Genomic DNA, 57,505 nt, shown 5'->3' with positions numbered 1-57,505 from the left:
CTTGCCGGCGCCGTTGGGGCCGAGGAAGCCGAAGATCTCACCCGCCGCCACGTCCAGACCGATGCCGCGAACGGCGTCGACAGAGGCCTGGCCACGTTTCTTGGAAGGGTAGGACTTGCGAAGTCCCTTGGTCTCGATCAACCAGAACTCCCGAGCGGGGATGGGTTGCCGGGGCGCCTGGGATGCGGCGCGCGGGACACCTGGGAAGTGGTGCTGCGGGCCACCCTAGGGTCTGCGGCACCCCGGAAACAATGGCCTAGACCAATGGATTGGCCTGAGGGGCACCGTCCGCGACCAGCGCCTCCACCCGGTCGGCCGCCACCGGGGCCCCGCCGCCGGCCCGCAGCGCCGCCCCGACCCGGGTCGCCGCCGCCCGGTACTCCGGGTCGTCCAGCACGGTTCGTAGCCGGACGGCCAGCTGATCGGGCGTCACCCGGGCGAACGGCACCCGCAGTCCGGCCCCGGAGGCCACCACCTGCGCCGCCACGAACGGCTGGTCGTGCCTGATCGGCGCCGTCACCAGCGGCAGTCCGTGGGCCAGCGCCTCGCCCACGGTGTTCATCCCGCCGTGGCAGAGCACCGCGTCCAGGGCGCCGCGGGCCATCAGCTCCAGGACCGGCGCCCGGTCGACCGCGACGGCGTGGGCCGGCAGCCCGGGCAGCAGGTCGAGCGGCGCCGCGAACACCGGCTGCACGTCCTCCCCGCAGAGCTCCACCGCCCGCACCGCCCGCGCCAGGAAGTCGGCGCCCAGCTCGCCGGCCAGCGTGCCCATGGTGACCAGGACCCGCCGGCGGCCCTCCACCAGCCGCTCCCAGGGGAACGCCGGATCGGCGGGCCGGTCCGCCAGCACCGGTCCGACCGGCGCGTACTCGGCGGGGAGCGGCTGCGGGCCGGTCAGTGCCGGGCCGGTGAACGCGAGCACGAGGTCCGGCGAGAACCGCGGGTCGACGTACTCCTCCTCGGGCAGCCCGGCCCGCCGCCACAGGCCCTGGAGCAGACCGGTCATCCACTCCTCGACCTGCGGCAACCCCCGGAAGGGTCGACCCAGTTCCATCGCCCCGGGCGCCAGGGTGGCCCAGGGCAGGCGGTGCCGGTGCGCCACCAGCGCCCCGGCCGGGGTGTGCTGGTCCACCAGCAGGGCGTCCGGCCGGAACTCGCGCACCGCCGCGTCCAGCGTCTTCGCGGTGAACCGCGCGTACGGGACGATGAAGCCCTCCCAGAGCGAGCGGACCGCGGCCAGCCCGTGCCCGCCCTGCGCCCGGAACGCCCGGGTGCCGGTGCCGAACACCCGGGCGTCCGGCCCGAGCAGCGGGCGCAGCACCGACTCGGTGCCGGTCCAGGCCACCTCGTGCCCGCGGGCGACCAGTTCACGGGCCAGGCCGACGGTCGGGTTGACGTGTCCGGTGAGGGGCGGCACGACCACCAGGAAGCGGCTCATCGGGCGTCCTCCGCGGGCAGCAGGCGCTCGACGTCGGCGACGGTCAGCGCCTCCAGGCCGGCCAGGTCGAGCCCGGACCGCAGCGCGCCGAGGTCGGCGGCCGGGCCGAACCGGGCGCGCAGCAGGCCGTCCAGCGCGCCGATCTCGGTCTCGTCCAGGAGCAGGTCGCCGTCCAGCCGGGCCTGCGGGGTGACCCGCGAGGCCCACGCGGGCGGCGCGTCGGCGGCCTCGACCAGCACCGCCACCAGCTCGGGGCGGACCGGCGGCGCGGCGGCCGGGTTCGCGGGGACGGGGATGTCAGGGTCGGTCATCTGTGGCTCCACCTGCTCGACGGCACGGGGGCGGGGGACGGCCGCACGGTACGGGGCGAATCCGTGGGCGGCGCGTTCGGGGAGTGTGCGGGATGTGTGCCGCAACCGCCCGAGATCACTTGTGCGGACCCGCCGGGCGTGGGAATACTAGCCCGCGTGACCGCACTGGAGGCAGTGGCCGTTCACCTCCCCCACCACACCGTGCCCATTGAGGCAGTGGGCGAGCGGATCGGCCTGACCCCACGTCAACTCAAACTCTTCCGCCGTTTCCACGGCCTGGACCAGCTGCGACTGGACCCGGACGGGAAGCTGCCCGACCTCCTCGGAGCCGCCGTCGACGCTCTCCCGGAGCTGCGCGGACGCGAACGGCACGTCCGTTTCGTGATCCATGCGCGCAGCATGCCGGTGGCCGTCCCGTACCCGCTGAACCCGCTGCACGACCTGCTCCACCGGTACGGCCTCGGCCACGCCCAGGCCTTCACCGTGACCCACCACGCCTGTGCGGTCGGCCTGCTGGCCGTCGACCTGGCCGGCCGCCTGCTCGCCGGGGATCCCGACCGGGAGGCGCTGGCCCTGGTGCTGACCGGGGAGAAGACCTTCACCAAGGACGCCCAGGTGGTGCCGGAGACCGGCATCTTCGCCGAGGGCGCGGCCGCCTGCCTGGTCAGCGCCCACGGCGAGCGCGACCGGGTGCTCTCCTACGCGGTGCGCCAGCGCCCCGAGTTCGACGGCCGGCTGGCCGAGGACCAGGATCTGCTCGCCCGCTACCAGCGGGAGTACCCCGCGGTGATGGTCGAGGCGATCGAGGCCGCCCTGGACCAGGCAGGTCTGGACCTCTCCGACCTGGTCGCGCTGCTTCCGCACAACGTCAACCAGGCATCCTGGCGGATGATCTGCCGCCGGATCGGCTTCCCGATCGGGAACGCGGTGCTGGACAACGTGCCCGCTGTCGGGCACAGTTTCGCTGCGGACGGCCTCATCAATCTGCACACCGCCGTCGGGCGGGGGATGCTCCGTCGCGGTGACCGCTACCTGCTGGCCGCCGCCGGCATCGGAGCGACGTTCTCCGCCATGGTCGTCGAGCACTGACGAGCCACCGGTCGAGCCCGATCGCCGGCTCCCGCGCCGGATTCCCTTCCGGATTCCGCGCCCACTCCCTGCCACTCCACGCACGACGGGACGGTCCCACCATGTCCGATCAAGTGGTCCAGACCACCGAAGCCGAGCTGCGCGACCGGGTCCTGCACAGCCTCGGCGAGCTGCTTCCGCGCGTCCTCAAGCGCGACCTCCCCGAGATCCCCGAGAACGCCTGCCTCTTCGACGACCTGGGCCTCACCTCGGCCGGCACCATCGAGCTCATCCTGGAGGTCGAGGAGGCGCTCGACATCCAGGTCGACGTCGAGCAGATCAGCGAGGACGACCTCCGCTCGTTGACCAAGCTCGCCCAGTACGTCGCCACGCACGTCATTCCCGAGGACTGACCGGATGGCCGCCGCATCCGCCCCGGGCCTCGGCCTGACCCGGGTGCTGGCGCGGTACACCGACGGCCGTTCCGAGCTCTCGCTCGACCCGGACCTGCGGGTGTTCGTCTCCGACCTGGTCCGCCCCTACGGCCTGCCGCTCCGCGAGGACCTGCTGACCGAGGGGGTCGGGCACGCGTACGAGGAGCTGGCCGCGGGCCTGCTCGCCGAGGCGCTCGGACCGGACGAACCGGCCGACCTGCTGATCCAGGCCTTCGACTCGCCGGACATCCGCCCCGGTGCGCCCACCTCGCTGGCGCTCAGCCGCTCCTGCGCCGGCACGCCGACCGCGCTGGCCCTGTGCGACCAGGGAACCGCCACCGCCTTCGGCGCGCTGCGCGCCGCCGTCGCGTACTGGCGGACCGGCATCGGCGGTCGCGCGGTCGTGGTGCTCGCCGAGCAGACCGCCCTGCACTACCTGCCGCCGGAACCGGTGGTCCTGCCTGAACGGCACTGCGCCGTGGTCCTGGTCTGCGAGACCGGGCCGGGCGAGAACCTGACGGTCCATCAGGAAAGCCTGATGGAGCCCGAGTCGGCGGCCAAGGAGGTGCGCCGACAGGCCGAGGCGCTGGGCGCCGACACGGCGGTCCTGCTCTCCGCCGGCCTGGACGTGCCCGACGTGGACGCGATCCGCACCCCCGCCGGGCAGCCGTTCACCGGCCTCTGGTCCGAACTCGCCGCCCGCCTGCCGGGCTGGCGGGACGAACGGCGGCCCGTGCTGCTCGCCGACCTCGACCGGCGGCTCGGTGTGCTCTCCACGCTGACCCTGCGGGCCGGGCCGTGACCGACGGCAGCGGCCCGGCCGGTGGTCGGGCCGGCCCCGACCCCGAATCCGACCCCGAGGGCGGCCGGACCGCGGACCTGATCGACGTGTGGCTGATCCCCACCGACCAGCCGGAGTCCGTGACCGAGGCCCTGTGGGGCGTGCTCGATCCGGACGAGCGTGCCCGCGCGGCGAGCCCCGACCCCGGGTTCGGCGGCCGGTTCACCGTCGTGCACGGCGCCGTCCGGCAGCTCCTCGGTGCGCGGCTCGGCTGCCGGCCCGCAGACCTCGTCCGACACCAAGGCCCGCACGGCAAACCGGAGTTGACCGCCGGGCCCGGGGCGTCGTCCGGGTCGGTCAGCCTCAACTACTCGGCCTCCGGGGCGCTCGCGGTGCTCGCGCTCGCCCGGGGGCGGGCGATCGGCGTCGACGTCGAGGAGGTCCGCGACACCCGGACCGCCACCCGTCTCGCCGGACGCTACTTCCCCGCCGGGGAGGCCGCCGCCGTCGCGGCGGACGCCCGGCCCGCCGAGCGGTTCACCGAGCTGTGGTGCCGCCGCGAGGCCTGCGTCAAGGCCTACGGCGGGCGGCTCGTCCAGGGCTTCGGCCTGCCCATGGCCGGCCCGGCGCCGCTGCTCCTCGCCGACCCGGGTGCACTCGGGCCGGGCCCGTGCCGGATCGACGACGTGCCCGTCCCCGGCCCGTTCCGTGCGGCGGTGGCCGCCGTCGGTGCCCGCCCGATCCGCGTCGCGGTCCGGGCCTGGTCGGCCGACATGCCGGCCCCGGCGCTGAACTGACGATCCGTCGGAACACTCCGGACCTCCGGTCCGGACCACTCGGTCGGGCCGCCGACGGCGCCCCGACCCGCACCGCCGCCGGGGCGCCCCCGGCAGACCCGGCGAGCCGAAGGGCACGTACGACGTGACAGAGACCAGCGGGCGGATCACGATCCGGTACAGCGGTGCGAGTTCGGGCTCCGGCCCGCTCACCCTCGGCCAGGACAACATGATCCGCTGCATCCGCCGCGACCGCCCCGAGCAGATCAACAAGGAGTCGGTCTGGCCGGTCCCCGACCGGACCACCCTGCCCGCCGCCCTCGACGCCCTGCGCGCCCTCCTGGAGCGGCACGAGTCGTTGCGCACCGGCTTCCCGCCCGGCCCCGGCGCGGACGGCTTCCCGGAGCTCCAGAACGTCCACGGCGACGGCGAGTTCACCGTCACCACCGTCCCCGCCGGCGCCCTCGGCGAAGCCGAACTCGACCAGCTGGCCGACGAGTTTGGTCGAGCCGACGTGGCCGTCCCGTTCGACCTGGCGGCGGCCCCCCGACTGCGGTTCACCCTCCTCACGGACGGCGACCAGCTGCGCAGGCTCGTCGTCGTGGCCTGCCACGCCGGGGTGGACGCCGCCGCGGTCACCCTGCTCATCGAGGACTGGACCGCCCTCGCCGCCGGCAAGGACCTCCCGCCGGTCACCTCCCGCACCCCGCTCCAGGTCGCCGAGCAGGAGCAGAGCTCCCAGGGCCGCCGCAAGACCCAGGCCGCGCTGCGGCACTGGGAGAACATCCTCGCCACCGGCCCGCAGGTCGTCTTCGCGACCGACGGCATCACCGGACCGCCGGACGGTCTCGCCACCCTCGTGGTGCGCTCCCGCAGCGCGGCCGCCGACCTCGACATCGTCGCCCGCCGCACCGGCGCGGGCCCCTCCGTCGTCCTGCTCGCCGTCATCGCGGCCCTGACCGCCCACCGTGCGGCCCGCACCGAGCTGGTCTTCGCCGCGCTCTCGGCCAACCGCCAGCGCTCGGCGATGGCCGACCACATCGGCACCCTCGCCCAGGACGCCCTGCTCGCCCTCGACACCGACGCCGCCGACCTCGACGAGCTGATCGGCCGCGTCAAGGTCGCCTCGTTCAACGGCTACTGGAACAGCACGCTCAACGCGGACAAGGTCTGGCAGCTCATCGAGGACGTCGCCGAGCGGCGCGGCGCCAGGTTCACCCGCCAGGTCGTCGTCAACGACCTCAGCCTCACCATCCCCGAGGCGATGTCCGAGGCCCGCCCGGCTCCCACCACCGACCCCGAGGTGACCTGGCTGCCCGACCAGCCGCTCCCGGTCCGCCTCATGGTCAACATCCTCCGGGCCACCGGCAGCCTGGAGTTCGCGCTCCTGGCCTGCCCCCAGGTCCTCGACCGGGAGGAGACCGAGCGGTTCGCGCGCGCCGTGCCCGCGGTCCTCGCCGCCGCCGTCGTAGGCCCGCTCCCGCTCGCCGAACTGGCCGCGCTGAGCGACCTGCGGCCCGCGACCCGGACCGGCGACTGGCACCGGGTCGGGGCCGACTGGATCCACCTCGACGCCGTCCGCACCCTGCTCGCCGACGCGTTGGGGCCCGACCCGCTGGTCGAGGTCTCCTGCGTCGAGGGCCGGCTGACCGCCCGGATCGCCACCACCGACCCCGCCCTCACCCCCGAGACCGCCCACCGCGCGGTGATCGCCGTCCTCCCCGGACGCGCGACGGCCGTGGCCCCGCAGCACTACGCCGTCCACCACCACGCCGGCGCCGTCCCCGCCGGCTGGGCCGCGCTCCCCGCCACCGCCGAGGGCCCCGGCCGCGCCTGAGCGTGCCGGTCTCCGCCCGGCGGCTCCCCGCTGCACCGGGGAGCCGCCGGGCGGAGACTGGGGGTGGATCCTGCCCCCGAGGCTGGGAGAGCCATGCTGCTCGGACTCACCACCGCCCTGGTCGCCACCGTCTGCTTCGGCTTCGGGTCGGTCTTCCAGGCGCGCGGCGCGCGGGAGGCGCCGAAGGCGGACCGGGTGCAGGTCGGACTGCTGGCCGCGCTGCTCCGCTCCTGGCAGTTCCTGCTCGGTACCGGTCTGGACGTCGCCGGCTTCGCGCTGAGCATCGTCGCGCTGCGCACGCTGCCGCTGTTCCTGGTCCAGGCGGTCACCAACGCCAGCCTCGCCGTCACCGGCCTGGCCGCCGCCCGCCTGCTCGGCGCCCGGCTGCGCCGGAGCGACCTGCTGGGCATCGCCGCCGTGGTGGCCGGCCTCACCCTGCTCGCGCTGGGCTCCGGGAGCGAGGGCCGCGACCACGCCCCGGCCGTGTTCCACTGGGCGCTGCTCGCCACGACGGCGCTGATGCTGCTGCTCACCCTCGTCCTCGCCCGCCGGAGCGGCAACGCCGCGGCGGCCGGTCTCGGCCTGCTCGCCGGGGTCGGCTTCGGCGTGACGAGTCTTGCGGTCCGGGTCCTCGACGTCTCCGGGCCGCTCACCGTGTTCACCGATCCGGCGGGGTACGCGCTGGCCGTCGGCGGTCTCGGCGGGTACCTCGCCTACGCGCTGGCGTTGCAGCGGGGCACGGTGACCGCCGCCACCGCCGCCGGCACGATCTCCGAGACCTTCGGCCCGGCGCTGGTCGGGGTGGCGGCCCTCGGTGACGCGGCCCGGCCCGGTTACGCCTGGTGCGCGCTGACCGGCTTCGCGGTCGCGGTCGGGGGCACCGTCGTGCTGTCCCGCTTCGGCGAGGTCGAGGCCGAGCTGGGACCGGCCCCGACCGGCGACGGCGCCCGGGCGGACCCCGCGCCGGGCCGTGCCCCCGCGCCGGGCCCGGTCGCCCGGACGGCTCCGTCGTGCGAAGGTGGCATGCCGGACAAAAAGGACGGCCAGGTGCGCTCAGAGCGGCAGGTGCCATGACGACGGACGAAGCCCCGCCACCCTCGCGGCGGAAACGGCCCCGCCCCGCCGACGACCCGCCGGTCGTCCTGATCACCGGAGCCTCCTCCGGTATCGGCGCGGCCACTGCCGGCCGCCTCGCCGCGGCCGGCTGGCGCCTGCTGCTCTCCGGCACCGACCGCTCCCGGCTGGACGCGGTCGCCGACCGCACCGGCGGGCTGCCGCTCCCCGAGGACCTCGCCAAGCCCGACGGCGCGCAGCGCCTCGCCGAGGCGGCCGTCGCCTCGGCCGGGCGGGTGGACGCCGTGATCGCGGGCGCGGGCCTGGGCTGGCGCGGTCCCTTCGCCCGGACCCCGGTCGACACCCTGGACCGGATGCTGGAGGTCAACCTGGCCGCCCCGCTGCGGCTGACCCGGCTCCTCCTGCCCGGCATGCTGGAGCGCGACCGGGGGCGGATCGTCCTGATCGGCTCGATGGCCGGCCAGGTCGGGGTCCGCGACGAGGCGGCGTACGCGGCGACCAAGGCCGGGCTGACCATGTTCGCCGAGAGCCTCTGGTACGAGCTCCGGGGCACCGGCGTCGGTGTCCGGCTGGTCCTCCCGGGCGCGGTGGACACCCCCTTCTTCGCCAAGCGCGGCACGCCGTACCAGCGCGAACGCCCCCGCCCGGTCAGCCCGGAGCGGGTGGCCGGCATCGTCGTCGACGCCGTCACCACCGCCCGCGACCGGGTCTTCGTGCCGCGCTGGCTGGGCTACCCGGCCCGGATCCACGGCGTCGCCCCGGGCGTGTTCCGGCGGATGGCGGCCCGGTTCGGTTAGGCGCCGGTGGGCCGGGGTCGGGCCCGGGGCCGGGGGAGCGGCACGAGCGGCCGGCCGGGTGGGCCCGGGGCCCGGGCGCTCGGCGGCGCCGCGCTGGTCGCCGCCGGTGCCGAACTCCTCCACCTCGCCCCGGCCGCCGTGCGGCTGCCGCCGGTCCGGCGCCTCGCGGCCCGGCGCACCGCCGGGTACGGCGACCCCCGGCACGTCGCGCTGACCTTCGACGACGGGCCCGACCCGCGCGGTACTCCGGAGATCCTCGACGCCCTCGACGCGCTGGGCCTGCGCGCCACCTTCTTCCTGCTGGGCACGATGCTGGAACGCGCGCCCGGACTCGGCCGCGAGCTGGTGACCCGTGGCCACGAGGTCGCCGTCCACGGGTGGTACCACCGGCGCCAGTGGTACCCGGACCCCGCCCGTGACCTGCGCGAACTGCGCCGCGTCACCGAGGCGGTCACCGATCTCTGCGGCGCCCGCCCGTCCTGGTACCGGCCGCCGTACGGCGTGCTGGCCGCCGGTCAGGCCCTCGCCGCCCACCGCCTGGGCCTGCGGACCGTGCTGTGGACCACCTGGGGCCGGGACTGGGTCGCCGGTGCCACCGGCGGCTCCGTCTACGGCACCGCCCGGGCGGGTCTCACCGGGGGTGCCACCCTCCTCCTGCACGACTCCGACTGCACCTCGGCCCCCGGTTCCTGGCGCGCGACGCTCGACGCGCTCCCCCTGATCGCCGACCACTGCCGCGACCGTGCGCTCCGGCTGGGCCCGCTCCGCGACCACGGCGTTCCGGCCCCCGGCCCCGGGGGGCGCCACCGTTCGACGGCGGCGCCCCCCGGGACTCCGTGGACTCCCCGGAGTCCCTGACGTTCCGGCGGTCGGCGACGACGCCGCCCGCCGGGCGGCGTCAGGACCGGGTGAGGACGACGAGCTGCCTGGTCGCACGGGTCATCGCGACGTAGCGGTCGACCGCTCCCGCGACGCCCTCGCCGAACGCCTCCGGGTCGACGAGGACGACCAGGTCGAACTCCAGCCCCTTCGACAGCTCCGGCGTCAGCGACCGGACGCGGGGCGTCGGCACGAACGTCGGATCGCCGATGACGCAGGCGGTCCCCTCGGCGTGCTCGGCGAGCCAGCCGTCGAGGATCGGGTCGAGCTCCGCCACGGACCCGTGCACGACCGGGATGCCGCTGCTGCGGACGGACGTCGGCACGTTGGCGTCGGGGAGCGCGGCGCGGACGGCCGGCTCGGCCTCCGCCATGACCTCCGACGGCGTCCGGTAGTTGACGCTGAGGGAGGCCACCTCGATCCGGTCGAGTCCGACCCGTTCGAGCCGCTCCTGCCACGACTCGGTGAAGCCGTGCCTCGCCTGGGCGCGGTCCCCGACGATGGTGAAGCTCCGGGACGGGCAGCGCAGCAGCAGCATCTGCCACTCCGCGTCGGTCAGCTCCTGCGCCTCGTCCACGACGACGTGCGCGAACGGGCCGGCGAGGGGCTCCGGGTCCCGGCCGGGCAGCGCGGACTCGTCGACGAGGCTGGCCTGGAGGTCCTGTCCGCGCAGCATGGTCAGCGCGTTCTCGCCGTCCTCGTCGGCCTGGACGAGGTGGTCGATGACGTCGGCCATGCGGGCGCGCTCGGCCGCGACGTAGGCCTTCTGCCGGCGCTTGTGCCGTGCCGCCTCCGGGTCGCCGAGCCGCTGCCGCGCCGCGTCCAGGAGCGGCAGGTCGGAGACCGTCCAGGCCTGGGCGTCCTTGCGCCGGAGCTTGAGGACGTCGTCGCGGTCGAGCCAGGGGGCGCACATCCGCAGGTAGGCGGGCACCGTCCAGAGGTCCCCGACGAGGTCGGCCGCTTCGAGCAGCGGCCACGCGCGGTGGACGGTGGTGACCAGCTCCCGGTCCTGCATCACCGACCGGCGGAACTGGTCGGGCGGGACGTCCTCGCCGTCGTGCTTGTCCGTCAGGATGGAGAGCAGCTCGTCCCAGATCTGCTCGCGGGCCTCGTTGTGCGGCGTGCCCGGCTCCGGCGCGTCGAAGGCCTCGGCCCAGTCGTCGGCGGTCAGCCGGATCTCGGACCAGTGCGTCGTCACCGTCAGGGCCTCGGTCGGCGGTTCCTCGTAGAACCTGACGGCCTTCTCGATGGCCTTCACCAGGCCCGCGGACGACTTCAGCCGGGCCACCTCCGGGTCGCTCTCGACCGCCGCGGTGGCTCCCTCGGTGACGAGGTCGCGCAGGGTGCAGGTCTGCACGCCCTCCTCGCCGAGGCTGGGGAGGACGTCGGCGACGTAGGCCAGGTAGGGCTCGTGCGGGCCGACGAACAGGACGCCGCCCCGCCGGTGGCCGAGGCGGGGGTCGGCGTAGAGGAGGTAGGCCGAGCGGTGCAGGGCGACGACGGTCTTCCCGGTCCCCGGCCCGCCGTCGACGACGAGGGCGCCGCGGGACCCGGCCCGGACGATGGCGTCCTGGTCGGCCTGGATGGTGGCGAGCACGTCCCGCATCCGGCTCGACCGGTTGCCGCCCAGGCTGGCGATGAAGGCGGACTGGTCGTCGAGTGCGGCGTGTCCTTCGAGCCCGTCGGTGGTGAACACCTCGTCCCAGTAGTCGCTGATCCGGCCCTTGGTCCAGCGGTACCTGCGGCGGCTCGCCAGCCCCATCGGGTTGGCGTGGGTCGCCGCGAAGAACGGTTCGGCGGCGGGGGAGCGCCAGTCGATCAGCAGCCGGCGGCCCGTGCTGTCGGTGAGGCCGAGCCGCCCGACGTACAGGGGCTCGGAGTCGTCCGCGCCGACGATGTGGCCGAGGCACAGGTCCAGGCCGAAGCGGCGCAGGGTGCGCAGGCGGTCGGTCAGCCGGTGGACCTCGATGTCCCGGTCCATCGCCTCCCGGCCGATTCCGCCGGGCGCCCGGCGGACGGTGTCGAGGTTGTCGGACAGTTCCGCGATGGCCTGTTCGAGGCTGACCCCGATGTCCTCGAAGTGCTGCTCGTCGCGGCCGATGAGCGCCGGGTCGGCCTTGGCGGCCAGGCGGTCGGGGAGGTCGAAGGCGCTGATGGTCAGGGGGTTCATGTCAGCGGCTCCGATCCGGGGTCGCTCCGGCGGGGACCGGCGACCCGCAGGGCCGCGCCCCGGTCACCCGCTGCCGGGGCGTACGGCCCGCCCCCGGTTCGACGGCGTCGCACGACCTGTAGACCGACAAAAGCACACGCACTAGGTGAATCTCCCAATCCCCGCTGGTTATGGCCTTGCCGAGCGATTCTGCGGCATGACGGGGGCCTTGCCGCAAGCCCCCCGGTCCGCTATAGGTTAAGAGTGGCGAGGGACGACCGTTTCCCTCGCCTTTCGTGCTTCCCGGGCGCGGCCGGGTTCTCAGGCGCGGCCGGCGGCGAGTCCGACCTGCTCCAGTGCCGCCGTGAAGCCCGTGTGCCAGCCCTCGGGCGACGCACCGGGGGACGGGGCGGGGGCGGGCCGTTCGAGCGCGGCGAGGGCGCAGCGGACCACGTCGGCGGGGCGGGCCGAGGTGACGTCGGCGTGGCCGAGTTCCAGTTCGTGCTGGAGGTTGTCCCGGCCGTGGCCCTGGACGACGTCCAGCAGCAGGAGCCGGCGGCCCAGTGCGCGGGCCTCGCTGCAGGTGTCACCGGAGCTGGTCACCACCAGGTCGGCGGCGGCCATCAGGGCCGGGATCCGGTCGGTGTGGCCGAAGACGTGCAGGCGCGGGCGCCGGCCGGCGGCGTGGCGCAGGCGGTCCTCCAGCTCGGCGTTGCGGCCGGCCACGGCGAGCACGTGCGGCCCGGCGTCGGCGAGCGCGGGGGCGGTCCGGGCGAGCGGGCCGAGCCCCCAGGCGCCGGACATCAGCAGGACGCACCGCGCACCCGGCGGCACCCCGAACGCGGCGCGGGCCTCGGCGCGGGACGGCGGGCGGTAGAACGGTCCGCGCAGCGGCGCGGGCAGAACGGTGACCGGTGCCTCCGGCCGGTACCGGCGGACCGCGGCCGCGGCGACCTCCGAGGTGACCAGGAAGCGGTCGGTGCCGTCCTGGACCCAGAGCCGGTGCGGCGTGACGTCCGTGCAGAGCACCAGGTGGCGGAAGCCGGGGGCGTCGCGGTCCGCCCGCAGCCGGTTGACGGCCGAGGTCGCCGTGGCGAAGACCGACACCACCAGCTCCGGCGGCTGCTCGGCGACCAGCGCGCGCAGCGCCGGTACGAGCCGGGACCGCGCCGCGGCGTCGGCGAGCAGGGCGATCCGCGCGCCGGGGCGCAGCGCGGAGAAGTGGAACGCGTCGTAGACGCCGGGCAGGTCGAGCAGCCGGCGGAAGACCGCCTCGCCGGCGGCGCCCGCGCGCTGCCCGAGCAGGGCCATCGCGTCGACCGTGCGGGTGGTCCAGCCGCCGGCCTCCAGGGTGTCCGCGCAGGCCCGGGCCATCACGTCGTGGCCCTGGCCGAGGGAGCCCGACACCAGCAGCGCGTGCGGCACCGCGCGTCCCGCCTCAGGCGCCGCTGCGCGGGCCGGGGCCGGGAGGGGTGCCCGGTGCGGAGGTTTCGGCCCGGTACCAGTCCGCGTACCGCTGCACGCCGTCGGTGAAGTTGGTCCGCGGGGACCAGCCCAGCAGCCGCTTGGCCTGCGCCGCAGAGATGCGGCGCCCGGCGTAGTCGGCGGTCCGCGCCTCGATGTGCTCGACGGTGACCGGCCCGAGCAGCTGGTCGACCGTGTCGGCGATTTCCCGGACCGAGATCGCCGTGGAGCCCTCCAGGGCGAAGGTCTGGTCCTCGGCCTCGGGGGAGAGTGCGCGGACGTGGGCCTCGGCGAGGTCCTCGACGTAGACGAAGTTGCGGCCCTGCCTGCCGTCCCCGGCGATGGTGATCGGCCGCCCGGCGAGCGCGGCCTGCACGAACCGGGCGACGACCAGCTCGTCGCGCATGCGGGGCCCGTACGGGATGCCGTACCGGAGGATGGTGAAGTGCCGCCCGTACAGCTCGCGGTAGCTGTGCACGAGCATCTCGGCGGCCAGCTTGGTCGCGACGTACAGGTGCCCGCAGTGGTCGAGCTCGATCGGCACGTGCTCGTCGAGTTCCTGTTCGGAGCTGTCCATCCGGTCGTCGGTGAGGGCGGCGCCGTAGACCCAGACGGTGCTCGCCAGGACCGTCCGGCTGAGGCCGCTGCGGCGGGCCGCCTCCAGGACGGTCGCGGTCCCGTCGATGTTGGCCCGCACGGCGCCGACCGGGTCGGCGGCGACCCGCTCGACGTCGGCCTGCGCGGCCAGGTGGAAGACCACCTCGCAGCCGTCCAGCGCGTCGGTCAGGGCGGGCAGGTCGAGGACGTCGATGCCGGCGTGGTCGGCGTCGGGGTTGGGGTACCTGTCGGTGGTGTCGACCGCGAGCACCTCGTGCCCGGCGGCCAGGAGCCGGTCCACCACGTGTGAGCCGATGAATCCGCATCCTCCGGTGACGGCTACGCGCACGGTTCTGTCTCCTTGTCCTGGCTCTTGTCCTGGCGCGGTCCCGGCCCTGCGGGTCCGGGCGTCATCCCGCGAGCCGGCGGTGGACGGCCGAGACCGCCTCGATCACCAGGTCGGTCTCGTCCTCGGTCATGTCGGAGTGCACCGGCAGGCAGACCTGCCGGGCGCAGACGTCCTCGGCGACCGGCAGCGCGGCCCGCCGGTACGGGGCCAGCACCGGTTGCAGGTGCAGCGGCAGGTCGTAGACCTCGCCGGAGAGCCGTACGTCGTACTCCTCGGCGACGGCCCGCTTGAAGGCGGCCCGGTCGATGCCGGGCGGCAGCAGCGCGACGTACTTGTAGTAGTTGCCGCGGCACCCGGCCGGTTCGGTGACCGGCCGCAGGCCGTCCGGCCCGGCGAACGCGGCGTCGTACCGCTGGGCGACCCGGCGCCTGGTCTCCACGAACTCCTTGAGCCGGCGCAGGTGCACCGTGCCGACGGCGGCGTTCAGCTCGCTCATCCGCCAGGACGCGCCGAGCCGGACGTGGTGGTTGGTGGTGAACGAGCCCTTGCCCTGGTCGCGGTGGATGCGGGCCTCGTCGCGCAGTTCGGCGGACTCGGTGAGGATCATGCCCCCCTCGCCGCTGGTCGTGACCTTGGTCGGGTAGAACGAGAACGCGCCGGCCAGGCCGAAGGTGCCGGCGGCTCGCCCCTGGAAGCTGCTGCCGTGCGCGTGGGCGGCGTCCTCGACCAGCGGGATGCCCCGCGCGTCGCAGATCGCGCGCAGCGCGTCCACCTCGGGGGTGATCAGCCCGCCGATGTGGACGAGGACGACGGCCGCGGTGTCGGGGGTGAGCGCGGCCTCCAGCGCGGCGGGGCCGAGCGCGAGGGTGGCCGGGTCGACGTCGGCGAAGACCGGTCGGCCGCCGGCGTGCAGTACGGCGCCGGCCGTCGCGTAGAAGGTGACGGCCGGGACGACCACGTCGCGGTCGCGGACGTCCACGGTGCGCAGGACCACCTCCAGCGCGGCGGTGCCGCTGGCGACGGCCACCGCGTGCGGGGCGCCGTGCTCGGCGGCGAAGGACTGCTCGAAGCGTTCGGTCCAGGGACCGAGGGTGAGCGCGCCGGTGGCGAGCATGTCGTCGACCGCGTCCGCGACGGCTGCGCGGTCGTTCTCGTCGAACACGATGCGAGCGGCGGGAACGCCCATGGGCCACCTCCGGCAGCAGGATGAGCACGTCATCGACCTGGTCTGGTCTGGTCTGGTCCGGGCCGTCCGGTCGGCGGCCGGCCAGGCACATCACGCTACTTCGCCGGCCCGGCCCCGGCCCGTTGTCGCCCCCGCCCGGGTGACGGCACGGCCGGGCGCCGGGCGGGGCCGGTGGCGCGGGAGCGGCGCGGGGCCGTGTGCGGGGGTGCGTACGGGGGCGGTGCGGCGTCGCGGGAGCCCCGGCCTCAGGTCGGAGACGCCCGGGCCGCCGTGCCGGCCTCGCACTACGCCGTCCGGGTCGGGCTGATGCGTCCGCAGTAGTCCGGAATGCCTGCGCAGGGGCGACGACGACGAGACGCCCTCCACCGGAGGATTGGCCGTGTTCCGGGCGCCCCGGCCCGCCGGCCGGGCCGGTCGCCCCCGGACGAGCACCTGACGAGAAGCCCCGCACAGGACGACACCCGCCCGGGACCCGGTCCCGGCCGGTACGGCGCCCGTCCGGGACCCGCCCGCACGCCACCCCGAAGGAGTCCGCTCACCCGTGGCCACATTCCTCTACCGCCTGGGCCGATGGTCCTTCCTCCGGCGCCGCCTGGTGACCCTGCTGTGGGTCGCCCTGCTGGCCGCCGTGGGAGTGCTGGCCACCAAGGCCCCGGCCGCCCCGGACGACGGCTTCTCCATGCCCGGCACCGAGGCGCAGAAGGCCTTCGACCTCATGGACGAGCGCTTCCCCGGCGCCGCGGCCGAGGGTGCCTCGGCCCGGATCGTCTTCGTGGCGCCGTCCGGGCAGAAGATCACCGCCGCCCCCAACCAGCAGGCGGTCGAGCGGACGGTCGCCGAACTCGCCGGCACCGAGCAGGTCACCGGCGCGGTCGGCCCGTTCCAGGCCGGTGCGGTCTCCAAGGACGGCACCACCGCCTACGCGACGATCAGCTACAGCGAGAAGCCGGGGAAGGTCGCCGAGACCGCCACCGACCGGCTGGAACAGGCCGCCCAGCACGGGCGCGACGCCGGGCTCACGGTCGACGTCGGCGGCACCGCGCTGATGCCCGGCCCCGAGGCGGGCGGCTCCACCGAGGCCATCGGCATGGCGATGTCCGCGGTCGTCCTGGTGATCACCTTCGGCTCGCTCCTCGCCGCCGGACTGCCGCTGCTCACCGCCCTGGTCGGGGTCGGGCTCGGGATAGCCCTGATCACCGCGCTCGGCAGCACGCTCGGCCTCTCCACCACCACCAGCACGCTCGCGATGATGCTCGGCCTCGCGGTCGGCATCGACTACGCGGTCTTCATCGTCTCCCGCTACCGGGCGGAGCTCCTGGAGGGCCACGAGCCGGAGGAGGCCGCCGGCCGGGCGGTCGGCACGGCCGGGTCCGCCGTGGTCTTCGCCGGACTCACCGTGGTGATCGCGCTCGCCGGGCTCTCCGTGGTCGGCATCCCGATCCTCGCCAAGATGGGCATGGCGGCGGCCGGCACCGTCGTGATCGCCGTCCTGGTCGCACTCGTCCTCGTCCCGGCGCTGCTCGGCTTCCTCGGCCGTCGGGTGCTGTCCAGGAAGGACCGCGCCGGCTCCCGTCCGGGCGCGCGCCCCGGCTCGCGCTTCGGTGCCCGCTCCCGCTCCCGGGGCCGCCGCGCGGCCGGCGCCGAAGGACCGGACACGGTCCACGGACCCGGCGCCGCCGGGCCGCGCGACAACGGCGGCACCCGCTGGGCCCGCTACGTGCTGCGCCGCCCGGTCGCCGTCCTGGTCGGCGCGGTGGTCGGCCTGGGCATCCTGGCGGTGCCCGCGCTGGACCTGCGGCTGGGCCTGCCGGGCGACGAGGCCAAGCCCACCTCCACCACCCAGCGGCGTGCCTACGACCACCTCTCCGCCGGCTTCGGCCCGGGCTTCAACGGCCCGCTGACCCTGCTGGTCGACGTCAAGGGCGCGCCCGACCCCAAGGCCGCGGCCGAGCAGGTCGGCAAGACCGTCGCCGCCCTGCCGGGCCTGGTCAGCGTCTCGCCGCCGGTGTTCAACAAGGCCGGTGACACGGCCCTGGTCAACGCCGTGCCGGCCACCGGCCCGAGCGCCGCCGAGACCACCGCCCTGGTCAACGACATCCGGGACCGGGCCCCCGACCTGAAGGCCGCCACCGGCGCGACCGTCCTGGTCAGCGGACCCACCGCGATGAACATCGACGTCTCGCAGAAGCTCACCGACGCGCTGGTGCCCTACCTCGCGGTCGTGGTCGGCCTCGCCGTCCTGCTCCTCCTGGTCGTCTTCCGCTCGGTGCTCGTCCCGGTCAAGGCCGCGCTCGGGTTCCTGCTCTCGGTGGCCGCCGCGCTCGGCGCCGTCGTGGCGGTCTTCCAGTGGGGCTGGCTCGCCGAGCTGATCGGGGTCGAGCAGACCGGCCCGGTGATGAGCATGATGCCGATCTTCATGGTCGGTGTGGTCTTCGGCCTGGCCATGGACTACGAGGTGTTCCTGGTCACCCGGATCCGGGAGGCCTACGTCCACGGTGAGGAGCCCGGCCAGGCCGTGGTCACCGGCTTCCGCCACAACGCCCGGGTGGTGACCGCCGCCGCGCTCATCATGATCAGCGTCTTCGCCGGATTCATCGGCATGGACGAGTCGATGATCAAGATGATGGGCTTCGGCCTGGCCGCCGCCGTCGCCTTCGACGCCTTCGTGGTCCGGATGGCGATCGTGCCGGCCGCCCTCGCCCTGCTCGGCCGCCGGGCCTGGTGGCTGCCGCGCCCGCTGGAGCGGATCCTGCCCGACATCGACGTCGAGGGAGCCCGGCTCCAGAGCCCGCCGCCGGTCCCGCGCTCCGGGTCCTGGCCCGAGCCCGGGGGCGAGGCCGGGGACGACAGCGGTGCCGGGGACGACAGCGGTGCCGGGCAGGGCCGGCACTCCGTGCGGGTCTAGCGCGTCCGTCCCGTCCGTCGCGTCGGCCCCGTCGTGGGGCCCCCGGCCGGCCGGGGGGCCCTCCGCGGCCGGCCCCCCGGCGGCCCCCGGCCCCGGGGGCGCCCCCGCCGGACCCGGGGGGGGCGGGCACCCCCCCGGGGGGGCGGGGCGCCCCGGGGGGGCCCCGGGGGGTGGGGGGGGCCCCCGCCGGGGCCGCGTCCCGGGCCGTCCGGGGCGCTCCGGACGGCCCGGGACGGCCCGGGTGTCACCGGTCTCACAGGCGGGAGGCCGCCCCGGCCTCCGTTCCGACGGCCCGACCGGTCAAACTGGTACGAACCACGCCGTCGAACCGCGCCACCGAAACCGCCACGCCCGCCCCACCCGACGCAACCGCCCCACCCGCCCCACCGCCTCCGCGCGACGTACCGAACTGGCACCCCCGGCCGGGGGAGCCGCCAGGGCACCCCCGGACCTGGAGATGCGAGCATGACCGACACCTGGCTGCGCCGGGCCCGCCGCTACCCCCGCCTGCTCGACGCGCTGCTCACGCTCGGGCTGCTCGTCGTCACCGCCGGGTCGACCATGACCGACCGCTTCGGCAACCACCTGGAGCCCGATCCGGCCGCCCTCACCCTGGCCGTCCTCTCCAGCGCCGCCGTCCTCGCCCACCGGCGCCGCCCCTGGGCGGTCCTCGCGGCGACCCTCGTCGGCGGCCTGGCGATCTGCTTCACCGTGGTCCAGCTCACCCCTGGCCTGATCGCCCCGCTCGTGGCCGCGCTGTACTTCGTCGCGGTGCACACCGACCGCACCACCGCCCGGATCGCCACCGGCGTGGTGGTCGTGCTGGTCACCATCGTCACCGCGATCAACGAGCCCGACGGGCCGATCGGGGCCAAGATCGGCGTCGTCTCCTGGATCCTGCTGCCCGGCGCCCTCGGCGACTCCGTCCGCAACCGCCGCGCCCACCTCGCCGCCATCGAGGAACGCGCCGAACGCGCCGAACGCACCCGCGAGGAGGAGGCCCGCCGCCGGGTCGCCGACGAGCGGATCCGGATCGCCCGCGACCTGCACGACGTGGTCGCCCACCACATCGCCCTCGCCAACGCGCAGGCCGGCATCGCCGTCCACCTCCTCGACCGGCACCCCGCCCAGGCCCGCGAGATGCTCAGCCACCTCACCGACGCCACCGGCTCCGCGCTGCGCGAGCTCAAGGCCACGGTCGGACTGCTGCGCCGCGCCGACGACCCCGAGGCCCCGCTCGAACCCGCCCCCGGCCTCGGCCGGCTGCCCGATCTGCTCGACTCCTTCGAACGCGCCGGCCTGCCGGTCCGGCTCACCGTCGAGGGCGAGCCGCAGCCGCTCTCCCCGGGCGTCGACCTGACCGCCTACCGGATCCTCCAGGAGTCCCTGACCAACGTGGCCAAACACGCCACCGGCACCGCCGCCGCCGTCACCCTGACGTACACGGGCAGCCGGGTCCTGGTCGCCGTCGCCAACGACCGGCCCGCCGCCCGCCCCCGCCCCACCGGGCCGGCCGGCTACGGCCTGATCGGCTTGCGGGAGCGCGCCTCCGCCGTCGGCGGCCGGCTCACCGCCGACCACCGCCCCGGCGGCGGCTTCCTGGTCTCCGCCGAACTGCCCCTGCGCACCGCCGCCGCCCGAGAGGACAAGGATCCCCGATGACCATTCGCGTGCTGCTCGCCGACGACCAGGCGCTCCTGCGCGGAGCCTTCCGCGTGCTGATCGACGCCGAGGACGACATGGAGGTGGTCGGTGAGGCCGCCGACGGCCGGGAGGCGGTCGAGCTGGCCAGGTCCACCCGCCCCGACGTCGTCCTGATGGACATCCGGATGCCCGGCGTCGACGGGCTCTCCGCCACCGCCGCGATCTGCGGCGACCCGGACCTCGCGGGCACCCGCGTGCTCATCCTCACCACCTTCGAGATCGACGAGTACGTCGCCCAGGCCCTGCGCGCCGGGGCCGGCGGCTTCCTCGGCAAGGACGCCGAACCGACGGAGCTGCTCGGCGCCCTGCGCCGGGTCGCGGCCGGCGACCCGCTGCTCTCCGCCGCCGCCACCCGCGCCGTGATCGAGCAGCTCCTCGCGCACCCCGACCCGGCCCGCGCCCCCGCGGGCGTGCCCGAGCGCCTCGCCGCCCTGACCGCCCGCGAGCGCGAGGTGATGGCGATGGCCGCCACCGGTCTCACCAACGAGGAGATCGCGGCCCGGATGTTCGTCAGCCCCTTCACCGTCCGCACCCACGTCCACCGGGCGATGTCCAAGGTGGAGGCCCGCGACCGGGCCCAACTCGTCGCCCTCGCCTACCAGTCCGGCCTCGTGCAGAGCCCCCGCCAGGCCCCCTGACACCACCCGGGCGGCCCGGGCCGGCGCCGCCGGGCGTCCCGCCGGGCCGGTCGCCGCGTGCGCGGGTGTTCGCCGAACACCGCTGAAGGGCACGGGTGTTCGAGCCGCCGCCGCCGACGTGCAGTGGTCCGTCCGGCGGGTCGGGTCGTCGTTCGCAAAGGGTCGGCCCCGGGCCGGGGCGCCGGCCCTCGGCACCTTCGTTCCGGGGGGCGTACGTATGCGGAAGGGGCGCGTACCGCCGGGAACGCAACTACTCGTCGAGGTCGGTGCGGTGTGCGCGGGGCCTCGCGCCCCAGCGTGCCGGGCCCGGGGCCGCGCTCTGCCGTCCGAGGTAACAGGATGTTTACCGGATCGGCACGATCCGTGCTCGGTATGCGCTTTTGCCTTCCCCATACCCGTGTTTTACTTCGTCTTGACGCGGCATCAGGTCACCGGGGGGACACCGAGGGTCATCGACGCGCGGCTGTTCGGCGCGCCGTGCCACGGCCCGTACCCGTCCGTCCACCGGAGACGTCTGGTTCCGACGTGCCTGCCCGTCCACCGCCCCTCCCGGCCGAGGCCGAGGGGGTCACCGAAGGAGGCATCCACCCTCATGGAACCGCTCATCGACAGGGCCCGGGCGTTCCCGCAGCGTGCGGGAGACACCGGCCGGGAGCTCACCGGCCTCGCGGCCGGCCAGACCCCGCAGGCCCTCTTCATCACCTGCTCCGACTCGCGCGTGGTCCCCACGCTGATCACCAACGCGGACCCCGGCGACCTCTTCGAGCTCCGCACCGCCGGCAACATCGTCCCGGTCTACCGGGCCGACGGCTCCTCGGGCGAGACCGCCACCATCGAGTACGCGGTCGAAGTGCTCGGCGTCCGCGACATCGTCGTCTGCGGGCACTCGCACTGCGGCGCGGTCGGAGCCGTGGTCCGCGGCGAGGACCTCAGCGTGGTGCCCGCCGTCCGCGCCTGGCTGCGCCACGCCGACCACGAGGTGCTCCGCGCGGACGAGGCCGACGTGTTCGACCCGACCGTGGCCGGGCCGGTACAGCGCCACGTCCTCACCCAGCTCGACCGGCTGCGCGGCTACCCCGCCGTCGCCCGGCGGCTGGTCGAGGGCGAGATCAGACTCCACGGCTGGTTCTACGAGATCCACACCGGCCTGGTGCTCGCGCACCGGGCGGACGCCGGCCTCTTCCTCCCGCTTTGAGGCCGGTTCCGCGCGACGGCCCGCAGCAGGACCGTCCGCGTCCGCGCGGCCCGGGGCCCCGTGCTTCGTCTGCGCACCCCTCGCTCCCGCACCGCTCGCGGCCGTACGGCCCGCAGGGCCGTCGTCCGCACCGCCACCGTCCCCACACCACAACTCTCCCGAGGACCCGATGACTCGTCGTCCCGCCCTTCGGCTGAGCACTCTGCGCTCCGACTTCGCCGCTTCCCTCGTCGTCTTCCTGGTCGCCCTCCCGCTCTGCGTGGGCGTCGCCGTCGCCTCCGGGGTGCCGGCCGAACTGGGGCTGGTCACCGGCATCGTCGGTGGCCTGGTCACCGGGCTGATGCCCGGCAGCAGCCTCCAGGTGTCCGGCCCCGCCGCGGGCCTGACCGTGCTGGTGTTCGCCGCCGTCCAGGAACACGGCCTCGCGACCCTCGGTGTGATCACCGCGGTCGCCGGCCTCCTCCAGCTCGCCATGGGAGCGGCCCGCCTCGGCCGGCTGTTCCGGGCGATCTCCGTCTCGGTCGTCCAGGGCATGCTCGCCGGGATCGGCCTCGTCCTGATCGCCGGTCAGCTCTACGCGCTGGCCGACGCGAAGGGCCCCTCCGGCGGGCCCGCGAAGCTGGCCGGACTGCCGGGCCTGGTCGCCGACGTCGCCGGCAGCCCGCGCGGGCTCGCCGCCGCCGCGGTCGGCGCCGGAACGGTGGCGATCCTGCTGCTCTGGCCGCGGCTGCCCGCCAGGGTCCGGGTGGTCCCGGCGCCGCTCGTGGCCGTGGCCGCCGCCACGGCGGTCACCGCGCTGTTCGACCTCCCGGTCGCCCGGATCGAGGTGGCCGGCCTGGGCGGGGTGATCGACCTGCCCGGCGTCTCCGACCTCGCCGCGCTCGGCAGCCTCGGAGTGCTGGGCACGGCCTTCACGTTCGCGCTGATCGCCTCCGCCGAGAGCCTGTTCAGTGCGGCGGCCGTCGACCGTCTGCACGACGGCCCGCGCACCGACTACGATCGCGAGCTGCTCGCCCAGGGGGTCGGCAACACCCTCTGCGGCGTGCTGGGTGCGCTCCCGATGACGGCGGTGATCGTCCGCAGCGCCGCCAACGTCCAGGCCGGCGCCAGGACGAAGGCCTCCCGGGTGCTGCACGGGGTCTGGCTGCTGCTCTTCGCCGCGCTGATCCCCGCCGCGCTGTCGGCGATCCCGCTCGCCGCGCTGGCCGGGGTACTGGTGCACGCGGGCGCCAAGCTGGTGCCGGTCCGCTCCCTCCGCCCGCTCTGGCGGGCCGACCGCGGCGAGGCGGTGATCCTGGCCGTCACGGCCGTGGCGATCGTGGTCACCAACCTGCTGGAAGGGGTGCTGCTCGGCCTGCTCCTCGCGGTGCTGAAGAGCGCCTGGGACACCTCGCACCTCCAGGTGACGGTCGCCGACCTCTCCGACGGCGAGGAGATCCAGGTGGTGCTGCACGGCAACGCCACGTTCCTGCGGCTGCCGCGTCTGATGGAGACCCTGGAACGGCTGCCCGCGGGCCGCCCGGTCCGGCTCGACCTGTCCGGTGTGCGCCACCTCGACCACGCCTGTCGCAGCGCGCTGGAGCTCTGGCAGGAGCGCCACAACCGCAGTGGGTCGGCCGAGTTGGTGGGTCTCCCGGCTTCGGCCTGACGGAGTCCGACGGCGTCCGGCACGGCCCGACCCGGTCTGACGGGACGGCGGCGGGGGCGGGGACGGCCGGTGGTCCGGCCCGCCCGCCCCCGCCGCCCCGCCCGCGTCTCACTCCTCCACGCCGAGCGCGGCCAGCAGCTCACCGCGCAGCTCACCGCGGCCCTTCACGTGCCCGCCGCCCGCCGTACCGCCCGCCGTACCTGCCGACGGCCGCAGGTCGTGCGAGATCCGGCCGTCGGTCAGGACCAGGACCCGGTCGGCGAGCGCCAGCGCCTCGTCGATGTCGTGGGTGACGAGGAGCACGCACGGCCGGTACCGGGCGCAGAGCCGCCGCAGCAGGGCGTGCATCCGCAGCCGGGTGAGCGCGTCCAGGGCGCCGAACGGCTCGTCCAGCAGCAGGAGTTCGGGCTGCCGGACGAGGGCGCGGGCGAGCGCCGCCCGCTGGGCCTCGCCCCCGGACAGTACGGCCGGCCAGTCCCGCTCGCGGCCGGCCAGGCCGACCTCGGCGAGGACGGTCCGTCCGGTCTCCCCGGCGTCCGGACCGGTGAGACCGAGCACCACGTTCTCCAGGACGCGTTCCCAGGGCAGCAGCCGGGCGTCCTGGAACACCACCGAGACGCGCTCCGGGACGTCCGCCGTCCCGGAACCGGTCGCACCGGGGGTGTCGCCGCGGCCGGCGCCGCCGCGGCGACCGGCCCGGCGGCCGTCCTCGTACCCGTCCAGCCGGCCGAGGGCCCGCAGGAGGGTCGACTTCCCGGAGCCGCTGTGGCCGAGCAGCGCGGTGAACTCGCCGGGTGCGAGGTCGAGGTCGACGCCGTCCAGGACGGTCCGGCCGCCGAACGAGCGGGTGAGCCCGCGCAGCCGGACGGCGGGACCGTCCGTCGCGCCGACGGGGTCCGCACCGGTGAAGGTGTCGGCGGTCAGGCCAGGGTGCGGCGCCATGCCAGCGCCCTCCTTTCGAACAGGCGGACCAGGGTGTCCGAGAGCAGGCCGAGCAGGCCGTAGACGACCAGGCCGACCACGATGACGTCGGTGCGGCCGAAGGTGCGGGCCTGGGTCATCAGGTAGCCGATGCCGCTGGAGGCGTTGATCTGTTCGCTGACCACCAGCACCAGCCAGGAGATCGTGACCGACATCCGCAGCCCGGTGAAGAAGCCCGGTGCGGCCCCCGGCAGGGCGATCCGCCGCAGGAACCCGGCCGGCGTCAGGTCGACGGTCCGGGCCAGCTCCGCGTACCGGGGGTCCAGGCCGGTCAGCGCGGCGTGGGTGTTGAGGTAGACCGGGACGAGGGTGCCCAGGGCCACCAGGATCACCTTGACCTCCTCGCCGATGCCGAACCAGATGATGGCCAGGGGCACCAGCGCGAGGATCGGCAGGGAGCGGACCAGTTGCACCGTTCCGTCGATCAGCGCCTCGCCGATCCGGCTGAGCCCGGCGGCCAGCGCGAGCAGCAGTCCGGCGGCGACCCCGAAACCGAGGCCGAGGGCGGCCCGCCGGAGCGAGACCAGCAGGTGCTCCTGGAGCTCGCCGCTGCGGGCCAGGTCGCCGAAGGCGGCGGCGACGTCGGCCGGCGGGGCGAGGGTCTGCGGGTCGAGCAGCCCGGTGGCCGAGGCCACCCACCAGAGGGCGAGCAGCAGGACCGGTCCGAGGGCGCGCGCGAACGGGATCCGGCGGCGCGGGCGGCCCACCGGTCGGTGGGTGCGGCGGGGCCTGCCGGACCGGCCGGGGGCCCGGGGTCGGGCGGGAGCGGACGGGGTTGAGACGGTCACGATGGTCCTCTCGGGGGAGCGCCGGTCGTCGCTCAGCCGGCCAGGGCCTGGCGCTGGACGGCCTCGAAGCGGCGGTCGAACTCGCCCGACACGTCGAGCTTCCCGGGGAGCGCCCCGGCGGCCGTGAGCAGGTCGGCGATGGCCTGGTGGTCGGTGAGGGCCTGCTCGTAGGAGGGGAACGCGGCGGTGCCGGTGTTGCGGAAGATCTGGCTCCCGGTGGCGGCCGGGATGTTCTGCTTCCTCACGTAGTACTGCTCCACCCACTCCGCCTCGTTGGCGTTCTGCCAGGTCAGCGCCTTGGTCCAGCGGGCGGTCAGGTCGGCCAGCGCGGCAGCCCGCGCCGGGTCCTTGAGGGTCTTGCCGGGGGTGATGAGCAGCAGCAGGCCGCTGGTGAGGTCCTTGTCGTCGGTGATCTCGTGGGCGCCCTTCTCGGCGTTGGGCAGCAGGTACTTGGAGGCGAGCGGCTCGGTGAGCGCCGCCGCGTCGATCTGGCCGCTCTGCAGGGCGGCGGGGATGTCCAGGACCTGGAGGTTGACGAGGGTGACGTCGGTGGTCTTCAGCCCGGCGCGCTTGAGTGCGTTGAGGACGGCGGGCTGGAAGGTGGTGCCCTCGGTGTAGGCGATCTTCTTGCCCTTGAGTTCGGCGACGGTCCTGGCCGGGTTGCCGGGTGAGGTGACGAGGTGGACGGCGGAGCGGCTGGTCTGGGCGACGCCGACCACCTTGACGTCCTGTTGGGCGGCCTGGGCGAAGATGGCGGGCGTCTCGGCGACGATCCCGAGGTCGAGCGAGCCGGCCCGGAAGGCCTCCAGGATCGCCGGGCCGCCCTGGAAGGCGCTGTAGCCGAGCTTGTACGCGGTTCCCTGGTCCTGTCCGGAGGCCTTGAGCAGGACCTCCAACTGGGCGTTCTGGTCACCGATCCGCAGGTCGGTGCCGGCCGGGACGCTGGTCGGCAGCGGTTCCTGCGGGGCGGGCGCGGCGCCGGCGGCGGAGCCGGTGGTCCGACCGTTGGAGGCGCAGGCGGTCAGGGCGAGTGCGGCGACGGCGAGTGCGGCGGCGAGGCGACGGGGGCGGTGCATGGGTGGAACTCCTCTGTCAGTGCGATGGGTTGGCGCGGGTTCAGGCCGCGAAGCCTGGTGGTCCCGGACCGAGTAGCCGTACCGGGTGCCGCGGGCGGCGCCGCCGTCGGCGGGGAAGGCGGGCGAGACGGGGGCGGCGGGGGCGGCGTGGGCCGGCGGTTGGGCGGTGAGGACGAGCGGGGTGGAGGCGATCAGGGTCGCGGCGCGCGGGAGCAGCGGTCGGCGGCGGGGTGTCGGCGCCGGCATGGGGATCGGTCCTTCGGTGGGACGGGCCCCGGCCGGGTGCCCGTGGTCACGGGCGGGCGGCAGGCGGCGGGGACGGCGAGGACAGCGGTACGGGCGGCACCGGCGCCGCGGGCGGGTCGAGCGGCGGGCCGGCGAGGTCCCCGGGACATCGGGCGGGCGCCGGGCGGAGCGCGTCCAGCGCGCCCCGTACCGTTCCGCCGGCCGCCGCCAGCGCGGCCCGGGCGGCGGCGGGGGCCGCGTCGGCGAGCAGCACCACGAGGGCGGGCTTCAGTTCGCCGTCGGTGGCGGCCAGTGCGGACCGGCAGGCCTCCGGCCCGGCGCCGGAGGCCTGGGCCAGGAGCGTGAGCTTCCGTGCGGCGAGCTTCCGGTTCCCCGCGGCGACGTCCGTCATCAGGTTGGACCAGGTGCGGCCGAGACGGACCATCACCGCCGTCGAGAAGCCGTGCAGGACGAGCTTCTGTGCGGTGCCCGCCTTCATCCGGGTCGAACCGGTGATGACCTCGGGGCCCGACTCCACGCAGACGTGGAGGTCGGCGAAGTCGGCGAGCGGCGCCTCGGGGTCGGCGCTCACCAGCACCGTGAGCGCGCCGGCGGCGCGGGCCGCGTGCAGGGCGCCCGCCACGTACGGGGTCCGGCCGCTGGCGGCGAGGCCGAGCACGACGTCCCCGGCCGCCGCCTCCGCGAGCGCGGCCCGGCCGGCCTCCTCGCTGTCCTCGGCGCCCTCCGCGGCCCTGGTGAGCGCGGCCGGGCCGCCTGCCAGGTGGACCCGCACCCGGCCGGGCTCCAGCCCGTAGGTGGGCGGCAGTTCGGCCGCGTCCAGGGTGGCGTACCGGCCGGAGGAGCCGGCGCCGACGTAGTGCACGGTGCGGCCGGACCGCAGCGCGTCCACGGCGGCGTCCACGGCGCGGGCCAGGGCGGGCAGCGCGGTGGCCACGGCGGTGGGCACGGTGGCGTCCTCGGCGTTGATCAGCCGCAGGACGCCCAGCGCGTCCAGTCGGTCGATGCCGGTGCTGCGCGGGTTGCGCGCCTCGGTGGGCGGCAGGTGGTGCACGGGTGCTCCCGGGGTGGTGCGGGGACGGGGAAACGTGGGGACGGATCGGACGGAGGGGAGGTGGGACGCGCCTGACCGGGACGGGTCCGACCGGGGCGTGCCGGGTCGGGGCGGCTCTGCGTCGGGGCGGCTCTGCCCGGGGCGGGGTGGAGCCGGGCGGGGAGCGAGGTGCGGTCGGATCGAGGACCCGGGCGTTCCGGGCCGGCGCCGCTCAGGCGAGGGCGTCGGTGAGCGCGCGCCGCCCCGGTCCGTCCAGGCCCTCGCCGGGGAAGAGGCAGAGGTCCCCGCCCGCGGAGGCGTCGAGTGCGTGGTGCAGGGCCGCCCGGAACCCGGCGGTGGTGACCGGCGGACCCCAGTCGGCGCCCCGGGCGAGCGCGGCCGACGAGGTGGTCTGCACCATCGGCACCACGGCCGTCCCCGGCGAGCCGCCGGCCTCGGCCCGGACCGCCCGGGCGACCGCGCCGGCCGCCGCCCCGGCGCACCGCTCCGCCAGCCGCTCGCCGTGGACCGGGTCGGTCGGGACCAGGCCGGTGTACCACTCGCGTTGCTGCCACGGCCGTCCGTCGCCGGACACCGGCCGGAGGTCGGGTCGGCGGCGTTCGGCGGGTTCGGCGTGGTCGCTCAGGCAGGCCACGCTGCCGACCAGCCGGAGTCCGGCCGCGTGGCAGGCGGCGGACAGGGCGGGCGTGGCGGCGTCCGCCTTGGTGATCAGGGTGGTGAGGCCGGTGGCCGCCAGTCCGTCGAGCAGGCGCGCCCGGCCGTCCGGGTCGGCGGCGGCGAGCGTGCGGTCGAAGACGTACGCGCCGCGCAACGGCGGGGGTGCCGGGTCCGCCGGGGACGCCGCCGGCTCGGACGCGGGTGACGGCGCCGGTGACGGTGCGGGCGGTGACGGTGGGGCGGGCAGGGGGGCGGGCAGGGGTGCGGGGGGAACGGCCGGGGCAGGCACGGGTGATCCTCGGTGGGGCGGGTGCGTGGGCGCGCGGCGGCGGTGGGCCGGTGCGGCGCGGGGCGTCAGCGAAGCGGTGCGACGGCCGGACAGGCGGCGGTGGTGACGCGGCAGAAGTCCACGTGGGCCCGGGTGGTGAGGACGGCGGCACGGGACACGGCGCGGTCTCCTTCCCGGGTCGGTGATGGCACACTTCGGACGAACCCGAGGTTGACACCCGTCGGGATGTCGAGGATTCTCGCACAGAACTCTTCGAATGTGGAAGAGCAACATCGGTGGGCAACAGGATGTGGGAGGGATGTCGTGGACCGCACGTCGGCCCAGGCTCTGATCGTGCGACTGCGGGGCAGGCTGCCCTCCCTGTCGCCGGTGGAACGCGCGGTCGCCGAACGCGTGCTGGCCGACCCGGCCGCCGCAGCCGCCCTGAGCATCAGTCAACTGGCCGCCGCAGCAGGGGTGTCGGACACCTCGGTGACGCGGTTCTGCCGCACCCTCGGCCTGCGCGGCTACCCCGATCTTCGGCTCGCCCTCGCCGCCGCCCAGGTCGCGGCCGCGGACGAGTTCGCCGTCCGGGTCGGCGCCGACGGGGACGTCACCGCCGCCGACGACACCCGGACCGTGGTCGCCAAGGTGGCCCGCCTCAGCGCCCGGGCCGCCGAGGACACCGCCGCCCAACTCGACCTCGACGCCCTGGACGCGGTGGTCGACGCCCTGGCCTCGGCCCGCCGGATCGAGGTGTACGCGGCCGGGGCCGGGGCCGTGGTCGCCGCCGACCTCGAGTACAAGCTCCAGCACCTCGGCCTGGTCTGTGCCGCCCGCTCCGACGTCCACCGGGCCCTGATGGGCGCCGCCCACCTGACCCCCGCCGACGTCGCCGTCGGCATCTCCTACTCCGGCCGCACGCCCGAGGTCCTCGACCCGGTCACCGAGGCCGCCCGGCGCGGCGCCACCACCGTCGCCCTCACCAGCGACCCGGGCTCGCCGCTCGCCGCCGCCACCACCCGGGTCCTCACCTTCGCCGGCCGGGAGAGCGACCGCCGCACCGGTGCGACCGTCAGCCGGACCGCCCAACTCACCGTCGTGGACTGCCTCTACGTCCGCCTCGCCCAGTACCTCGACACCCGCGCCGCCGACGCCCTCGACCGCACCCGCCAGGCCGTCACCCGCGGCCGCACCCCGCAGCGCCACCATGCCTGACCACGGGAGTCCCGCCACCGCCCGGCGGCGGGGGCCCGCCTCCGCAGGCCGCGCCGAGGACACCTGGGTGGTGGGCGTCGACGTCGGCGGGTCCGGCCTCCGGGTGGCCGTCGCCCCCGCCGGGTGGCCCGCCGACCTCGCCGGGGCCCGGACGGCCGACGTGGCCGGGGCCGCCCGGGTGTCCGCGGCTGCCGCCGGGCAGGACGCCGACGCGCTGCTCGGCCGGCTGCTCCCCGCACTCGGCTCCCTCGCCGCCGGACTGCCGCCCGGGGCCGGGATCGGCGCGGTCGCCGTCGGCGCCACCGGAATGGCCCTGCTCGGCCGGGCGCTCGCGGCGCGGCTGCCCGGCCCGCTGGCCCGCGCCACCGGAGCCGAACGCCTGGTGCTGGCCGGGGACTCGGTCGCGGCGCACGTCGGCGCGCTCGGCACGGGCGCCGGGGTGACCGTGGCCGGCGGGACGGGCCTGGTCGCGATCGGCTACCGCGCGGAGACCGGCTGGCGGCGCGCCGACGGCTGGGGCCAGCTGCTCGGGGACTGCGGCAGCGGCGGCTGGCTGGGCCGCGAGGGCCTGGCGGCGGCCCTGCGCGCGTACGACGGGCGGACCGGCGGATCGCCCGCGCTGCTCGCGGCGGCCGAACGCCGCTACGGCCCGGCGCCCGGTCTCCCGGCGGCGCTCCAGCCGCGTCCGGACCGCGCCGCGCTGCTCGCCGCGTTCTCCCCCGACGTGGTGGCGGCGGCCGAGGAGGGCTGCCCGGTCGCCGGTGCGATCGTCCGGCGCGCGGGGGAGGAGATCGCCGCGAGCGCGACCGCCGCCGCCACCGCCGTCGGCCTCACGGACCCCCGGCTCGCCCTGACCGGCGGCCTCTTCCGTCTCGGGCCGGTCCGCCGGGCGGCCCTCGACGCGCTGGCCGCCCGGCTCCCCGCCGCCCGCCTCCGGGAGCCCGACGGCCCGCCCCTGCTCGGCGCCCTCCGGCTCGCGGCCTCGGCTGCCGCCGCGCCCGGCGGGCTGCCCTGGCCACTGGACCCGCCGCTGCTGGACCTCCTCGACCTGACCGCCTGACCTGACCGCCTCGACCTGACCGTCTGACCGGACCACCTGACCGCTCACCGGCAGTGATCCCGCCCCGGCGCCCGCACGGTCCGGCCCTCCGGCCCCGCCGGGCCTCACGCCTTGCGGGCCACCGCGCCGTACATGCTGACCCGGTCGGCCCCGGCCTCCGGCGTGCCCTCCGGCCGCCAGAGCGGCACGGTGACCACACCCGGGTCCAGGACCTCCAGCCCGTCGAGGAACGCCCCCACCTCCTCGCGGGTGCGGCCGACCAGCGGTGCGGTGGCCCTGTCGTAGACCCCGGTGACCCGGTCCCGCACCGCGGCGGGGATGAAGTCCGCCGTCCCGTGCGAGAGGACCAGGTGGCTGCCGGGGGCCAGGACGTCGAGCAGCGTGCGGACGGCGTCGTACGGCCGCTGGTGGTCCGGCACGAAGTGCAGGACGGCCGCCAGCACGAGGCCCACCGGGCGGTCGAAGTCGAGCAGCTTCTCGGCCTCGGTGGCGTCGAGGAGCTTCTCGGGCTCGCGCAGGTCGGCCTGGATCACCGTGGTCCGGCCGACGGCCGTGCCGCCCATCAGGGCCCGGGCGTGCGCGAGCACGATCGGGTCGTTGTCCACGTAGACGACCCGGGCGCCCGGGTCGACCGCCTGGGCGATCTGGTGGGTGTTGCCGGCGGTGGGGATGCCGGTGCCGATGTCGAGGAACTGGTCGATGCCCGCGGCGGCGACGCTGCGCACCGCCCTGGTGAGGAAGGCCCGGTTGGCGCGCGCGGTCGATCTGAACTCGGGGTTGGCCGCCAGGGCCCGTTCGGCGGCGGCCCGGTCGGAGGGGAAGTTGTCCTTGCCCCCGAGGTAGTAGTCGTACATCCGGGCCGGGTGCGGGATCTCCGGGCGCAGGTCGGCGGGGACACCGGGCTCGCCCGGTTCCCACATGCTGTCGTAGCCCACCACTGCCTCCGCACCTCCATGATCTGACGATCCGTCGGCGCACAGCGTAGGTGCTCGGGAGGCGCCCGGTGGGCGGATGGTCGGTTCACCCCCCGTTGTGAGAAATGGGCGCGTTGGTCCTCGTTCGGGGCTCCTGTGCGGTCGGGGGACGCGTTCGGAGCGGGGCCGGGGAGGGGGCTCGGAGCGGGCCGGGTCGGCCTCCCTCCGCGCTCCTGCTCCCGGCCGGGGGAGCAGGTCCCCGGCGGGCGGTCCGGGGCGCCCCGGAGCAGGATGGGAGGGTCCGGGGCTCAGCCCAGTCGACGGGCCGCCGCACGCGGGCGGCAACGGGAGGTCGCCATGCTCGCCGTGATCGGTACGGCCGACATCAGGGAGTGGCGGGGACAGGCCGTCGTGGACGAGAAGGACCACCGGATCGGCGCGCTGGAGTCCGTCTACGTGGAGACCGCCAGCGACCAGCCGTTCTTCGCGACCGTCACGGTCGGCCTGGTGTCCCGGCGGCGGCTGGTCTTCGTACCGCTCGACGGGGCGGTCGTCGGCCCCGGGTACCTCCGGGTGGCGTTCCCCAAGGCCCAGGTCAAGCAGGCGCCGTCGATCGGCGTCGACGACGTCCTGCCCGCCGAGGACGAGGCGGCCGTGTTCGCGCACTACGGGCTCGCCTACACCCCCGGAGCGGGCGGCGAGCGCCGTCTCGCCCGCCGCTGACACCGAGCACGCCCGCGCCGGTACACATGTCGGTGCACACGTCGGCCCGGTCCTGACCGGCCTGCGCCGACCGGTCAGGACCGGGGCCGTGGCGGGGCGGGGACCGACTCGACACGGCACCCCGCCCCCGCCGCCCGGCCGGCGCCTCCCACAGCGCCGGACCGGACACCACCGCTTCGCGGCAGCCGGCGGGGCGGATGGCCCGGCCCGCCGGGTATCACCCGAACGGCGGAACCAATGCCCCCGGTCCGTGCCCGCCGGTTCCCACCGCGCCCCACTGCCCCGCGCCTCGGTCGCCCCGCGCCGGGCGCGCCGCATCCCGGTTCGGGGAGCCACCGGCGCGCCGCGCCCCGCTCGGCGCGCCGGACTGGAAGGCTCACCTGCCCGGAGGCCTGCCGGAGCCGGCCCCCGACAGCAACCTCCCGACCACCACCCGTCGGACCACCACCCGTCGGACCACCACTCGCCAGACCATCACCGTCAGACCACCACCACCGGGCCGCCACTGATGACCGTCGCCATCGCTCTGCTCACCCAGGACCTCCGCCTGCACGACAACCCCGTCCTGCACGCCGCCGCCGCCGCGGCCGACGAGGTCGTCCCGCTCTTCGTCCTCGACCCGGACGTCTCCGCCGTGGGCTTCGCCGCGCCCAACCGGGCCGCCTTCCTCGCCGGCTGCCTCGCCGACCTGGACGCCTCGCTGCGCCCGCTCGGAGGCCGCCTCGTCCTTCGCCGGGGACGGTCCGCGTCCGCGACCGCCCGGCTGGCCGCCGAGGTGGACGCCGCCTCGGTGCACGTCGCCGCCGGGGTGAGCGCCTTCGCCCACCGTCGCGAGCAGGCCCTGCGCGAGCAGCTCGGCGACCGGCTGCACGTCCACGACGGCTCCCTCACCGTGGCCGTGCCCGGTGCGGTGACCCCGGCGGGCAAGGACCACTACGCCGTCTTCACGCCGTACTTCCGGGCCTGGTCGCAGGCCCCGCGCCGGACCGTCCACCGCGCGCCGCGGGCGCTGCGCACCCCCGAGGGGATCGCGGGCGAACCCGTCCCCACCGCTGCGCCGGACTCGCCCGCCCTGCCGCCCGGGGGCGAGCGGACCGCGAGGCGGCTCTGGCAGCGGTACCCGCTGGAGCGCTACGCCGACCTGCACGACGACCTCGGCGCCGACGGCACCTCGCGCCTCTCGCCGTACCTGCACTTCGGCTGCCTCTCCGTCGGCGAGCTGGTCGCCGACGCCGAGCGGCAGGGGCACGAGGGCGCCGAGGCGTTCGTCCGTCAGCTGGCCTGGCGGGACTTCCACCACCAGGTGCTGGCCGCCCGGCCCGAGGCCGCTCACCGGGACTACCGCGACCGGGGCGACCGGTGGCTCCCGGAGGACGACGAGGAGTGCGAGGCCTGGCGGACCGGCCGGACCGGCTTCCCGCTGGTCGACGCGGGCATGCGGCAGCTCGCGCACGAGGGCTGGATGCACAACCGCGCCCGGCTGGTGACGGCCTCCTTCCTGGCCAAGACGCTCTACCGGGACTGGCGGATCGGCGCCCGCCACTTCCTGCGGCTGCTGGTGGACGGGGATCTGGCGAACAACCAGCTCAACTGGCAGTGGGTGGCCGGCACCGGCACCGACACCCGCCCGAACCGGGTGCTCAACCCGCTCTCCCAGGCGGACCGCCTCGACCCGGACGGTGCCTACGTGCGGCGCTGGGTGCCCGAACTCGCGGACGTCCGGGGGCGGGCCGTGCACCGCCCCTGGCGGCTGGACCGCCCGCCGGCCGGCTACCCGGCGCCGGTCGTCGATCCGGACGCGCTCTCCACCCGCCTCCGCTCGGCCCGCGGGCTGGAGTGAGGCGCCCGGGCCGGTCCGCCGGACGTCCGTTGCCGAACCGATCGCCGTGCGGTAGGCATTCACTCGGCGGACGGGGGTAGCCGGGCGAAGCCATGGTGGCGAACCGAGGGAGGAGGGGTCCCGTGTTCCGGATCATCGAGGACGTCGTCGAGGCGTGCATCATCGGGCCCGAGCTGAGGCGGGTCCTGCTGGAGCTGCGCTACGACACCGGTGACCCCTTCGCGATGTCGGTCGGGTTCGGCGCCGAGGCGGCGCTGGACCCGGAGGGGCGGCTCTGCTGGACGGCGGCCAGGGAACTGTTCGGCCAGGGGCTGAGCGCCCCGGCGGGCCGCGGGGACCTGCGCGTCCGCCCGTGGCAGCCGGGGACGGTGGGCGTGGAGTTCCACGGCGACGACGGCTGGGCGATCCTGGTCCTGGGGGCGGACGACCTCACGGCCTTCCTGCGCCGGACCTGGCAGGCGGTGCCCCCGGGCACCGAGCACCTGCTGACCCACTGGCCGGACACGGTGGCCGAACTGACCGGTGAGCCCGGCTGATCGCGGCGGGCTCACCGTGGTGGGGCGGACGCGGTGGCGGATCCCGCCCGGTCCCGCCCGGTCCCGCAGGGGCCGGTCCGGGAAAGTCCGATTCGGTGAAGTCCGCGGCGGTCCGGCCGACATGCCCCGGAGGTTCCGGGGCAGACGGGCTTGTGAGCGGCGACCGCCCTGCGGTCGCCGGCCCGTCGGAGGAGGGATTCCGCGATGACCAGGATCGAGCAGTCCGTCGAGGTCGACGTGCCGCTGGCGGCGGCCTACGAGCAGTGGACGCGGCTGGAGGAGTTCCCGCAGTTCATGCGGGGCGTGGTCGGCATCGACCGGCTCGGTGAGGGGCGCACGCGCTGGGTGGTGGACGTGGCGGGCGCGCGCCGCGAGTTCGAGGCCCGCACCACCGAGCTGGTGCCCGACGAGCGGTTGGCCTGGGCGGCCGTCGCCGGAGAGGTGCGGCAGTCCGGGGTGGTGACGTTCCACCGCCTGGGTGAGCAGGCGACCAGGGTCATGCTGCAACTGGAGGTCGAGCCGCACGGCCTGATCGAACGGGTGGGGGAGGCGCTCGGCTTCGTCGACCGCCGGGTGATCGACGACCTCCACGACTTCAAGGCGCACGTCGAGTCCCGCTGGGACGTCGGGGCGGAGCACGACCGCCACCAGCGTTCCTGAGGGTGCCGGGGGAGGGCCGGGGCGGGACGACCCGCCGCAACCGGCCCTGCCCGTACGGGGTCTGTCGTACCCGGGGGCACCACCGAATCCCCACCCCCGGCACCGAATCCCCACCCGCCCACCTGAACCCGCTCTGGATTTCCCGCACCGCCCGACCTTCCGTCACGCATCGTTCACGTCCCGGTCGCCGGCCTTCGGATGAATGGGCCCGGCCCCACAGTTGTACAGCCAACTGTCAGTGGGTCGACCCTCCCCAGCCCCCGTCACCAGCCGTGGACGGGCCAGGTCCGACGCCCCCCGCCGGCCGGCCCGAGCGGCGGACAGGACAACCGTGGCCACCGGCAGCACCCTGAGCCTCGCCATCCCCCCGAGTCCCGCCCTCCCCGTCGAAGGCGACCGCCTCACCTTCCACTGGACCACCGACGCACCCGACGCCAAGAACTGGGTCGGCATCTACGACGGCGACCGCAGGCCCGGCACCGGAAGTTCGCTGCTCTGGAAGTACACACCGGCCGGATCCGGTGACGTCCAGCTCGACACCTCGGCGCTCACCGGCGGCCCGTACACGGCCTACCTGCTGGCGAAGGACGGCTACGGCGTCCTCGCGCAGACCGCGCCGTTCACCTTCCGCCCCAAGCCGGCCGTGGTCCGCCCGCACGCCGCGGTGGACGCGCTCACCGCCACGCCCGTCGCGCCCGGCGCCGCCGTCAGCGTCCGGCTCGGCGGCCTCTGGTCCCGGCCGGCCGGGAACCCGCCCGGCAGCGCGGCGTTCCGGAAGATCAGCGGCCCCGCCTGGCTCGCCGTCGGCGCCGACGGCGCGGTCACCGGCACCGCCCCGGCCGGCCGGCCCGCGCGGGACCCGGAACTCCTCGTCGTCGGCGTCAAGGACGGCGCGGGCGCCACCGACACCGTCACCGTGCAGGTCCCGGTGGCCGACCCGGCAGGTCCGCTCCGGTTGAAGACGGCCTCCTGGAACCTCGCCGACGCGGGCGCGGCCTTCACCGACGCGGTGGAGAAGCAGCTGCGCGTCGTCCTCGCCCAGGGCCTGGACGTGCTCGGCCTCCAGGAGACCGCCGGCAGCGCCGCCCGGACGCTGGCCGACGCGCTCGGCTGGCACGCCTACCAGAGCCCCGGCAGCGTCGGGATCCTCAGCCGCTACCCGCTCACCGCGGTCACCCCGCCCACCGCGGACCTCCCCGCCGCCGGTGCCACCCTCCGACTCCCCGGCGGCCGCACCGTCCGGTTCTGGGCCGCGCACCTCGACGAGTCGGACTACGGCCCGTACGCCGTCCAGGACGGGCGGACCGCCGCCCAGGTCGTCGCCGCCGAGAACGGCTCGCTCCGCCTGCGGCAGGCGAAGGCACTGGCCGCCGCGCTCGCGGCCGACGCCGCCGCCGGTGTCCCGGTGGTGCTCGCCGGGGCGCTCGCCTCGCCCTCCCACCTGGACTGGACGGCCGCCACCGCCGCCGCGCACGGGGGAGCGGGCCCGGTCGCCTGGCCGGTCACCACGGCGCTCCAGGCCGCCGGCCTGACCGACACCTTCCGGGAGGAGTACCGCGACCCGGCCAAGGCGGCGGGGGTCACCTGGTCGCCGACCCGCAGGCAGCGCGCCGCCGGGAAGGCCGAGCCGCAGGACCGGATCGACTACGTCCTCCACCGGGGCCCGCTGAAGCTGGTCGAGGCGCACACCCTGGTCGCCGACTGGCCCGCCACCGGTACCGACCCGGCCGCGCTCGCGGCCAACCAGTGGCCCTCCGACGCCGCCGCTGCCGTCGCCACCTTCCAGCTCTGAGAGGCCAGTCCGCGATGTCCGAGCTCTCCCGCCGTACCTTCGTCGGCGCCACCGCCGCCGCCGGCGCCGCCGCCCTCACCGGCCTGCCCACCACCTCCGCCACGGCGGCGCCCGCGCCGGGGCGCCTCACCGGCACCATCAAGGACGTCCGTCACGTCGTCGTGCTGATGCAGGAGAACCGCAGCTTCGACCACTACTTCGGCACCCTGAACGGCGTGCGCGGCTTCGGCGACAAGCAGGCGCTGCAGTTCCCGGACGGCGCCGACGTGTTCCGCCAGCCCGACCCGCGCCGCAGCGACGGCGGTGCGATGCTGCCGTACCGGATGGACACCTCCAAGTACAACGCGCAGAACGCCGGCGGTCTGCCGCACGACTGGGCCACCGGCCACCAGGCGATCAACAACGGCGCGATGAACAAGTGGATCGCCGCCAAGGGCGAGCGCACCATGGGCTACTTCTCGCGCGAGGACATCCCCTACCAGTACGCGCTGGCCGACGCGTTCACCCTCTGCGACGCCTACTTCACCTCGCTCGCCGGTCCGACCGACCCCAACCGCCTCTACCTGTGGACCGGCACCGCCGGCCCGGGCCGCGACGGCACCACCGGCCCCTGGATCGACAACACGCCGGTCACCGACAACCCCGTCGCCGACTGGACCACGTACGCGGAGCGGCTGGAACAGGCGGGCGTGACGTGGCGCGTCTACCACAACCCCAGCAAGGACGACCGCACCGGCGATTACGACGACAACGCACTTTCGTACTTCCGGCAGTTCCACGCCTTCCCGAAGGACGACCCGCGGTACGTCAACGCGATGACCAAGTTCGACCCGGCCGCGTTCGACGCCCACTGCAAGGACGGCTCCCTGCCGACCGTCTCCTGGCTGGTCGCGCCCTACCTGTTCTCCGAGCACCCCGAGGCCGGTCCGGCGTACGGCGCGCACTGGGTGAACCAGGCGCTGCAGTCGCTGATGTCCAACCCGGAGGTGTGGAAGCACACCGTCTTCCTCGTCATGTACGACGAGAACGACGGCTACTTCGACCACATGGTCCCGCCCACCCCCGAGCCCGGCACCCCGGAGGAGTTCACCCAGGGCCGCGCCATCGGCCTCGGCAACCGTGTCCCGCTCTGGGTCGCCTCGCCCTGGTCGCGCGGCGGCTGGGTCAACTCCCAGGTCTTCGACCACACGTCCGTCCTGCGCTTCATGGAGCAGGTCACCGGGGTCGCCGAACCCAACATCTCCGCCTGGCGCCGGGCCGTCTGCGGCGACCTCACCAGTTGCTTCGACTTCGCCGCGCCGAACCACTCGATACCGCAACTCCCGGACACCACGGCCCTGATGGCCCGGGCCGACGCGGGTACCAAGCTTCCGGGCGTCCAGCTCCCCGCCGCCGGTGCCCAGTCGATGCCCGTCCAGGAGCGCGGCGACCGGCCGCACCGCCACCTGCCGTACCAGCCCTGGGCCGACGTGGAGGTCGACCGGCGGACCGGCCGGGTCACCTGCACCATGACCAACGACGGTTCCGTCGCGTTCCCGTACACCGTCTACCCGAACATCGTCCACCCGTTCGCCGGCACGCCGTTCACCGTGGCGCCGGGCGCCTCCGCGACGTACCTGTGGGAGGCCGGGTCGACCAACGGCCGCTACGACTTCACCGTCCACGGCCCCGACGGCTTCGTCCGCCGCTTCGCCGGCACCGTGGTCCGGGACGGTGTGAACGGCCCCGCCGGCGTGAACGGGGCGAACGGGCCGGTCCACCCCGACGGACAGAACGACGTCGGCGTGCCGATCGTCACCGCCGACCTCTCCGGCTCCCGGCGGCTCACCCTGCAACTGGTCAACGACGGCATGACGGACGTCTGCTTCACCGCCGTGCCGAACGACTTCGCCGGCACCGCGCAGACCGTCCGGGTCAAGCCGGGCAATCAGACGAACCTCGCCTGGCCGCTGGACAAGGAGGGCCGTTACGACGTGGTGGTCACCGCGGCAACCGGACTGCGGTTCACCCAGCGGTACGCGGGATGGGTGCACTGAGCACCTGACGGGCGGCCGGTGACCACGGCAGGTGGCCACCGGCCCCCGGAGCGCCGGCCCGGGGACGTCCGACCGGGGCGCCGAACCGGGGCGCCGAACCGGTGACCCCCGGCCGTGGCACCGCCGCCCGGCCGGGGGCCCGCCGCTACCGTCGGCTCCATGCAGAACATCACTCCGTGCCTCTGGTACGACGACGCCGCCGAGGAAGCCGTCCGCTTCTACACCTCGATCCTCCCCGACTCCCGGATCACGGGGGTCACCCACTACGGTGAGCCGGGCCCCGGCGTCCCCGGCCGGGTCCTGACCGTCAGCTTCGAACTCGGCGGCCGGCCGTTCGTCGCCCTCAACGGCGGCCCGTTGTTCCCGTTCACCGAGGCGGTCTCGCTCCAGATCGAGTGCGACGACCAGGCGGAGGTCGACCGGCTCTGGGAGGCGCTCCAGGAGGGCGGCGGCCAGGAGAGCCAGTGCGGCTGGCTCAAGGACCGCTGGGGCTTCAACTGGCAGGTCACCCCGCGCGTGCTGCTCGACCTGGTCAACGATCCGGACCGGGCCAAGGCCGACCGGGTCTTCGCGGCGATGCTGCAGATGAAGAAGATCGACATCCAGCAGCTGCTCGACGCCGCCCGCGGCTGACCCCGGCGCGCACCCGCCCCTGCCCGCCCCTGAACTCCCCTTCCCCGGACGGACCTCCCTGACGGCCCGTCCTCCCGCCCTCCCGTCCTCTCGCCCCGTCATCCCGTCCGTCAGCTCCGCTTCCGCCGCAGCCGGCCGGACCGCAGGCGCTCGCCCCGGACCAGCCGGCGCAGCCAGGCGAGCCGGGAGAACCGCTCCCGGTTCGCCACCGAGGCCCGGTCCAGTTCCTCCATCAGCCGCCGGCTGCGGTGCTCCAGGTCCAGTTCGTCGAGGATCCGGTCCACCTCGGCCAGCAGTGCGCCGTGCAGCTGCCAGGCCTCCGGATGCTCGCGGACCCGGTCGAGCAGCAGCCGGGCCACGTTCTCCCGGCTCGCCCAGGCGGCCGTCAGCTCGGCGGTCAGCCGCTGCTCGGCCTCCTCGGCGTTCCGGCTGACCTGGGTGGTGACCAGGACGGCGAAGCTCACCAGCGCGCCGCCGATGTGCGCGAGCAGCTCCTCCAGCGCCACCGCGACGTCCGGGGCGACCAGCGGCTCGCCGGGCGGGCGCCGCTTGGCGAGGTCGGTGAGCGACCGGGCGAGGACCCGGATCACCACCACGCAGATCTCCAGGGTGTCCAGGCCGGTCCGCAGCACCAGCCGGGAGAGCAGCCCCTCGCTGATCCGGGGGTTGAGCCGCAGGCTGTCCTCGGCCTGCCGGAGCGCGGCGTCGACGTCGGCGATCGCCTGGTCGAGCCGGCGCGCCTCGTGCAGCCGTTCGGCGGCGTGGGCGACGGGGGTGGGGCGGTCGAGCTGCTCGGCCAGGTCGAGCAGCAGCTGCCGGGCCCGGCGGGCGAGGTCCTCGATCGACTCGCCCGCCGTGTCGACCCACACCGGTGGCGCGAACAGCAGGTTGAACAGCAGTCCGACGACCGCGCCGATCAGGGTCTCCAGGACCCGGTCCCAGGCCTGGGAGGCGAGTTTGGTGACGCCCAGGATCAGCATCGCGCTGATCGCGACCTCCTGGACGAACTCGTCCACCCGGACGAACCGCCCGACGACCAGCGAGGCGAGGATGACCAGCCCCAGGCTCCACCAGGAGAGCCCGACCACCGAGCTGAAGCCGATCGCGATCAGCACCCCGACCACCACCGAGTTGACCCGGCGGATGCTGGTCGTCAGCGTCGAGTAGACGGTGACCTGGACGACCAGCAGCGCCGTGAGCGGCGCGGTCAGCGGGGCGGGCTCGCTGCTCAGCCAGGTCGCCACCACGTAGGAGAGGGTGGCGGCGACGGTCGCGCGGACGGTCTGGACGACGAAGGGCTCGCGCGTGCCGCGGCGGACCGCGGCGGCGACGGAGTCCGGTAGCAGGGACATGCGGACCTTCTTCCCCGAAGCGCCGGTTCACACCACCCCGGGTCGTCCGACCGCCCCGCGCCCTCAGGGGCGGGGGCGCCGGTCCCGCAGCAGCTTCCACGGCGCGAGGGCGGACTCGACCTGCACGGAGAGGCTCATCTTGGACGCGCCCTTGACCCGCTCCTCGAAGCGGATCGGCACCTCCTTGACGGTGAGTCCGCGCTGCACCACCCGGTAGTTCAGCTCGACCTGGAACGAGTACCCGTTGCTGTTCACCGAGGACAGGTCGATCGCCCGCAGGGTCTCCGCCCGCCAGGCCTTGAAGCCGGCGGTGGCGTCCCGCACGCCCAGTCCGAGGATGGTGTTCACGTAGAAGTTGGCCCAGCTGGAGAGCGCCTTGCGGTGCCACGGCCACTCCGCGGCGGTCGAGCCGCCCGGCACGTACCGGGAGCCGAGCACCACGGCCGTGTCGTCGGCCAGCAGGGTCTCCACCATGGTCGGGAGGACGGCCGCCGGGTGGGACAGGTCGGCGTCCATCTGGACCACCACGTCCGCGCCCTGCTCCAGGGCCAGGGTCATGCCCGCGACGTAGGCCCGGCCGAGGCCGTCCTTCTCGGTGCGGTGCAGCACCCGGACGCGGCCGTCGGATCCGGCGGCGAGCTCGTCCGCGATCTTGCCGGTGCCGTCGGGCGAGTTGTCGTCGACGACCAGGAGGTGGAGGTCGGGCAGGTCGAGGTCGGCGAGCAGTCCGGCGAGGACCGGAAGGTTCTCCCGTTCGTTGTAGGTGGGTACGACCACAACGACCTTCGGGGAGGCCTCGACCATGTTCTGTCCCTCGCGTGCTCTCCGGCCGGTGCCGCGCAGTGGCACCGGTTCGGACGGATGTCCGGTACTACGGCCGTGCGAGTCTATCCGCGGCGGTTCGTAGGCTGTCCCGGTGGTCCGGCCCCCGGTCGGGCGGGCACGTCCCGAGGGCCGGCCGGAGTCCGCGCGGGTGCCGCGGACGGACCGGCCGGCGCACCGTCACCGGCCTAGCGGGACCGGCGGGAGCTCCAGGCGGGGGCGACGATCGCGACCAGCGCGACGGCGAAGCCGATCTGCAAGAGGTGCCGGATCCAGTCGATGCCGGAGGTGTGGCGGACGCCGATCCAGCCGGCCATCGCATTGCCCAGCCAGGCGCCGGCCGCGCCGAGCAGCATGGTGAGCCACCACGGGATCGACTGCGGTCCGCGGAGGATCAGTTTGGCCAGCACCCCCAGCACGAAGCCGATGAGCAGAATCCACAGGAGCTGGAACATCGCATTCCACCTTTCGAGGCGCGTTTCCCCATGATCGCCCGAACGGCCCGGACCGGCACCTCGACCGCGTGGTCACGCCCCTCGATCCCGTCAGCCCGCCGTCCCGCCCGCCGGGCCCGCACCGCCGCCGCCCCCGCTCAGCGCGGCTCCGGTCGCCGGGTCGAAGACGTGGAGCCGTTCGGTGTCGATCCACAGCTCCAGCGGGGCCCCTTCGGCCGCCCGGGTGGCGGTGCCGATCCGCGCCACGACCTCCCGCCCGGGCGCCCCGGCACCGGCCTCCCGCTGCTGCGCGCCGAGCTCCTCCAGACCGCCCCCGACGACCGGATCACCCTCGACGGTGAAGTGCACGAACACGTCCGAGCCCACCGACTCCACGACCTCGACCCCGACCGTGACGGTCGCTCCGCCGACCGGGTGCTCCAGCAGTGCGGCGTCCTCGAAGTGCTCCGGGCGGATGCCGACCACCACTTCGCGCGGCGCGTCGGCGGCCGTGAGGCCCCGGCGCAGCCGGTCGCCCACCGGCAGGTCGCCGAGCGCGGTGCGCAGCACGCCCTCCTCCAGCCGTCCGTGCAGCAGGTTCATCCCGGGCGAGCCGATGAAGCCGGCGACGAACAGGTTGGCCGGCTCGTCGTAGAGCCGCTGGGGCGCGCCGACCTGCTGGACGACGCCCGCGCGGAGCACCACCACCCGGTCGCCGAGCGTCATCGCCTCGACCTGGTCGTGGGTGACGTAGACGGTGGTGGTGCCGAGGCGGCGCTGGAGCCGGGAGATCTGGGTGCGCATCTGCACCCGCAGCTTGGCGTCCAGGTTGGAGAGCGGTTCGTCCATGAGGAACGCCTTGGGGTCGCGGACGATCGCCCGTCCCATGGCGACGCGCTGGCGCTGCCCGCCGGAGAGGAGGGCGGGCCGGCGGTCGAGGTGTTCGGTGAGGTCGAGGATCCGGGCGGCCTCCTCGACCTTGGCGGCGACGACGGCCTTGTCGGTCCTGGCGAGCCGCAGCGCGAAGCCCATGTTCTGGCGGACGGTCATGTGCGGGTAGAGCGCGTAGCTCTGGAACACCATCGCGATGTCGCGGTCCTTGGGCGCGCGGTCGTTGACCACCTGCCCGCCGATCCGCAGGGTGCCCCCGGTGATGTCCTCCAGGCCGGCGATCATGTTGAGGGTGGTGGACTTCCCGCAGCCCGAGGGGCCGACCAGGATGACGAACTCACCGTCCGCCACGGTCAGGTCGACGTCGCGGACGGCGACCGAGCCGTCCGGGTAGCGCTTGGTGATGCCGTCGAGGACGATCTCGGCCATGGGTTCTGGTCACCCCTTCACTGCGCCGGCGGTGAGGCCGGCCACGATGCGGCGCTGGAAGAACAGGACGAAGAGCACGATCGGCACCGTGATCACCACGGCCGCGGCGGCGATCGAGCCGGTCGGCTGCTGGAACTGGGAACTGCCGGTGAAGAAGGCGATCGCGGCCGGGACGGTCCGGGCCGCGTCGGTGGAGGTCAGCGAGATCGCGAAGAGGAAGTCGTTCCAGCAGAAGATGAAGACCAGGATGCCGGTGGTGAACACCCCGGGCGCGGCCAGCGGGGCGATGACCAGGCGGAACGCCTGGGCGGGTGTCGCGCCGTCCACCTTGGCGGCCTTCTCCAGGTCCCACGGGATCTCCCGGAAGAAGGCCGACAGGGTGTAGATCGCCAGCGGCAGCGAGAAGGTCATGTAGGGGATGATCAGCCCGAGCCAGGTGTCGAAGAGGCCGAGCACGCGCTCGATCTCGAAGAGCGGCGAGACCAGGGAGATCGGCGGGAACATCGCGATCAGCAGGGACATCCCGATCAGCAGCCGCTTCCCGGGGAAGCGCAGCCGGGCCACCGCGTAGGCCGCCATGGTGGCGAGCACGAGGGCGAGCGTGGTGGCGATCACCGCGATGCCGATCGAGTTGACGAGGGCCCGGGTGAACTCCGAGGTGCGGAAGATGCCGCGGTAGTTCTCCAGCGTCCAGCTGCGCGGGACGAAGTCGCCGTCGGACAGGGTGCCCGGGTCCTTGAACGACAGTGCGGCGATCCACCAGACCGGGAACAGCGCGTACAGCACCACCACCAGGTTGACCACGCCCCAGCCGGTCCGGGCACGGGCCTGGCGGGCGGTCACCGGCGCTCCGTCGCGCCGCCCGGCGCGGCGGCGCCGAAGACCTTGACGAAGACCAGGGCGATCGCCGCCACGCAGAGGAAGATCAGCACCGAGATCGCCGAGCCGATCCCCAGGTTGAGCGCGGTGAAGAGGTTGTCGTAGCCGAGGATCGACACCGAGCCGGTGTCGTTGGCACCGCCGGTCAGCACGTAGATGTTGTCGAAGATCCGGAACGCGTCCAGGGTGCGGAACAGCAGGGCCACCAGGACGGCGGGCTTCATCAGCGGCAGGACGACCAGCCGCAGCCGTTGCCCGAAGCCGGCGCCGTCGACCATCGCGGCCCGGACGGTCTCGGTGGGCACCAGCGCCAGCCCGGCCAGCAGCAGGAGCGCCATGAACGGGGTGGTCTTCCACACCTCGGCCAGGATGATCAGCCCGATCGCCGGCCAGTGCTCGGTGAGCGGGGCGCTGCCCTCCGGGAGCAGCGCCGCCAGGTAGCCGGTGCCCGGCGTCCAGGCGTACTGCCAGGAGTAGGCGGCGACCACCGTCACGATGCCGTACGGCACCAGCACCGCCGTGCGCACCAGGCCCCGGCCGACCACCGCCCGGTGCATCACCAGCGCCAGGGCCAGGCCGAGCACCAGCTCGACGGTGACCGAGACGGCGGTGATCAGCACCGTCACCCCCAGGGCCTGCCACCAGTACGGGGAGGAGAGCACGGCCCCGTAGTTGGCGAGCCCGACGAACGAGGCCCGGTCCGGGAAGCGCAGGTCGTAGCGCTGGAGCGAGAGGTACACGGCGTAGCCGACCGGGTAGGCCGTCACGAGGGTCATCACCAGCACGGCGGGGGCGCACAGCAGCCAGCCGAGCCGGCGCTCCTCCCGGGAGCCGGCCGACCTCCGGCCCGGCGGTGCGTCCGGGCGGGGCGGGCGGGCGGTGGTGGCGGTCATGGGATCAGCCCCTTCGAGCCGAGCGCGTCCCTGATCTGGCCGGAGAGCGCCGCGACGGTGCGTTCCGGGTCGACCGCCGAGGGCGGCGAGAGGGCGTGCGCGACGGCGATCGAGACGTTCTGGTACGCGGGCGTCTGCGGCCGTACCGAGGCGGTGTCCAGGGCCGCCAGGACGTCGGCGGCGAACGGGTAGCTGTCGGTGAGCTCGGCGGCGGTGTACAGGCTGCGCAGGGAGGGCGGCAGACCGCCCTTGAGCGCGTTGGCCAGCTGGTTGTCGCGGTTGCGCAGGCAGAGGGTGGCCTCCTGGGCCAGGTCGGGGTGGCGGGAGTAGGCGCCGACGGCCAGGTCGATGCCGCCGATGGTGACGGTGGCGGGCCGTCCCGGGACGACGGCGGGGTAGGGCGCCCAGCGGAAGTGCGGGAACAGTTCGGGCTCGTTGGCCTTCATCGACGGGTAGACGAAGGGGTAGTTGAGCTCGAAGGCGGCGGTCCCGGACTCCGTCGCCAGCCGGTTCTGGTCCTCCATCTGGTTGGCGAGCGAGGGGTCGGCGGCGGGGGAGCGGGCCAGGTCGCGGATGACCTGCGCGGCGGCGACGGCCGGCTCGCCCAGCGACGGCGCGGACGCGTCCGGGGTGAGGATCGACCCGCCGGCGCTGGTGACCAGGGTGTTGAACCAGACCGTCAGACCCTCGTACTGGGCGCCCTGGGTCTCGACGAAGTGGGGCTTGCCCTCGGCGGCCAGTTGCCGGGCCCGGTCGAGCAGTTCGGCCCAGGTGCGCGGTGCGCTGGGGACCAGGTCGTCGCGGTACCAGAGCAGTTGGGTGTTGGAGTTGTACGGGACGGCGTAGAGCCGGTCCTTCCAGGTGGCGGTGCGCAGGGCGGCGGCCAGGGTGTCCTCGCTCGCCCGCTCCCGCAGCGCGCCGGTCCACTCGCGGGCCCAGCCGGCCTCGGCGAACTCGGCGGTCCAGGTGACGTCCAGCCCCATGATGTCGACGCCGCTGTCGTGCGCGGCGAGCCGGCGGACCAACTGCTGGCGCTGGCCGTCGGCGGTGCGCGGCAGCTTGTTGTAGCGGATCGTGTAGCGGCCGCCGGAGGCGCTGCCGCAGGAGTCGGCGGCCTGCTGGAGCGCGCCCGAGTCGTCGGGGAAGTTGTACCAGTCGAGGGTGACCGGGCCGTTCCCGGATCCGTTCCCGGCGCCGCTGCCGCAGGCGGCGAGCGCCCAGGTGAGCAGCAGGACCAGGACGAGCGCGGTGCGGTCGCGGACTCCGGTCATCGTGGTCCCTCCCGTCGGCGGCCTGCGGGTGGCCACGCTAGGCGGTCGGGCCGGAGGGGCCCGGAGCCGGCGACGGGACACACCCGGGGACCGCCCGCGCGGCCTAAGGCCCGGCCCGGCGCGGTCGTCGGGCCGGGCCTCACACCGCGGTCAGGGCGCCGGGACGAGGGTGGAGCCGACGAGGTGTTCGGCCAGGCCGGTCCGGCCCGCCTCGCGGTACCAGCGGCGCTGGCGGTCGGCGCCGTTCCCGTTCTGCCGGAACGCCCGCCACAGGTCGGACACCCGGTCGGTGTCGCCGGCGGCGTCGAGACCGGGGGCGATCCGGGCCCACAGCTCCTCGATCACGGCGGCGGTGGGGCGGGCGACGCCGTCCAGCGGGGAGATCAGGGCGCCGTGCAGGCCGGCGTGGGCGGCGTGCCAGGTGGCGGCGCGCACCAGCTCGTCGGGCGTCTCCGGCCGCGGGCGCCCGGCCCGCTCGTCCAGGACCGCCGAGGTCACCAGGGCGCGGATCAGGCCGGCGAAGAGCTCGGCGTCCGCCACCGTCAGCTGGACGTCGGCCGCCCGCACCTCGACGGTGGGGTAGCGGGCGGAGAGGCGGGCGTGCCAGTACACCTGGCCCTCGTCGGTGATCGCCCCGGCGGTGAGCAGCGCGTCCACCCGGCGTCGGTGGTCGGCCGCGTCGCGGAAGAGCGGCGGCGGGCCGCTGACCGCCCACTGGTCGAACTGGACCGTGCGCCAGCTCGCGAAGTGGGTGTCGCGGTCGCGCCAGTACGGCGAGTTGGCGGCCATCGCGACCACGACCGGCAGCCAGGGGCGCAGCCGGACGAGGGCGCCGAGCCGCTCCTCCGGGTCGGGGACGCCGACGTGGACGTGCATGCCGTTGAGCATGAGGTCGTCCACCAGGGAGGGCGCCTGGCGGCGGGCCCGCCGGTAGCGGTCACCGTCGGTGACCGGGACGGGCCCGTCATGGCCGAACGGGGCAGCCCCGACGGGCACGACGCGGCAGCCGTTGCGCGCGGCCGCGGCGCTCAGTCCGGCGCGGATGCGGACCAGGTGGCGGGAGACCGCCGCGAGGTCCTCGCAGACCGGTGTGGCCGTCTCCACCTGCACCTGGAGCAGCTCGTGCTGGGCCTCGTCCGGCCGCAGCGCGGGCGCCAGGTCGGCGGCGGCCAGGACCTCGGCGGCGCGGGGGACGGGTGTCGCGTCCCGCGGGTCGATCAGTAGGTACTCTTCCTCGACTCCGAGTGTCAGCATGGCCTCCCGGCTACCCCGGCAGGCCGTTCCCACGCCGCGGACGGGCGGCGTCCCGGGCCGGCGGGAGGCCGGAGGGCGGGACGGACGCCCGGCAGGCGGGGTGGGTCCGCCCCCGGATCCGCCGGACGGCAGCCGTTTGGTGCTGCCGGGAGCGGTTAGGCGAGAGGCCGGCGCCCGGTTCCCGGAGGACTTCGCCGCCGGCCGCGAGGGCCGTCCCGGCGGGGCCGGTCCCCTGCCGTCCCGTCCCGTCCCGAACGACCGAAGGAGCTCCCGCATGCACGCGACCCAGGCGTCCCCGCTCGGCCCCGGCTCCGACCTGGCCGACCTCGGCGAACTCGCCCAGCAGCTCCGGGTGGACGCGGTCCGGGCCGGCACCGCCGCCGGCTCCGGGCACCCCACCTCGGCCCTGTCCGCCGCCGACCTGGTGGCCGTGCTGGCCGCCCGCCACCTGCGCTACGACTGGGAGGACCCGGCGAACCCGGGGAACGACCACTTCGTCCTCTCCAAGGGTCACGCCTCGCCCCTGCTCTACGCGATGCTCCGGGCCGCCGGAGCGATCTCGGAGGACGAACTCCTGACCGCCTACCGGCGCGCCGGGGCCCGCTTGCAGGGCCACCCGACGCCGGTGCTGCCCTGGGTGGACGTGGCCACCGGCTCGCTCGGCCAGGGGATCGGCTACGGGGTGGGGATCGCGCTGGCCGGCCGGGACCTCGAACACCGGCCGTACCACGTCTGGGTGCTGTGCGGGGACGGCGAGATGGCCGAGGGGTCGGTCTGGGAGGCCCTGGACGCGGCAGGGCACCACCGGCTCGCCAACCTCACCGTGATCGTCGACGTCAACCGCCTCGGCCAGTCGGGCCCCACCGCACTGGGCCGGGACGTGGACGCCTACGCCCGGCGGATCGAGGCGTTCGGGTGCCGCGCCCTGGTCGTCGACGGCCACGACCCGGCCGCCGTGGACGAGGCGCTGCGGACCGCCGCCGACGGCCTGCAGCCGACCGTGGTGGTCGCCGGCACGGTGAAGGGCCGGGGCTTCGCCGAGGTGGAGGACGCCGAGGGGTGGCACGGCAAGCCCTTCCCCGAGGACATGGCCGCGCGGGCGGTCGAGGAACTGGGCGGGGTCCGCCACCTGCGGGTCCGCGGCCCGAGGCCGCCCGCCGCACCGGCCCCGACTCCGGCTCAGGCACCCGCCCCGGTCCCGATTCCGGCTCAGGCTCGGACACCGGCCCCGGGCGCGACGCCCGCCCCGGTCGGCACCGGCCGCCCGGTGGAGCTGCCGGTCTTCGAGGTCGGCGACGAGGTGGCCACCCGGGCGGCGTACGGCCGGACCCTGGTCGCGCTCGGCGACGCCCGCCCGGAGGTGGTGGTCCTGGACGCCGAGGTCGGCAACTCCACCACCACCGAGGACTTCGCCGAGGCCCACCCGGACCGCTTCTTCCAGTCGTACATCGCCGAACAGCAGATGGTGGCCACCGCCGTCGGGATGGCCGTCCGCGGCTACCGGCCCTACGCCACCACCTTCGCCGCGTTCCTCACCCGGGCCCACGACTTCGTCCGGATGGCGGCCGTCTCCCGGGTGGACCTGGCGCTGTGCGGGACCCACTGCGGGGTGGAGATCGGCCCCGACGGCCCCTCCCAGATGGGGCTGGAGGACCTCGCGATGATGCGGGCCGTCCGGGGCTCCACGGTGCTGTACCCCGCCGACGCGACCTGCACCGCCGCTCTCACCGCCACCATGGCCGACCTGGACGGGATCTCCTACCTGCGCGCCACCAGGGGCGCCCACCCCGTCCTCTATCCCGAGGGCGAGACCTTTCCCGTCGGCGGATCCAAGAACCTGCGGGGCGGCGGGGAAGGGGACCGGGTGACCCTGCTCGGCGCCGGTGTCACCGTCCACGAGTGCCTGAAGGCCGCCGACCGGCTCGCCGAACTCGGCGTCGCGACCCGGGTGATCGACCTCTACTCGGTCAAACCGCTGGACGCCGCCGCCGTACGGCGCGCCGCCCAGCAGACCGGGGCCCTGGTCGTCGTCGAGGACCACCACCCCGAGGGCGGCCTCGGCGAGGCGGTGCTCACCGCGCTCGCCGGCGAACGGCACGGCCCGGCCGTCGCCCACCTGGCGGTCCGCACCCTGCCCGGCTCGGGCACCTCCGCCGAACTCCTCGCCGAAGCCGGCATCGACGCCGACGCCATCACCTCGGCGGCCCTCGACGTGACCGGTGCGAGGCAGACGGCCTGACCGGCCGGCAGCCGGCGGCCGGTCAGGCCGCCGGCCCCACCCGGACCGGCCGGGCGTCCGCCGCCCGGACGACCCTGGCGGGCGGGACGGTCGTGCCGATACGGTCTGGACCAGCGCGTCCGGCCGATCGGCCGCCGTCCCCCTGTCCTGGCCCTTTCCGGGAGTCGTCATCAACACCCGATCCACCGTCAGCACCCCGCTCACGCTCACCGATCTGCTGGACGACCGGGCCGCCAGGCACCCGGACCGCACCGCGCTGCTGGCCCCCGGCCGCCCGGCGCTCGACTACCGCGGGTGGCGGGAGCGGGCGGTCCGCGCCGCCCACGGACTCGCCCGGGCGGGCGTCCGGCCGGGGGAGCGGGTCCTGCTGCTGTTCCCCAACAGCGCGTGGGACGAGTACGCGGTGGCGTTCCTCGCCGTGCACTACGCCGGTGCGGCGGGCGTGGTGGTCCGCGAGGACCTCGGACCGGACGACACCGCGCGGCTGGCGGCGGCGAGCGAGGTGCGCCGGGCGGTGGCAGGCACGGCGGACGACCCCCGGGCGGAAGCGGCCGGCGTCCCCTGCCTGCGGCTCGCGGCGCTGGAGGCGGCCGACGGCCCCGACGAGCCGCCGCACCGGCCGGACCCGGAGGACCTCGCCCAGGTGATCGGCACCTCCGGAACCACCGGGGCGCCCAAGGGCGTCCACGCCGCCCACGCCAGCCTCACCGCCGGCCAGCGGCTCGACCCGCGCCCGCGCCCGTACGCGCACTCGGCGCACGCCGTCCAGGCCTTCCCGATCGGCACCAACGCGGCCCAGGTCGTCCTGGTCAACGCGCTCGTCGCCGCGCCCGCGACGATCTGCCTGCCGCGGTTCGACGCCGAGGAGTTCGGCCGGACCGTCGAGGAGTACCGGGCGGGCACCGTCTTCCTGGTGCCGTCGATGGCGGTCGAACTGCTCAACTCGGGCGTCGCCGCACGGCGTGACCTGAGCAGCGTCCTGCTGGTCAGCTCCTCCGCCGCCGCGCTCCCGGCCCCGGTCGCCGTCGCACTCCGCGAGGCGCTGCCCGGCGCCACCGTCGTCAACACCTACACCTCCGCCGAGGCCTCGCCGGCCCAGATATCCGCCGTCGTGGACGCCCGCCGACCCGGCTCGGTCGGCCGCCCCGCCAACCCGGCCGACCTGCGGCTGCTCGACGCTGACGGACGCCCGGTGGGGCCCGGCACCGTCGGCGAGGTCTGGCTGCGCCAGCCCGGCCCGCCGCGCGGGTACGTGGCCGGGCGCGCGGCGTCCGACGCGGTCTTCCGGGACGGCTGGGTGCGGATGGGCGACCTCGGCCGGCTGGACGCCGACGGCTACCTGTACCTGGTGGACCGCGAGAGCGACATCATCAAGTCCGGTGCGCTGAAGGTCTCCACGCTGCGGATCGAGGACGTGCTGCACGCCCACCCGCAGGTCGCCGACGCGGCGGCGCTGGGCGTCCCGCACGCCGTGATGGGCGCCGTGCCGGTCGCCGCCGTCGTGCCCGCCGCCGGCGGCCTGGACCTCGACGAGCTCCGGCTCTTCCTGAGTGCCCGGCTCGGCCGCGCCGAACTGCCGGTCCGGATCCTGGTCACCGACCGGCTGCCGCGCAACCCCAGCGGCAAGGTGGTCAAGCACGAACTGCGGGCCCGCTTCGAGGAACCGGCCGCCGACGACCCGGCCGCCCCCGGCACCCCGCCGGCCACCGACCGGGAGACCGCCCTGGCCGCCCTGTGGCGGAAGGTGCTGGGCCGTCAGGTCCGTGCCGTGGAGGACGAGTTCTTCGCCCTCGGCGGGGACTCCTTCCGCGCCGTCCAGCTGGCCGCCGCGATCACCGCCGAGTTCGGCGTCGCCGCGAGCACCGCCCTCGTCTTCGAACGGCCCTCGCTCCGCGCCCAGGCGGCCTGGCTCGACGACGCCCCGGCGGCCGTGGACGACCGGGCCCCGGCCGCCGTGGCCGAGGTCTCCGCCTACCTCCGGGAGCTGCGCGCCCAGCCGCACGACGTACCGCTCACCTCGCAGCAGGAGAACTTCCTGCGCTGGACGGCCGAGGCCGAGGGCCGCAACGTGGGCTCCGTCGCCGTGATGTTCCGGGTCACCGAGGCGCTGCGCACCGACCTGCTGGCCGAGGCGCTGCGCGAGGCCGTACGCCGTCACCCGGCGCTGCGCACGCGCTTCGTGCCGGTGCCGGACGCCGCGCAGCCGGGGGTGCGGCGCGCGGTGGTCGACGAGCAGCCGGAGGTGGACGTCGTCCTCGTCGACGCCCCGGGCGAGAGTGACGACGAGGTCTCGGCCCGGCTGGTCGCCGTCCGCGACCGGCTCACCGACATCGGCGAGGGGCCGATGGCCTGCCTCGCCGTCGTCAGCCGGGGCGAGGACGACCACGCCGTGCTGCTGGCCGTGCACCACATCGTCGCGGACGGCTGGTCGGTCGGTGTGCTGCTGCGCGAACTGGGCGTCCTGTACTCGGCGTTGCGGCGGGGCCGCCCGGCCCCCGCGCCCCGGCCCGGGCCGGAGTACGCCGAGCTGGTCGCCTGGTCCAACGCCCACTGGGCGGCGTCCCGGGCCCACTTCGCCCGGACGCTGGCCGGGGCGCCGGAGGCGGTGCACCCCTTCCCCGGCCGTGCGGACACCGAGACGGTGCTGAGCGCCGCGCACCGCTTCGCCGTTCCGGCGGCGCGCGCCGAGGCGCTGCGTGCGCGGGCGACGGAGGCGGGCGCGACGCCCTTCCAGGCGCTCGCGGCGGTCTGGCTGGGCCTGCTCGCCGAGTGCAGCGGTCAGACCGACCTGGTGCTGATGACCCCGGTGCCGGGCCGGACCAGGCCGGAGGCGGAGCGGGCGATCGGCTGCTTCGTCCAGTCGCTGCTGCTCCGGATCGACGCCTCGGGCGCGCCCGGCTTCGCCGAACTGCTCGCCCACGTCCGGGACACCTCGACGGCGGCGCTGGACCACCAGCTGTACCCGTTCGCCGAGTTCAGCCCGCAGGCGCCGTTCGCGGCCTGGCTCCGCTACGAGAGCTGGAGCGCCCCGGCGCAGCTGCCGGGCCTGGCCTGTGACGCCTGGGAGGTCCCGCGCAGCGCGACCGTCCCCTACCCGATGCCGGGGGGCGACCGCCACGTGCCGGAGCTGGCGGCCACCGAGCAGCCCGACGGCAGCCTGGTCTGCTGGCTCCGCTACAACGAGCACGCCTTCGCTCCGGAGGTCGTGGAGGCGTTGGCCGTCGCGCTGGAGGCCCGCCTGGTGGAGGCCGCCGGGGTCTAGGCCGTCTCCGGGGCGCTGCCCGAGGGGGCTGTGGCGGGCTGCCCGTCGGGGCCCGGAGCCGGTGCCCGTCCGGGCCGCGGTGCGGTGCCCGTCGGGGGCCGGGGTGCGGGCGTTCCGGAGCCGGTGCCCTGGACAGCGGGGGCCGGCGGGGGCGTTCCCGGAGGGTTCACCGCCGTCGGTTCCGGCGGGCAGGCCGGACGGGTGGTCCACTTCGGCCGGTTAGCCTCTACGGGACCGTACATCCGTGCGATCCACGGAACAGGAGTCTCGCGCCACCATGCTCACCCAGGCCCCGGCCCGCCGTCGACCGCTCGGCACCGTCCCCCCTGCATCCCCACCGGCTCCGTCTGCCGGGCCCGTTCGGCCCGTCCGCGGGTCGTCCGCCCGGCGGTCGCCCCGTCACCCCGTCGCGGGGAGCGGCCGATGAGGGGCCTCGCCGGACTCCGGCGCGACGGGGACTCGCCGTCGGACGGTGCGGACGGCCGCACCCGCCTCCGGAAGGCCCGCACGGGCGCGCTCGCCCTGGCGGTGACCGCCGCGCTGGCGGCCGGCCTGCTCTGGTGGCATCCGTGGAAGCCCGCCGCCGACCGGGAGAAGCCGTTGTCGTCGGCGTTCACCACGGCCACCGGCGGCTCGAACCGCTTCGGCACGGGCGGGCAGCTCTACCGCTACAAGGTGCGGGCCGAGAACGGGCTGAAGGAGAGCCCCGGCCGGTTCGCCGCCGAGGTCGACGCCGTCCTCGGCGACGTCCGGCGCGGCTGGGCCGCGGACGGCACCCGGTCCTTCCAGCGGATGGACGCCGACCCGGTCGACTTCACCGTCTACCTGGCGACCCCGGAGACCACCGACCGGATATGCGGCCAGTACGGGCTGGACACCGGCGGCTGGGTGAACTGCGGCGTGGGCCACCAGGTCGTCATCAACGTGACGCGCTGGCGGGAGCTCACCGAGTTCTACACCGGGCAGCCCGAGCTGTACCACGCGCTCGCCGTCAACCACGAGGTCGGCCACGTCCTCGGCCTCGGCCACGTCGACTGCCCCGGGCCCGGCCAGCCGGCGCCGGTGATGATGCAGCAGATCAAGGGCCTGCACGGCTGCGTGCCCAACGGCTGGCCCTTCTCCGAGACCGGCACCCTCCTCACCGGCCCCCTCCTCCCGGCCGCCACCCCGGCGCCGTAGCGGAGCGGCCCCGTGCCGCCGCGGCCGTCTCCCCGCGCCGCGACCCCGGCCCCCGCCGACCCGCGTCGGAGGGGGCCTCGCGTCGGAGGGGGATCACCTCTCGTGCGTCCAGGCGACGGCGGTCCGCACTTCGCGGAGTCGCCAGCCCGCCGGCGTCCGCGCGGCGGTGCAGGCCAGCCGCAGGCCGCTCGACAGATGGGGCGGCCGGCCGCTGCGGTAGAAGTAGACGAGCGAGTTCGCCGTGGCGACCGCCCGGTCGCCGTCGACGTCCACCAGCAGGTCCGTGGTCACGTGCTGGGTGTGTTCCCCCTCGACCTCGGCCTGCCGCATGAATCCGACGAGCCCGTCGAGGCCGTGTATCTCGCCCGAGCGCGGGGAGTGCCCCGTCACGTCGGCGGTGAAGACGGTGTCCGCCTCCTCCCACCGCTTCTCGTCGAGCAGGCGGGCGAAGCGGCTGAACAGGTCGGCGATCTCGATGCGGTCGGCGATCGGCGCGTTCGTGGACATGGCATCCCCTTTTGTTGGCGCGTCCAACATTGGCGCCGCCAACTGTACAGAGATCGATTGGCCGCGCCAACAATGTAGGGTGGCCGGCGTGGAAGAGACCCCCGCACACCTGACGGCGAAGCCGAGCTGGCTGCTCACCCAGGTGGCCGTGCACGCCCACCGGTTGGCGTCCGAAGGCTTCGGCGGGGTGGGCGCGCGCGGGTACCACTACCGGATCCTGGCCGCCCTGGACGAGTTCGGGGTGTCCAGCCAGGCCGAACTCGGCCGCCGGTGCAACATGGACCGCAGTGACGTCGTGGCGGCGATCAACGAACTGGCCGAACAGGGCTGCGTCGAGCGGACGCCGGACCCGGACGACCGGAGACGCAACAGGGTGCACTTCACCCCGGCGGGCCGCCGGCACCTGCGACGCCTGGACCGGGCGCTGGACGCGGTGCAGGACGACCTCCTGGAACCACTCTCGGCCGAGGACAGGCAGACCCTGACCGGCCTGCTCACCCGCCTGGTCGCCCACCACCAACGGCCCTGAGGTCCGTCGTCGAACAGCCGGCCGTTCTCGCCCTCCGGGACCACCCCGCACAGCTGACCCCCGGCGAGCAGGCCCACCTCGTCGCAGCCCGGACCCTGCTCGAAGTGTGCGTTCCGTCGCCGACGAAGACGGACAAGGCTCCGGCCCGGCCGTCGGCTTCGCCTACCTCGACACGTCCGCCACTCCCGGCGGCGTCCCGGTCGCCCTGGCCCTTCCCGTCCCGGCCGGCGTTCCGCGCCGCCAGGTCGACCGACCGGCCCGGGCGCGAACGGGCAGGGCCGTTCGGCGTTGACCCCGGGGAAGAATTTCGAGAGGACACGTTGACGCCGGGCGGTCGATCCCTAAGGCTGGCCAGCGGCCCGGGGAATCTGTCGATCAGTCAACTCGACCGACAAGGTGTTGAGTTGGAAGTTCCCGCGGCCCGGAAGGGATCCTCCGATGCGTCGTGCCCCGACCCTGCTCGCGGCCCTCCTCCTGGCGGTGGCCGCCGCCCTCGCCGCGCCCTCGGCCGCCCTCGCCTCCGATCCCGGAGTGCCCGCAGCGGCCGCCGCTGCGCCGGAGGCCCCCGCGGCCTCCCCGGCCTCCGCGCCCGCCGGCTGTCGCACCTATGCCGTCATCGGCGAACCGAGGCAGTTCGGGGAGTGCACCGGAATCGACCCGCTCCAGACCTGGACGCTCCAGGCCCACTGCGCGTGGACCCTCAGCGGTCGAGTCTACGACTTCTACGTCAACAGCTCGGTGATCGTCGGCAACACCGCCACCTCCGTGGACTGCAGTCCGGGGCACTTCGTCGACGTGCGGATCCTCCTCGGCTACCGCCTGCCGCCGGAGGAGGCCGGCCCGGTCCTCCCACCGGGCCCGATCACCGGACTCGCGGGCACGTGCATGGAACTCCGGAACGGCAGTCCCGAGGACGGGACGAAGGTGCAGATCAGCGACTGCACCGGCGCGGCCGGCCAGATCTGGCGGCTGCCCGTCGGCGGAACCGTCAAGGCGCTGGGTAAGTGCATGGATGCGGTCGGCGGAGGTACGGCCAACGGCACCAAGGTGCAGCTCCTCCTCTGTAACGGCACCGCCGCCCAGCAGTGGTACCCGCTGCCGGACGGCCAGATCGTCAACCCGCAGTCCAACCGGTGCCTGACCGTCCCGGGGGCCGACCCGACCAATGGCAACCAGCTGGTGCTCCGGGACTGCGCCGGCGGCGCCGGCCAGCGCTGGGTCCTGCCCTCCTGACGGGTGTGCCGAGGGGGCCGGCCGCCTGGTTTCGACCGACGGATCCACCGGCTCCGCGACGTCGTCGAACGCCGCTTCGGCCGGTTGAAGCAATGGCGTGGCCTGGCCACCCGCTCCGACAGGACCCGCGAGTCCTACCAGGCCGCCGTCACCATCGGCTCAGTCCTGCTCCGGACCCGACCTTTGAAGGCGATCTTCAGGGGTTGGCCGACCTTCCCGCCGGGCGGCGCCTGCCGGCCGCAGCCGCCGTGCTGCCCGGCGGTGTTGTCGTACCCCCTCGGTACGGTCGGTCCATGAGTGTCTCTCTCTACTACTCGGCCGACCGGGCGATGCCGCGGACGGATGCCGAGACCGCCACCGTCGAGCGCATCGTCGCCGCGCACGCGTCGTCGTTCCCCTACCAGGACGAGGAGGGCCTCTCCCTGGACGACGACGGCACCGGGCCGGACGAGATCCTGGCCGGGTCCACGAAGCTGCCGGGCGACCCGGGGCGGATGCTGCCGGTGATGGTCCACGTGCTGGGCGCCGTCACCGAGTTGCGCCGCGCGCTGCCCGGAGCGGAGTGGCGTGTGCACATGGACGACCTCGACGTCCCGTGGGACGAGCAGGACGGCTACGCCTT

General features: G+C 75.3%; 50 protein-coding genes (1 of these 50 cut by a window edge). 28 read left to right on the top strand and 22 right to left on the bottom strand.

Translation table 11 applies throughout. The features are described 5' to 3' along the window. The 3 genes from PUR56_RS34515 to PUR56_RS34505 all read right to left on the bottom strand — a co-directional run. Positions 1-141: the start of an ATP-binding cassette domain-containing protein gene (locus tag PUR56_RS34515; protein ID WP_329951845.1), read on the bottom strand. The gene continues 825 nt to the left of window position 1, outside the view; 141 of the gene's 966 nt are visible here — the first part of the coding sequence; its start codon is at positions 139-141; the stop codon falls past the left edge of the window. Between the two features lie 115 nt (positions 142-256). Then, positions 257-1,438 (bottom strand): glycosyltransferase, encoded by a 1,182-nt coding sequence (locus PUR56_RS34510; protein WP_329951844.1) that lies wholly within the window; start codon positions 1,436-1,438, stop codon positions 257-259. Then, complete coding sequence (locus PUR56_RS34505) at positions 1,435-1,749, bottom strand: hypothetical protein (protein ID WP_329951843.1); 315 nt, start codon at positions 1,747-1,749, stop codon at positions 1,435-1,437. Before PUR56_RS34505 ends, PUR56_RS34510 begins: the two co-directional genes overlap by 4 nt. Positions 1,750-1,905: 156 nt before the next feature. Here PUR56_RS34505 and PUR56_RS34500 point away from each other — a divergent pair, with 156 nt between their 5' ends. The 8 genes from PUR56_RS34500 (at position 1,906) to PUR56_RS34465 (ending at position 9,374) form a co-directional block, all read left to right on the top strand. After that, positions 1,906-2,838, top strand: a complete 933-nt coding sequence (locus PUR56_RS34500) for a 3-oxoacyl-[acyl-carrier-protein] synthase III C-terminal domain-containing protein (protein ID WP_329881220.1) — start codon at positions 1,906-1,908, stop codon at positions 2,836-2,838. A gap of 101 nt (positions 2,839-2,939) precedes the next feature. Next, complete coding sequence (locus tag PUR56_RS34495) at positions 2,940-3,230, top strand: acyl carrier protein (RefSeq protein WP_329881219.1); 291 nt, start codon at positions 2,940-2,942, stop codon at positions 3,228-3,230. A 4-nt stretch (positions 3,231-3,234) separates the two neighbouring features. Next, positions 3,235-4,053: a hypothetical protein gene (locus PUR56_RS34490; RefSeq protein WP_329951842.1), complete on the top strand. Its 819-nt coding sequence runs from the start codon at positions 3,235-3,237 to the stop codon at positions 4,051-4,053. Next, complete coding sequence (locus tag PUR56_RS34485) at positions 4,050-4,829, top strand: 4'-phosphopantetheinyl transferase family protein (RefSeq protein ID WP_329951841.1); 780 nt, start codon at positions 4,050-4,052, stop codon at positions 4,827-4,829. The genes PUR56_RS34490 and PUR56_RS34485 overlap by 4 nt, the downstream gene beginning before the upstream one ends. A 124-nt stretch (positions 4,830-4,953) precedes the next feature. After that, complete coding sequence (locus PUR56_RS34480) at positions 4,954-6,645, top strand: condensation domain-containing protein (protein WP_329951840.1); 1,692 nt, start codon at positions 4,954-4,956, stop codon at positions 6,643-6,645. A gap of 93 nt (positions 6,646-6,738) precedes the next feature. Further along, the gene (locus tag PUR56_RS34475; RefSeq protein WP_329951839.1) at positions 6,739-7,719 is read left to right on the top strand and encodes a DMT family transporter; all 981 of its coding nucleotides are present in this window, start codon (positions 6,739-6,741) and stop codon (positions 7,717-7,719) included. Next, positions 7,716-8,516, top strand: a complete 801-nt coding sequence (locus PUR56_RS34470; RefSeq protein WP_329951838.1) for an SDR family NAD(P)-dependent oxidoreductase — start codon at positions 7,716-7,718, stop codon at positions 8,514-8,516. Before PUR56_RS34475 ends, PUR56_RS34470 begins: the two co-directional genes overlap by 4 nt. 6 nt (positions 8,517-8,522) lie before the next feature. After that, entirely contained in the window at positions 8,523-9,374 is an 852-nt protein-coding gene (locus PUR56_RS34465) for a polysaccharide deacetylase family protein (RefSeq protein WP_329951837.1), read from the top strand. 40 nt (positions 9,375-9,414) lie between these two features. On the opposite strand, the gene helR is transcribed toward PUR56_RS34465, so the two are convergent. The 4 genes from helR to PUR56_RS34445 form a co-directional block, all read right to left on the bottom strand. Next, a complete protein-coding gene (gene helR, locus PUR56_RS34460) occupies positions 9,415-11,565 on the bottom strand; it encodes an RNA polymerase recycling motor ATPase HelR (protein WP_329951836.1) in 2,151 nt (716 codons plus the stop codon). A gap of 300 nt (positions 11,566-11,865) precedes the next feature. Further along, the gene (locus PUR56_RS34455) at positions 11,866-12,969 is read right to left on the bottom strand and encodes an MGDG synthase family glycosyltransferase (protein ID WP_329951835.1); all 1,104 of its coding nucleotides are present in this window, start codon (positions 12,967-12,969) and stop codon (positions 11,866-11,868) included. A 13-nt stretch (positions 12,970-12,982) separates the two neighbouring features. Next, complete coding sequence (locus tag PUR56_RS34450; RefSeq protein WP_329951834.1) at positions 12,983-13,954, bottom strand: NAD-dependent epimerase/dehydratase family protein; 972 nt, start codon at positions 13,952-13,954, stop codon at positions 12,983-12,985. Between the two features lie 61 nt (positions 13,955-14,015). Next, positions 14,016-15,140, bottom strand: coding sequence for a DegT/DnrJ/EryC1/StrS family aminotransferase (locus tag PUR56_RS34445; protein ID WP_329951833.1), 1,125 nt, complete (start codon positions 15,138-15,140; stop codon positions 14,016-14,018). Between the two features lie 541 nt (positions 15,141-15,681). Here PUR56_RS34445 and PUR56_RS34440 point away from each other — a divergent pair. From PUR56_RS34440 to PUR56_RS34420, 5 genes are all read left to right on the top strand, one after another. Beyond that, positions 15,682-18,045: an MMPL family transporter gene (locus PUR56_RS34440; protein ID WP_329951832.1), complete on the top strand. Its 2,364-nt coding sequence runs from the start codon at positions 15,682-15,684 to the stop codon at positions 18,043-18,045. Positions 18,046-18,510: 465 nt separating this feature from the next. After that, entirely contained in the window at positions 18,511-19,707 is a 1,197-nt protein-coding gene (locus PUR56_RS34435) for a sensor histidine kinase (protein ID WP_329951831.1), read from the top strand. Beyond that, positions 19,704-20,387: a response regulator transcription factor gene (locus PUR56_RS34430; protein ID WP_329881203.1), complete on the top strand. Its 684-nt coding sequence runs from the start codon at positions 19,704-19,706 to the stop codon at positions 20,385-20,387. Before PUR56_RS34435 ends, PUR56_RS34430 begins: the two co-directional genes overlap by 4 nt. A gap of 592 nt (positions 20,388-20,979) precedes the next feature. Next, a complete protein-coding gene (locus PUR56_RS34425) occupies positions 20,980-21,582 on the top strand; it encodes a carbonic anhydrase (RefSeq protein ID WP_329881201.1) in 603 nt (200 codons plus the stop codon). A gap of 169 nt (positions 21,583-21,751) precedes the next feature. Further along, a complete protein-coding gene (locus PUR56_RS34420) occupies positions 21,752-23,230 on the top strand; it encodes a SulP family inorganic anion transporter (RefSeq protein WP_329951830.1) in 1,479 nt (492 codons plus the stop codon). A gap of 108 nt (positions 23,231-23,338) precedes the next feature. Here the strand turns inward: PUR56_RS34420 and PUR56_RS34415 are convergent, their stop codons facing one another. From PUR56_RS34415 to PUR56_RS34395, 5 genes are all read right to left on the bottom strand, one after another. Continuing rightward, entirely contained in the window at positions 23,339-24,172 is an 834-nt protein-coding gene (locus tag PUR56_RS34415) for an ABC transporter ATP-binding protein (RefSeq protein WP_329881199.1), read from the bottom strand. After that, positions 24,151-24,918 carry an ABC transporter permease gene (locus PUR56_RS34410; RefSeq protein ID WP_329951829.1) on the bottom strand — a complete coding sequence of 256 codons (768 nt, stop codon included), beginning with the start codon at positions 24,916-24,918 and terminating at the stop codon, positions 24,151-24,153. Before PUR56_RS34410 ends, PUR56_RS34415 begins: the two co-directional genes overlap by 22 nt. 113 nt (positions 24,919-25,031) lie before the next feature. Next, entirely contained in the window at positions 25,032-26,075 is a 1,044-nt protein-coding gene (locus PUR56_RS34405) for an ABC transporter substrate-binding protein (protein WP_329951828.1), read from the bottom strand. A gap of 292 nt (positions 26,076-26,367) precedes the next feature. Then, positions 26,368-27,372: an N-acetylmuramic acid 6-phosphate etherase gene (locus tag PUR56_RS34400; RefSeq protein ID WP_329951827.1), complete on the bottom strand. Its 1,005-nt coding sequence runs from the start codon at positions 27,370-27,372 to the stop codon at positions 26,368-26,370. Positions 27,373-27,583: 211 nt separating this feature from the next. After that, positions 27,584-28,183, bottom strand: coding sequence for a hypothetical protein (locus tag PUR56_RS34395; RefSeq protein ID WP_329951826.1), 600 nt, complete (start codon positions 28,181-28,183; stop codon positions 27,584-27,586). Positions 28,184-28,621: 438 nt separating this feature from the next. Here PUR56_RS34395 and PUR56_RS34390 point away from each other — a divergent pair, with 438 nt between their 5' ends. Together PUR56_RS34390 and PUR56_RS34385 are read left to right on the top strand one after the other, a co-directional pair. Further along, positions 28,622-29,515, top strand: a complete 894-nt coding sequence (locus PUR56_RS34390; RefSeq protein ID WP_329881191.1) for a MurR/RpiR family transcriptional regulator — start codon at positions 28,622-28,624, stop codon at positions 29,513-29,515. Further along, positions 29,508-30,575 (top strand): BadF/BadG/BcrA/BcrD ATPase family protein, encoded by a 1,068-nt coding sequence (locus PUR56_RS34385; RefSeq protein ID WP_329951825.1) that lies wholly within the window; start codon positions 29,508-29,510, stop codon positions 30,573-30,575. Before PUR56_RS34390 ends, PUR56_RS34385 begins: the two co-directional genes overlap by 8 nt. Positions 30,576-30,679: 104 nt before the next feature. Here PUR56_RS34385 and PUR56_RS34380 read toward each other — a convergent pair whose 3' ends face one another. Continuing rightward, on the bottom strand, positions 30,680-31,510 hold the full coding sequence (locus PUR56_RS34380) for an SAM-dependent methyltransferase (RefSeq protein WP_329951824.1): 831 nt from the start codon (positions 31,508-31,510) through the stop codon (positions 30,680-30,682). A 345-nt stretch (positions 31,511-31,855) separates the two neighbouring features. Here PUR56_RS34380 and PUR56_RS34375 point away from each other — a divergent pair, with 345 nt between their 5' ends. From PUR56_RS34375 to PUR56_RS34345, 7 genes are all read left to right on the top strand, one after another. After that, complete coding sequence (locus PUR56_RS34375) at positions 31,856-32,212, top strand: PRC-barrel domain-containing protein (protein ID WP_329881329.1); 357 nt, start codon at positions 31,856-31,858, stop codon at positions 32,210-32,212. Between the two features lie 508 nt (positions 32,213-32,720). After that, the gene (locus PUR56_RS34370) at positions 32,721-34,052 is read left to right on the top strand and encodes a cryptochrome/photolyase family protein (protein ID WP_329951823.1); all 1,332 of its coding nucleotides are present in this window, start codon (positions 32,721-32,723) and stop codon (positions 34,050-34,052) included. Between the two features lie 122 nt (positions 34,053-34,174). Then, positions 34,175-34,588, top strand: a complete 414-nt coding sequence (locus PUR56_RS34365) for an SsgA family sporulation/cell division regulator (RefSeq protein WP_329881187.1) — start codon at positions 34,175-34,177, stop codon at positions 34,586-34,588. Between the two features lie 204 nt (positions 34,589-34,792). Then, positions 34,793-35,248, top strand: coding sequence for an SRPBCC family protein (locus PUR56_RS34360; protein WP_329881185.1), 456 nt, complete (start codon positions 34,793-34,795; stop codon positions 35,246-35,248). Between the two features lie 331 nt (positions 35,249-35,579). Continuing rightward, the gene (locus tag PUR56_RS34355) at positions 35,580-37,040 is read left to right on the top strand and encodes an endonuclease/exonuclease/phosphatase family protein (RefSeq protein ID WP_329951822.1); all 1,461 of its coding nucleotides are present in this window, start codon (positions 35,580-35,582) and stop codon (positions 37,038-37,040) included. 14 nt (positions 37,041-37,054) lie between these two features. Continuing rightward, a complete protein-coding gene (locus PUR56_RS34350) occupies positions 37,055-39,076 on the top strand; it encodes a phosphocholine-specific phospholipase C (protein WP_329951821.1) in 2,022 nt (673 codons plus the stop codon). 159 nt (positions 39,077-39,235) lie between these two features. Then, a complete protein-coding gene (locus tag PUR56_RS34345; protein WP_329881182.1) occupies positions 39,236-39,709 on the top strand; it encodes a VOC family protein in 474 nt (157 codons plus the stop codon). A 110-nt stretch (positions 39,710-39,819) separates the two neighbouring features. On the opposite strand, the gene PUR56_RS34340 is transcribed toward PUR56_RS34345, so the two are convergent. The 8 genes from PUR56_RS34340 to PUR56_RS34305 all read right to left on the bottom strand — a co-directional run bounded on the left by PUR56_RS34340 (position 39,820) and on the right by PUR56_RS34305 (position 47,934). Further along, positions 39,820-41,061: an aromatic acid exporter family protein gene (locus tag PUR56_RS34340; protein ID WP_329881180.1), complete on the bottom strand. Its 1,242-nt coding sequence runs from the start codon at positions 41,059-41,061 to the stop codon at positions 39,820-39,822. 63 nt (positions 41,062-41,124) lie between these two features. Next, positions 41,125-41,865 carry a polyprenol monophosphomannose synthase gene (locus PUR56_RS34335; protein ID WP_329881179.1) on the bottom strand — a complete coding sequence of 247 codons (741 nt, stop codon included), beginning with the start codon at positions 41,863-41,865 and terminating at the stop codon, positions 41,125-41,127. A gap of 206 nt (positions 41,866-42,071) precedes the next feature. Next, a complete protein-coding gene (locus PUR56_RS34330) occupies positions 42,072-42,338 on the bottom strand; it encodes a GlsB/YeaQ/YmgE family stress response membrane protein (RefSeq protein ID WP_329881178.1) in 267 nt (88 codons plus the stop codon). 90 nt (positions 42,339-42,428) lie between these two features. Further along, positions 42,429-43,637 (bottom strand): ABC transporter ATP-binding protein, encoded by a 1,209-nt coding sequence (locus tag PUR56_RS34325; protein WP_329951820.1) that lies wholly within the window; start codon positions 43,635-43,637, stop codon positions 42,429-42,431. Positions 43,638-43,646: 9 nt separating this feature from the next. Continuing rightward, positions 43,647-44,480 carry a carbohydrate ABC transporter permease gene (locus PUR56_RS34320; protein ID WP_329881174.1) on the bottom strand — a complete coding sequence of 278 codons (834 nt, stop codon included), beginning with the start codon at positions 44,478-44,480 and terminating at the stop codon, positions 43,647-43,649. Further along, positions 44,477-45,409 (bottom strand): carbohydrate ABC transporter permease, encoded by a 933-nt coding sequence (locus PUR56_RS34315; RefSeq protein ID WP_329881172.1) that lies wholly within the window; start codon positions 45,407-45,409, stop codon positions 44,477-44,479. The genes PUR56_RS34320 and PUR56_RS34315 overlap by 4 nt, the downstream gene beginning before the upstream one ends. Beyond that, on the bottom strand, positions 45,406-46,680 hold the full coding sequence (locus PUR56_RS34310) for an ABC transporter substrate-binding protein (RefSeq protein WP_329951819.1): 1,275 nt from the start codon (positions 46,678-46,680) through the stop codon (positions 45,406-45,408). Before PUR56_RS34310 ends, PUR56_RS34315 begins: the two co-directional genes overlap by 4 nt. Before the next feature lie 150 nt (positions 46,681-46,830). Beyond that, positions 46,831-47,934 carry a carboxylate-amine ligase gene (locus tag PUR56_RS34305; protein ID WP_329951818.1) on the bottom strand — a complete coding sequence of 368 codons (1,104 nt, stop codon included), beginning with the start codon at positions 47,932-47,934 and terminating at the stop codon, positions 46,831-46,833. Positions 47,935-48,208: 274 nt separating this feature from the next. Between PUR56_RS34305 and PUR56_RS34300 the strand changes: the two genes are divergently transcribed. From PUR56_RS34300 to PUR56_RS34290, 3 genes are all read left to right on the top strand, one after another. After that, entirely contained in the window at positions 48,209-50,173 is a 1,965-nt protein-coding gene (locus tag PUR56_RS34300; protein ID WP_329951817.1) for a transketolase, read from the top strand. Continuing rightward, on the top strand, positions 50,154-53,435 hold the full coding sequence (locus PUR56_RS34295; RefSeq protein WP_329951816.1) for an AMP-binding protein: 3,282 nt from the start codon (positions 50,154-50,156) through the stop codon (positions 53,433-53,435). Before PUR56_RS34300 ends, PUR56_RS34295 begins: the two co-directional genes overlap by 20 nt. A 423-nt stretch (positions 53,436-53,858) precedes the next feature. Next, entirely contained in the window at positions 53,859-54,614 is a 756-nt protein-coding gene (locus PUR56_RS34290) for a DUF3152 domain-containing protein (RefSeq protein ID WP_329951815.1), read from the top strand. Positions 54,615-54,707: 93 nt separating this feature from the next. On the opposite strand, the gene PUR56_RS34285 is transcribed toward PUR56_RS34290, so the two are convergent. Beyond that, positions 54,708-55,121 carry a nuclear transport factor 2 family protein gene (locus PUR56_RS34285; RefSeq protein WP_329951814.1) on the bottom strand — a complete coding sequence of 138 codons (414 nt, stop codon included), beginning with the start codon at positions 55,119-55,121 and terminating at the stop codon, positions 54,708-54,710. Between the two features lie 88 nt (positions 55,122-55,209). Between PUR56_RS34285 and PUR56_RS34280 the strand changes: the two genes are divergently transcribed. The 3 genes from PUR56_RS34280 to PUR56_RS34265 form a co-directional block, all read left to right on the top strand. Beyond that, positions 55,210-55,650: a MarR family winged helix-turn-helix transcriptional regulator gene (locus tag PUR56_RS34280; RefSeq protein WP_329951813.1), complete on the top strand. Its 441-nt coding sequence runs from the start codon at positions 55,210-55,212 to the stop codon at positions 55,648-55,650. 438 nt (positions 55,651-56,088) lie between these two features. Continuing rightward, the gene (locus PUR56_RS34275) at positions 56,089-56,883 is read left to right on the top strand and encodes a ricin-type beta-trefoil lectin domain protein (RefSeq protein WP_329951812.1); all 795 of its coding nucleotides are present in this window, start codon (positions 56,089-56,091) and stop codon (positions 56,881-56,883) included. A gap of 293 nt (positions 56,884-57,176) precedes the next feature. Then, positions 57,177-57,505, top strand: a 329-nt coding sequence (locus PUR56_RS34265; protein ID WP_329951811.1) for a hypothetical protein, incomplete at its 3' end; no start/stop codon positions are given.

It is taken from the genome of Streptomyces sp. BE303, from assembly GCF_036290945.1.
Classification (GTDB): Bacteria; Actinomycetota; Actinomycetes; order Streptomycetales; family Streptomycetaceae; genus Kitasatospora.
Note: the sequence above shows the minus strand (reverse complement) of the source record. Positions and strands in the feature narration are given on the sequence as shown.

Coding starts and splice junctions, on each gene's coding strand:
- PUR56_RS34340 (WP_329881180.1), bottom strand. CDS start 41,061: ATGTCCCTGCTACCGGACTCCGTCGCCGCCGCGGTCCGCCGCGGCACG.
- PUR56_RS34415 (WP_329881199.1), bottom strand. CDS start 24,172: ATGGCGCCGCACCCTGGCCTGACCGCCGACACCTTCACCGGTGCGGAC.
- PUR56_RS34350 (WP_329951821.1), top strand. CDS start 37,055: ATGTCCGAGCTCTCCCGCCGTACCTTCGTCGGCGCCACCGCCGCCGCC.
- PUR56_RS34300 (WP_329951817.1), top strand. CDS start 48,209: ATGCACGCGACCCAGGCGTCCCCGCTCGGCCCCGGCTCCGACCTGGCC.
- PUR56_RS34360 (WP_329881185.1), top strand. CDS start 34,793: ATGACCAGGATCGAGCAGTCCGTCGAGGTCGACGTGCCGCTGGCGGCG.
- PUR56_RS34385 (WP_329951825.1), top strand. CDS start 29,508: ATGCCTGACCACGGGAGTCCCGCCACCGCCCGGCGGCGGGGGCCCGCC.
- helR (WP_329951836.1), bottom strand. CDS start 11,565: ATGAACCCCCTGACCATCAGCGCCTTCGACCTCCCCGACCGCCTGGCC.
- PUR56_RS34510 (WP_329951844.1), bottom strand. CDS start 1,438: ATGAGCCGCTTCCTGGTGGTCGTGCCGCCCCTCACCGGACACGTCAAC.
- PUR56_RS34445 (WP_329951833.1), bottom strand. CDS start 15,140: ATGGGCGTTCCCGCCGCTCGCATCGTGTTCGACGAGAACGACCGCGCA.
- PUR56_RS34495 (WP_329881219.1), top strand. CDS start 2,940: ATGTCCGATCAAGTGGTCCAGACCACCGAAGCCGAGCTGCGCGACCGG.
- PUR56_RS34310 (WP_329951819.1), bottom strand. CDS start 46,680: ATGACCGGAGTCCGCGACCGCACCGCGCTCGTCCTGGTCCTGCTGCTC.
- PUR56_RS34325 (WP_329951820.1), bottom strand. CDS start 43,637: ATGGCCGAGATCGTCCTCGACGGCATCACCAAGCGCTACCCGGACGGC.
- PUR56_RS34470 (WP_329951838.1), top strand. CDS start 7,716: ATGACGACGGACGAAGCCCCGCCACCCTCGCGGCGGAAACGGCCCCGC.
- PUR56_RS34505 (WP_329951843.1), bottom strand. CDS start 1,749: ATGACCGACCCTGACATCCCCGTCCCCGCGAACCCGGCCGCCGCGCCG.
- PUR56_RS34290 (WP_329951815.1), top strand. CDS start 53,859: ATGAGGGGCCTCGCCGGACTCCGGCGCGACGGGGACTCGCCGTCGGAC.
- PUR56_RS34420 (WP_329951830.1), top strand. CDS start 21,752: ATGACTCGTCGTCCCGCCCTTCGGCTGAGCACTCTGCGCTCCGACTTC.
- PUR56_RS34335 (WP_329881179.1), bottom strand. CDS start 41,865: ATGGTCGAGGCCTCCCCGAAGGTCGTTGTGGTCGTACCCACCTACAAC.
- PUR56_RS34275 (WP_329951812.1), top strand. CDS start 56,089: ATGCGTCGTGCCCCGACCCTGCTCGCGGCCCTCCTCCTGGCGGTGGCC.
- PUR56_RS34370 (WP_329951823.1), top strand. CDS start 32,721: ATGACCGTCGCCATCGCTCTGCTCACCCAGGACCTCCGCCTGCACGAC.
- PUR56_RS34430 (WP_329881203.1), top strand. CDS start 19,704: ATGACCATTCGCGTGCTGCTCGCCGACGACCAGGCGCTCCTGCGCGGA.
- PUR56_RS34285 (WP_329951814.1), bottom strand. CDS start 55,121: ATGTCCACGAACGCGCCGATCGCCGACCGCATCGAGATCGCCGACCTG.
- PUR56_RS34315 (WP_329881172.1), bottom strand. CDS start 45,409: ATGACCGCCACCACCGCCCGCCCGCCCCGCCCGGACGCACCGCCGGGC.
- PUR56_RS34345 (WP_329881182.1), top strand. CDS start 39,236: ATGCAGAACATCACTCCGTGCCTCTGGTACGACGACGCCGCCGAGGAA.
- PUR56_RS34435 (WP_329951831.1), top strand. CDS start 18,511: ATGACCGACACCTGGCTGCGCCGGGCCCGCCGCTACCCCCGCCTGCTC.
- PUR56_RS34490 (WP_329951842.1), top strand. CDS start 3,235: ATGGCCGCCGCATCCGCCCCGGGCCTCGGCCTGACCCGGGTGCTGGCG.
- PUR56_RS34425 (WP_329881201.1), top strand. CDS start 20,980: ATGGAACCGCTCATCGACAGGGCCCGGGCGTTCCCGCAGCGTGCGGGA.
- PUR56_RS34330 (WP_329881178.1), bottom strand. CDS start 42,338: ATGTTCCAGCTCCTGTGGATTCTGCTCATCGGCTTCGTGCTGGGGGTG.
- PUR56_RS34405 (WP_329951828.1), bottom strand. CDS start 26,075: ATGCACCGCCCCCGTCGCCTCGCCGCCGCACTCGCCGTCGCCGCACTC.
- PUR56_RS34475 (WP_329951839.1), top strand. CDS start 6,739: ATGCTGCTCGGACTCACCACCGCCCTGGTCGCCACCGTCTGCTTCGGC.
- PUR56_RS34305 (WP_329951818.1), bottom strand. CDS start 47,934: ATGCTGACACTCGGAGTCGAGGAAGAGTACCTACTGATCGACCCGCGG.